Here is a 56,069-nt window from a genome sequence, read left to right as displayed (position 1 = left end):
TCTCGACTTCGCTGTAGGCATTCGAAAGCACCGCGAGCGCGAGACGATCGAGACCGGCCGACGGTTCGATGACGTGCGGCACATAGAAGCCCTTGAAGAGCTTCTGGCACCATTCGTCGACCTGCGCATCGGTCAGGCCGCCCTTTTCCTTGGCGCGGTGCTCGGCCTTCTTGCGTTCGACCAGCGCGGCGCGCTGCTCGTCCGTCCACTTGGCGAAAGCGTTCTTCACTTCCTCGTCGAAAACGTCCATCGGCTTCCTGCTGGCGGTCTGGTGCGCCATAAGATCGAAGTCGCCGCGGGCGGCGAGGCCTTCGAGTTCTTCAGTGCCGAAGGGAAATTTGAATAGGATATCGACGCAGGCGCGAGCGTAGTGCGCCAGCTCTTCCTTGGTCTGCCAGTGGTAATCGAGCACGTCCGCGCCGAGACCGATGCCGGCGTAATAGTCGGTGCGCTCTTTCACCCAGTAGCGATGCCACATCTCCCAGCCCCAGTTGTCCTGCGGCACAGAAAGATCGGCGCCTTCACTCCACGCGGCGACGCTGCCGCAGACGGCCTCGATCGCTTCATCGGGCTTGATGAAAAACTCCAGCTCCATCTGTTCGAACTCGCGCGAGCGGAAGGTGAAATTGCGCGGCGTGACTTCATTGCGGAATGCCTTGCCGATTTGGCAAATGCCGAAGGGCACGCGCTGCCGTGAGGAGTCGACCACGTTCTTGAACTGCGCGAAAATAGCCTGGGCGGTTTCGGGGCGCAGATATGCGATGTCGTTCTCGGTCGCGGTCGGTCCTACGTAGGTTTTCAACATGAGGTTGAACGGCCGCGCCTCACCGAGAGCACCTCCGGTTTCGGGATGAAAGTCCACACTGCCTTCGACAGCATCGATTTTCGACTCGCCATGGAGTTCGATGTTTTCGGCGGTTTGATTGCGCGCTTGAGCAACCAGTTGGCGCACGCGCTTGCGGAAGCTCTCGATGTGTTCGCCGCCCCGCATTAGCACCGTAATGGAGTCGTTATGGCTGGAACCACCTGTGATGCTAAAGCCGCTGAACTGCATCACCACGCCGCTCTGTGGCTCGACGTGGTCCGCGCGTACGCGTTTGTTGGTCACCGAGCACTCGCGCATCAGGTCTGCGAACGTATCCACGTGACCCGAGGCCTTCCAGATGGCCGGGTGCATGATGATCGTGGCGTCGAGGCCCACGACGTCTTCGCGGTCGCGGGTCATGGTGCGCCACCAGGTGTCGCGCAGGTTGCGCTTCAGTTCCGCGCCGAGCGGACCGTAATCCCAGAAACCATTGATCCCGCCGTAGATTTCCGAACTTTGGAAAACAAAACCGCGACGTTTCGCGAGCGAAACGATCTTCTCCATTTGCGGGATTTCTTTGGGCTGGCTCATAAGGGACGGCGAAAGTGCGCGGGCTCCGGGCAACTCTCAAGCCGAAAGTCGGGTGAGGGAACGGTTGGCCGGAGGAGAGGAACCACGGATTTCAGGGATTGCACGGATTTCAGAAGGGACAGCGATGCGCACTCTTCAATCCGTGAAATCTGTGTAATTCGTGGTCAAAAAATCTTTGCGGCTTCGGTGCTGGGCAACAAAAAAGCCGCGCGACGCTGGGCGCCGCGCGGCTTGGAAAAGGGTGGTTAAAGGCGGCTTAGCTCTGGAACTTGATCGGTTCGCCCTTGGCCATGGCGGCATGCTCGGCGTCGGTGCAGGCCGAGTTCAGCGGGACGCTGGTCGTGTTGGCGGTGGAACCGACGAGGTTTTCGCGCAGCATGAACTGCTCGAGTTCTTCGCCGCTGATGTCGGCCAACATCTTGCCGTTCACTTCCACGCAGGGACTGAGCGGCTGCCCGCTCTTCTGCTCCATCTCCCAGCGAAAAGCCGGGTTCTGGATGATGTCTTTTTCAGTGTAGGGGAGATCGTACTTCTTGAGCACGGCGCGGACGCCATTGCTCCAGCCACAGTAGGTTTTCAGATAAGCGGTGATTTCGGGTGCGGGCATAAAGGAGAGCTATGTATATAACGCAGTTTCTGCCATTCGCCAAGGGTGGGTTTGGATAGAGGAAAAACGCCTTCGAGGTTTTATTTTTCGCTAAATGACCTTCACCCCCAATACCTTGGCCGTTGAATGACACGCCCGCCTTCCTCTCCTTCTCCTGCTTGGAGCGTCCTGTTTGCCTTCGCCCTGCTGCTGATCGGCGTTGGCGCTGCGGAGGCCAAACCGCCGTCGATCGTCCTCGTGATGGCCGACGACCTTGGCTATGGCGACTTTGCTTGTCTCGGAAATCCCGTCGCGCAAACGCCGGCCTTCGACCGCTTTTCCAAGGAGAGCGTGCGTTTCACGAATTTCCACGTGAGCCCGACGTCGTCGGCGACGCGGGCGGCGCTCTTCACCGGGCGACACGAGTTTCGCAGCGGGGTGACGGATGTCGGGGGCGAGCGGGAGCGGTTGCAGCGGGATGCGATGACGATTGCCCAGGTGCTGAAGTCCGCGGGCTATGCCACCGGTGTTTTCGGCAAATGGCAGCTCGGTGATGAGCCGCCCTACTGGCCGACGCGGCGTGGTTTCGAGGAGATGTTCATTCACGGTGGCCAGGCGATCGGTCAAGCGGGCGAGGGGAGCAGTGGCGATGTGCCGGGCAATTCGCATTTCGATCCCGTGCTGCTCCACAACGGCGAATTTACGGAGACGCTGGGCTTCTCCACCGACGTCATCTTCCGCCACGCCATCGAGTGGATGGATGACCAGATCGATACCGGGAAACCGTATTTTGCCTGCATCATGCCCAGCGCGGCGCGCCCGCCGGTTTGCCCGCCCGAGTACGAGCGGTTCTATTTGCGGCGGAAGGTGGCGCCCGAACTCGCGCCCTTCTTCGGCATGATCTCCAATCTCGACGAAAATTTCGGTGTGCTTCTCGACAAGCTCCAGGAGTGGGGGAGCGATGAAAATACGGTCGTCATCTTCCTCACCGATCACGGCGGCGCCACCGGAGTGGATGTCTTCAATGCGGGGATGCGTGGAGGCGCTGGGACGCCCTACGAAGGCGGCACGCGGGTGCCCAGCTTTTGGCGCTGGCCCGGTCACTGGACGAAGGGCACGGATATTGCCGCTCTCACCGCGCATCTCGATCTCTTTCCGACGCTCGCTGGTATCGCCGAGACGAAAATCCCGGACACCGCGGCGTCCAAACTCGAGGGCCGCGACCTGCGCGCGCTGCTCGAAGATCCGCAGCACGCCTGGCCGGACCGCCTGCTTTTCACTCACGTCGGCGGGTGGAAAAAAGGCGCGGCGGCTCAATCCGAGCACGCGCAATCCTCGGTGCGTGACAGTCGCTTCAGCCTGGTGAATGACCGGGAGTTCTACGATCTGCAGACCGATCCCGCCCAGACGAAGAACGTGCTGGGCGGACATCCGGAGGAAGCGGCGAAACTCCGCACCGCCTATGACGGATGGTGGAAAAGCATTCAACCCGACCTGGTCAACGAGGATGCTCCGGCGGCCAAACTGAACGCCTTCCCGGAGCTGCTGCGCAAGCAATTGGCCGAGGAAGCGGCGAAAGCGGCTCAGGATCCCAAATAAATTGAAAACCGCGAATGGCCGCGAATGAACACGAATAGGGGAGGACGATGAGGAAGCTTTCCTATTTGCGTCCATTCGGGGTTTTTAGTCCCCAGCCCCTCAACACTTCTTCTCTGCGCCTCTGCGGCCCTCTGCAGTGCTAACCATGAAAATGTCCGCACGACGCGTAGAATTTTTGGCCCGCGAATCACCCGAATAACACGAATGAGGGCAGATCATTCGCGTCATTCGGGTGATTCGCGGGTCACTTTCCCTTCCCTGTCTTTTCGCATGTTCGTGGCTCCCCTTTTGGTGGCGGCTCCGCCGCGCTGTGCCCTCTGCGTTTAAAAGCTCCCTGGTCGCGGCTCTAAAAAATCACGGCATTGCCCAGCGAGCCGGTTTCCAGCATACCTTCCGCCATGCAGCGCTCCCTCCGAAATTCTCTCCGCGTTTTTCTTTCGCTCGTCACCTTCGTCGGCTTCACGGCTTTGCCCGTGCACGCTGTCGAGACCTATACCGAGAATCCCGGCTCGGAAGGCGACGGTGAGTTCACCGTCGGACCCGAATACAGCACGCAAAAAGACCTCACCGACCTCGGCAATCCGAAGGGCAAGGATTTCGTGTTCACGATGAAACTGGCGGACAGCAAAATCTTCCGCGGCGATGACAAAACGCTCACGCCCGACAAGAAACCCGTCCGCACCGAGCGCAAAATTTTCGTCTACATTCCGGCAGCCTACAAGGACGGCGCCGCGGGCGCCGTTTCTCATCATTCACGATGGTCCCGGGCCACTTGCCGCTCGTGCGCAACGCGCTCGATAACCTCACCATTTCTAAGGATGCAAATCGCCGCCTGCCCGCGTTCATCGCCATCGCCGTGGAGAACGGTGGCAACGACGGCAAGAAGAGCGAGCGGGGCCTCGAATACGACACCATGTCCGACCGGTTGGCGCGTTTCATCAACGACGAAGTGCTGCCCGCCGTGCTGGACAACGCGGAGATCAAGGCCGCGTATCCGCATCTCGCTTTCACCAAGAATCCGTGGGGCCACGCGGTCATGGGCTGCAGCTCTGGTGGCGCCGCGGCGCTGAGCATGGGTTGGTTCCGGCCGGATCTCTTCCGTCGCATCGTGGCCTATTCCGGCACCTTCGTCGCGCAGCAGGACGATGACGCGCCCGAGCAGGCGCAAACTCCGCACGGCGCCTGGGACTACCATTCCGAGCTGAAGCTCATTGAGAAGAGCGAGAAGAAGCCGCTGCGCATCTTCACTCACGTGTCGGAAAACGACAATGGGGCTGATAAGCCCGAGAGCTCCTATCACAATTGGGTCATGGCCGGCCGCCGCACTTCCGCCGCGCTCACCGCCAAGGGCTACCATCACCGCTTCGTCTTCAGCAAAGCCACCAAGCATTGCGATGGACGGGTTTTTAACCAGACCCTCGCCGACACGCTGGTATGGCTCTGGCATGGGTATCACGGCGAGTAACGGAGCTTCTTAATCTTAATCGTAATCTTAATCTTAATCTCCTCCAGAACCTCCGGATTAAGATTACGATTACGATTACGATTAAGACTCCAAAGAATCGCGCTTCCCGTGAGCGAAGTGAGCCGCCATCATCGCGGCGATGAAACTTCGCCCCCTTACTCTCTCGCTGATTCTCTCGTTCGCCGCCGTGGTCGCTTGCTCGGCGGAAGAGCCGAAGCTCGAGCCGTTGTTTAACGGCAAGGACCTCACCAATTTCAAGACCGAGCCGTCGAAGGAATTCTGGCGTGTCGAGGATGGCATCCTCATTGGCGAGAACAATGCGGCGAAGAAGGGCGATTACCTTTGGACGGAGAAGAGCTACAAGGATTTCGTCATCGAGTTTGACGTGCGCTGGAAAGGCGCGACCGAACGCGGCGTCGACACCGGCGTCGAGATGCGCAAACCGAGCATCCAGCTTCAGCTTGGCATTTCGGGAAGTTTGAAAGTCGATATGTCCGGCTCGTGGTACACGGGCGGCAAGGAAAAGTATCCGGAGTCCGGCCAGGCGAAGGAAGCGAAGACGCTCATGAAACCCGAGGGCGAGTGGAATCACTTCCGCATCCAGGCCAAGGGCGACACTTTCACTTGCTGGATCAACGGCCAAAAGGCCTCGGAATACACCGACCCGAAATTCTCCGGCGCCGCGCCCATCGGCCTGCAGATTCATCCGGGCGTGGTGATGAAGTGCGAGTATCGCGACATCAAGATCGGTGAGCTGCCGTAGGGGAGTTGAGGGTGGAGAGTTGAGAGTTGAGAGTCTGCCGCGTTGCCTCGATTGGATCGCTCCGCGATGGAGTGGAGCTATCGCGTGACGATAAGCACGATGGCGGAGGTCATCACCGCTGCGCCGGCGAGCCGCCAGCGGAGCACGCTGCCGCCGAGTTGCCCCTCGGTGTTGGCGAACCAATGGCCGATCAACCACACCGCCGCGACGCTCCACACGCCGCGCGCGCTGTAGACCACATTCATGGCCGTGGCGTCGCCGAACATGGCGATGCCCGAGACGAAGGCGAATGATTGCAGGGCCATGAAGAACGTGCCGGCGCCCAGCGGTGCCCACGCGGCGCGTGGCACCGCGTGCCAGGGCTCACGGATGAACGGCACGAAGACCACCGACATCACCGCGGAGAGGGCGAACATGATTGGCAGGAAACGTCCCGTGCCCCAGGCCGGCGACCACTTTTGCACCAGCACATCGAAAAGCGCGTAGGATGCGGCGGCGATCAGGGAGAAAAACAAGGTCTGCCCGAGGCGCCGCCGATGTTCGTGGTGCGCTTGTTCGTCGGCGTCGCCGTTCGCCGCGGCGGTGGGTCGAGGCACACGGTTGAGTAGGATGATCGCGCCAAAGCTCAGTCCGGCTCCACACCAGAGCTGCCACGGCAGATGGATCGCCAGCAGCAGGGTGGTGAACCACGCGACGAAGATCGTCTTCGCACCGAGCACCGGCGCGGCCACCGAGACATCCCCGAGCGACAGCGCGAGCACCGCGAAGACCTGCCCGGCCACGAAGAGCGCCGCGACCAGCGCCGGTTGCCAGAGCAGCGAGGCCGGTTGCCCCTTTCCCCCCATGGGCAGCAGCGCGGTGAAGACGAGCGCGATAGCGACGTTGGCGATAAATGTCGTCCGCAGCACACCGCCTCCGAGTTGTTGCGCGCGCTTCAAGAAGAGCGCCGAGACGATGTAGAGCAGGCTGGCGGTAAATGGGAAAAGGAGATGCCACTTCATCCGGGTGGGGTGGGGCGAGCGGGCACAGCTATTAGCGCATCGTGGTCTTGCCGGAAGAACAAAGTGCTTTCTCGCGGTTGTCGCGCGTCATCGCCTAAGAAACCGTGAAATAAATAAACCGCCCTCCTCGCGGTCATTCTGAGCGGAGTGCCCCGATGGTGAGGTGGTGGGGCACGGAGTCGAGGAACCCGGCCGCTTTACCAGAGACTATCGCTGGTTGTTCCGCCGGGTTTGCCCCGCAGTTCCATAGGCGTCTCGCTACGCTCGGCTTTCGACTGCGTTCCGGTCGTTACACTCCCTCCACTCCGCTCAGAATGACCACGAGGAGGGCGGTTTATTTCACAGGCTCTAAGCCGCGCGTTGCACCCCGGACTTCGGGCCGCAATCGGTCTCGGCCTTGGTCGACGCCGCCGGTGTCACCGTTTTGGTGGACGGAGCCGGGGCGACGGTCCTGGAAGACGGTGCGGGCGACGCTGATCTGGTCGAGGGCGCGGGCGACGCCTGCCGGGTGGCCGCCGAAGGCGCTGCTTTGGCGGGAGCCGCCGGCGGCGTCGCGTTGCTCGCTGGGGCTGGCGGCACTGATTTGCTGGGACCGCCCGCAATCCTGGAATCTCTGGGAGTCAGCGGGATCTCCGGATTCAGCCCCTTCTTCCGAGCTTCACTCGCCACCTTGACGACGAGGCCCCGCAGTCGCTGGATCTCGGCCCAAGCGGCGTCCAATTCCTCGCGCAAAGATTTCTGCGCGAGGCGGTCGGATTGGGCTGGGACGGCAGTGGCTGGTTGTGCGGGCTCTTTCTGCCGCTGCTCCAAATCTTCATTCTGGTCGCGCAACGCCTCATTCTCGGTCTTCAGACTATCGAGCGCCGACCGGAGTCTATCCTGCTCGGCCTGTTGTCCGCGAAATTGCTCTTCCAGAGTCCGGGCGGTCGTCTCCGCCCGCTTTTGCGCGGCCTGCGCTTGGGCAAGGGCCGCCTGATGACCGTCATTTCGGGCCGGGACCATCGTCGCCCCGCTGCGACTCCGCATCTCCGCCAACCGGGCTTCCGCCTGTTGCTGCCCGGCACGAACCCGCGCGATTTCCTCTTCCGCACGCTTCAGGGCCTGCAGCAGACTGTCACGTTCCGCAGATACTTTTTCTAAATTCATGAAGGGAAGTTCAAGGCCACACTCGTAATAATACGCATACCTCGTTTTTCTTGGGCATTTCAAGTAAAACCGTCATTGATCGGCGACATGGCGGGGCGCTGCGACCTTGGCGAAGTCGTTTCCATGCGCCTTTTTAGAGGGGGTTCCAGACTTTGGCGAAACCGAGACCTTCGAAGTCTTTCACGTTCACGGTGGCAAATTCGGTGACGCCTTGCTGGAGCAGAGAGAGGGCGGAACGCCAGTCGTACGCGCGGCGACGGGCGAAGGGATCGTCCCGCAGTCGTGGCCAGAAGGCATCGTGAAAGGCGCGGCTGTCGCTTGGAAAGCCGAGGATCTGCCAGTGTGGGTGTTGGCGGAAAGCTTCGCAAACGGTGGCAGCGGCAGAGGCGGAAAGAGGACGGGCGAGAACGGCGGGGTTCCGCAGCAGGACGTAAAGTTCGAGCAGGATGAACTCGGAAATGACCACATCGTCCCGGCCTTGGAGGGACTGCACGAAAGCGGTGGCGGCTGTGTGATGAGGATTGCTGGATTCGACGGCGGGCAGCAGGATGTTGGTATCGAGTGAGATCATCCCAGGCTGCGGGTTGCTTCGTCCTCGGCGGCAATGCTGCGGAGTTGTTCCAGCGGCACTTTGAGTCCGCCCCCGTCGACACACGGTAATTTCCATTCGCGACCCGACTCTGGCGTCTCGGGATAACGAGAGAGGAAGAGTTCGATGCCGCGCCGGGCTACTTCGGCGAGAGAGAGTTCGCGCTGCTCGGCGAACGCTTTGACCCGCTGATAGAGTTCATCGGGAAGTTGAATCTGGGTGCGGGTCATGATGTAAAAATTACATCACATTGAAGTGGTGTCAATTTGACGGCCACCGATTTGAGCGCGCTGTTCTTTCGCAACGCGGAAGAAAAAACGGGCTCGGATTGTCCGTTCTATTTCCCAGCGGGAACAGCCTTTCCGCCCTCTTCCTGCGGAACGGGGGAGCCCAGCAGGCTATCCAGTCCGCCGCCTTTGCCCATCTGCCCGTTTTGCAACTGGGTGCGCATCATCTGGACCAACGCCTTGATCTGTGCGGCGGGCATCATGGATTTCGTGGTATCCGCGGTGAAGGCGGTGTCCCACACTTGGGTTCCGGGGATGTAATGCAGCTCCTCGGTCAGGCGCTTCGCGATTTCGTCCATGTGCGCGCCGCCATAGAAAACGGCGATGGTCTTGCCGGGGCCGAGCTTCGGCAGGCGCGCCTTGATTTGCCGGATCACATTTTCATTCCGTTCGTTGACCAGCACTTCGAATAAATTCCTCATTTCCGGCGAAGCCGACTTGGCCGCGCTGATGAGATCGCCCGCTTGCCCGAGCGCTTCGATGAACGTGAGCTTGGTGGTCTCGCGCATCTCCGGAGTGCTGCCCATCATGGCGACCATGCCGTTGAGCTTGCCGGCGATAGCCCCTTCGCCATGGAGCGCCTGCATCAGGGTATCGAACGTCGCGTTGTCCACCTTCGCCGGCAGCTTCGAGTCGCTGCCCTTTTCTTTCACCGATGGAGTCGCCGAATTGGCGGTGTTGGAGTTTTCGCGGGCGCTGGATGGGGAGTCCGACGATTTGGCCGCGTGATCGGTGATCGCCTTTTCCATGTCGGCGGTCGTCAGGTCACAACTCACGAAGTTCGGTCGCTGATAGTTGATGCCGTCGAGCTGGAAAACGAGGCCGAGCGCCTTGGCGAGCTGTTCCTGGATTCCGTTTTCGGCGTGCGGTTGGATGCCAACTTTCATCTTCTGCGCGTCCACGCCTTCAAAAAGCACGATGGATTGCGCATCCAGTTTCTTTTGGAGCGCGGCGTAATACTCGGGCGTCCCGATATGCGCCACACCGACGAGCCAGATCGACGGCCCTCGTCCGTCGCCGGGTTTGAATTCCTCGGACAAGGTCTCCATCGACGCGATCTTTTCCTGATCCTGGCAGCGGAGAAAGGCCAGTTGATTGGGGGACTGTGGAGTCTCGGCCAGCAAGGCCGGAGCAAGCACGAGCAGCGGGAGAAGGAAACGGAAGAGACGCGGCATAAGGTGGCAGGAGAGGAATGGAACTCGGGACGGAGTCTAGCATCTAGAATCGGTTATGCACTCTTGTGAAAGCGATAACTCGAGGCCGGCCACGGGCGGGCCGGTTGGCATGAGGCACGAGCGCCTACCCTGGGTTTCGTCGCTGTTCTATAGCTTCAGGTTCCACTCGGGCGGATAATGTACATTCGGAAAGACCTGGCTGGCCTCCCGTAGCATCTCCACCCATTCCGAAGACTCATACCGACACGACACGTGGAATAAAATCAACTCCTCGACCCGAGCCCGCTTCGCGACCGTGGCCGACAGGACCGTCGTCATATGGAAGTGTTTCCGGGCCAGGTCCAGGTCCGAGTGGCGGTACTGCCCTTCGCAGACCATGACCCGGCAACCGCGCAAGGCATCGGTCAAGCGTTCGATCGCCGGTTCATCGAGGACGAAATCAGTGAGATAGGCGATCGAATCGCCGGGCGTTTCGACGAGCAGCTCTTTTCGAAGCTCCTCCTTCGAGCGCGCAACGCCGTCGACAACTACGCTATCGGAGCTGTTGGCAGAGTCCTTTAGTTCCTTCAACCAAGCTCCGGGTCGCAGGCCCAACGAGGCAAGTCGCGAGGTGTCGATGTTCCGCCGCGGCTTCTCGCGGACGACATAGGCGAGCGTCGGCGTCCGATGGTCCATGGTGATGGCTTCCATGGAATAACCGGCGCCTTCCAGAATGATCCGGTCATACGGCTGAGTCCCTCGGTCGTGGGAGATGGCGAAGGCCTCACGCGCTTCGAAGCCGGTGGTCCGGATCTCTCCGGGGTGAATGTCCGAGACGAGCCAGGACGCCGACAGCTCCTCATGCAAGTTCCAGAGGAATCCCTGGAAGCGGTGTTGCAGGATGCGCGCGGTCTCCGGTGGCCCCCAGATGCGGTTTGGCTTCGTCGGCCGGTTGAAGGTGCAGCGGAAGAAGCTGTCGAATCCGCTCACGTGATCCATGTGCAAATGCGAAAAGAAGAGGTGATCGATCGCTTGCACGTCGGCGAAGGGAACGTCGCTGAGACATCCTTCCCCGCAATCGAACAGCAGCCGTTCGATGGTCTGGCCGCTATCGATTTGCACGAGCAGAGCGTTGTCCCCGCCGGCTTTCCCCAAGATACGAAACGAGATGCTCATAGATGATGCGTTGAAGAGCATGCCGCGCACCCTCAAGCTTGGCGAGCACGTGGACGTATGCTGACGGGATGGGGCGAGAAAAGGCGGATGGCTGGCGGGCCCGAGTTGCCAATCAGATGAGTCCGGAACTCGGGACGTCTGGTGATAGACGCGCAATCAGCTGGTGAGAACAAATGCCGAGTCGTCTTCCAAACCTCGGATGAAAGACTCGAAGTTTTCGGCCACGCGCACGATGTGGTAATCCCATTCCTGGTCTACATGGACGATTTGCGGCTCTCCGGCAGGGCCACACGCGCGGTAGTCGAGGCAAACCATGTCGTGCCCGGCCGAGGGACAATCTGCGAAGTAAATTCCAATCGGTGGATAGCCCCATTCTTCAATCCAGAATTGACTCCCAAACTCGCCGAGTAGCGAACACGCCTTTTCACCGCCTACCGAGTAAAGACCAGAGATGGCGATGTGGTCGGCGGCCCAGGTTGTGCGCTCATTTGTCCGATGATTTGTTCGGAAAGGAATGCCCCCATTTTGATATCCCATGAATTCGACGTAGGAAGCGGGTAACTTATAGCCGAGGGCTCGCTCGACGGCGGCTACTGCTTCGTCGGTTATAGGAGCGCCGACATATTCTTTCAAAGCATAGTCTGACGGCTTCCAAAAACCGCTGAAATCGAAATCAGAAAAGATTTTTCCCATATGAACCGACTGTAAAAGACCGCGTTCCGGCGTTGAAGATGAATCCGCCCTTCTTCTCGTTCCCAAACTTTGGGAACGTCGCGACAAGAAAGAGGCCGAGAGGCCTCACCCAGATAGAAAGGAAGTGAAAACCAACACTGAAATTCCATGCCGGAACCCAGCGGGAATCGAGTCCCGTCCGGTAGAGGCTGGCCACCAGCCGGAAGCCACCATTGCGTCGTCGTCAGAGATGGCGGCACGAAGCGTATGGGGCGAGTCCAAAAGCCGTGTGAATGAGTCCCGAAATAAAGATGAACGTTGGAGCCTTCGCGATCGTTCAACCGAGGGCCGCGCCGACACGCCGCGAAAGCCTGGCGTGAAGGTCCGACCGGGATCTGAGAGCAGGGCAAATGGACGCAAGGGTTTCCTGGGAACTTGTGAGATCCGTCTCTCTCCCTCTGAGCAGAGCCAGAAGCAGGGCGACACTGGCCGAACAACGCCCCGGCGCGCGGGAAGAGACCTCGTGTTCCGCGCGAGCGAAAGAGCGAGGCAGAGGAGGGTATTGCCGGGCGAAAGTAATGAGCCTGGCGAGAAGGAGAGCGGAAGTCTTAGCGGCCTCATAGTAGCGCTGGAAAGCAGGCGAACCGACCCGAGGGAGCCTGGGAGTAGCCAAGGAGGCCGCCGGAAGACGGAACCGCCGCTGGGCAACACGCGATGAACACCGAGTCGTCGCCAAGCGTGTCAACTAAACAGCGGCGGATAGCAGAGCTGGCGGAGTATCATGGGGCGGAGGGGTTGCGGACGTTGGGGCACCACCTGGACCTGGAGTGGATGAGAGAAGCCTATGGGCGAGTGCGCAAGGGCAGCGCGCCTGGGGTGGACGGAAAGAGCGTGGCCGACTACGGCCGCGAGCTGGACAAAAACCTGGGCGGATTGATTGACCGGGCCAAGAGCGGAAGCTATCAGGCGCCGCCGGTCAGACGGGTGCACATTCCCAAGGCCAATGGGAAGGAGACGCGGCCCATTGGGATGCCGACGGTGGAGGACAAAATCCTGCAACGGGCGGTGGTGATGTTGCTGGAGCCGATGTACGAGAGGGAGTTTGGTGACTTCTCGTATGGCTTTCGGCCTGGGCGCAGTGCGCATCAGGCATTGAAGGCGATCTGGCAGGGGATCAATCGGACCCAGGCGGGATGGGTGGTGGACGTGGACATCCGAGCGTTCTTTGACACGCTCGACCACGGCGTGCTGATGGGAATACTCCAAAAGCGGGTCAAAGACGGAGTGATCCTGAAACTGGTCGCCAAGTGGCTAAAGGCTGGAGTGATGGAGGCTGGGGCGCTGAGCTACCCGGAAGCGGGCACGCCGCAAGGCGGCGTGATCAGCCCGCTGCTCAGTAACATCTACCTGCATGAGGTGCTCGACGAGTGGTTCGAGGCGGCGGTGATACCGCGGCTGCAAGGCCGCGGGTTCATGGTGCGCTACGCGGATGACTTCGTCATGGGCTTCGAGTGCCGGGAAGATGCCGAGCGGGTGATGAAAGCGTTGCCGGGGCGCTTTGGGCGCTATGGGTTGAAACTCCATGAGGGCAAAACACGACTCGTGCGCTTCGGGAAACCGGAGGACGGGTCGGGAGGCGGCGGCGGCAGTGGAAAACCCGAAACGTTCGACTTCCTTGGCTTCACTCATCATTGGGCGAAGTCGCGAAAGGGGCGCTGGTACATCCAGCGCAAGACGGCGCGCAAGCGCTTGCGTCGAGCGTTGAAAACCATCCACCAGTGGTGCCGGCAAAACCAGCATCGTCCGGTGGAGGAACTGATGCGAGAACTTGGGCGCAAGCTTCACGGCCACTATGCCTATTACGGCATCACGTGTAACTACCGGAGCCTGGCCCAGTTCTACGAAGGAGCAACCCAACGAATGAGGTGGTGGTTAAACCGGCGCAGCCGGCAGCAGGATGGGATGTCGTGGGAGCGCTTCAAGAAACTCATCAGAGAGGTCTATCCGTTGCCCAGACCACGAATCGTTCATTCCGTCTGATGAGCAAAACCGTCCTTCTGAGGAACCGTATGCCTTAATTGGGCTCGTACGGGTCTGTGGGGGAGCCGCCGGGAAACCGGCGGCTCTACCCGGAAGAAGGGGAAAAGGTGATCGATCGCCTGAACGTCGCCGAATGGAACGTCGGTGAGGCATCCGTCCCCACAATCGAACAGCAGCCGTTCGACGATCTGGCCGCTATCGATCTGCACCAGCAGAGCGTTATCTCCGCCGGCTTTCCCCAAGATACGAAACGAGATGCTCATAAGTAATGCCGCCGAGAGGATGCCTGCCCTCTCTGAGCTTGGCGAGTGCGCAACCATTCGCGGCCAGCATCCGTGTCGTCCTTTTCATTCAGCACCGAGCAACTCGACCCGACCGCCGCCGCCGTCCACACGTACCCGCTGGCCGTTCTTCAGGCGCGTGAGCGACCTCCTCACCGACATCACCGCCGGAATTCGCATTTCGCGCGCGGTAACCGCTCCGTGCGAAAGCGGCCCACCGCTTTCTGTTACGACCGCGGCGGCACTGTAGAAGAGTGGCGTCCAAGTCGGGCTCGTCGTGCGCGCGACCAGGACTGCTCCCCGGGGGAATTTCGCGAAATCGTCCGGTGTCACGACGAGGAACACCGGCCCTTCCGCCAGGCCAGGGCTGCCCGGCAATCCGGTTAGCACCTGCTCCGGCTCGTCAGCTACCGTGCTGGTAGCCGATTCGGTTTGGCCGAAAATCCATGCCGGGGTGCGGGTCTTGGCCGCAAGATAGGCGGCCTTTTGCCGACTTATCTCAGCCGAGAATTGCTTTCGTGCGTCCGCGGAATCCGCCGTGAGGACGCGCTCGATTTGCTGCTGGTGGCCGAAAAAAATATCCATCGATTCCATCAGCACGTCCTGTTGCACCAGGCGTTCACCCAAGGCGCGTAGACCACGGCGCAGGACCGGAGTGAGCCGGGTCGTCTGATAATGCTCTAAATCGTCGAGGCTGGTATAGGTGCGTGCCAGTCGCACCAACTCGTGAAAGAAGAAACGCAGATCTGCGGGCACCTTGGCGAACAACGTGACCTCCGCTTGTTGCGCGCGCATTTTCAACTCGCGCTCCTTCTCCCGGGGCGGGCAGTCCATCGCTGTTTGCAGAATGAGGCCGATGTTATCGAGCACAATCCAGGGCGCCTCGTCCCAGGTGGCAGCATAGGCGTCGAAATCTGCTTCGCGATGCCCGTGGTCGCGGAGGAAGCGCTGAAACTGGGCATCGAAGCTGGGGAATGCGGCCAGCGAATTGTTGGTGATCAATTCGCGTGAATCGGAACCGCGAAGCAATTCAGCCAACTCTTCATTTTGCCGCACGAGAATGGCGAGCTCGAATAATTCCTTATTGATCTGTCCTGTCTTGGTCTCGCACCACGCGGTCAGATGATCAAACAGCAAGCCCGCGTCCGGCGAACCGATGACGAGCTCCAGGAGCGCGTGCAAAGTCCGGTAGATCATCCCCTGGGCAATGGAGATGGCGATATTCGGCAGGAAATACTGCGCGCCATGTTCATTCACGGCGAGGACGTGGCGCCAGATTTCCAGGGGCGTCTTGTCTTCCAGCGCTTCGGCTTTAAATCGGCCCAACGTGACGAGATAATGATCAAGGTCGCGCATCCATGCGACCGGCAAGTCCTGCACCCAGCCGAATTGCTGGCGCAATTGCGGGATGGCCGCGCGTAAATCGTCCTGCGAATGGACCGCAAACGGCGCCCGGCGGGCGTAAAGCTCCACACCGTTCTGGTTGCCATAGATATAGTGGTCGAACATCGCAAACCACTTGCCCGTATAAGTCGGAAAGCCGAGCAGGCGAAACGAGTGGTTCAGAGAACGATGAAAGCCGGACTCCACGAAATCCCAGGTGAGTGGGGTAATCACATTCGGAAACCGCTCGGCGGATTCATCACGGGTCCAGCGCGGCGGGATGGTGGTGATAGGGCGCGACTGGAGCAGCCAGAGGTAACCGTCCGCGAAGGCCCATTCGATATCTTGTGGAAAGGCATAACTCGCCTCGACTCGGATGAGTAAGTCGGCCAAGGCCGCCAACTGCCTCTCGTCTAGACTGGGCTTTTCCGCATCCGCGGCGGACCGGTGAACTTCGCGCGTGCCTGATGCGGCGCTGACCACGCAGCGGGACTTGGTTCCGATATTTGCCGAACGCACGGCACGGGTGGATTTCTCGAGGATCCACTGGTCCACCTCGCCCTCGCCGCTGACCACGGATTCTCCCAAGCCAAAGTTGGCGTTGATCACCATCTCGCCGAGTTGGCCGTTGATTGGGTTAATGCTGAAGCCAACGCCGGCGGTCTCGCCCGGGACCATTTGCTGGACGACGACCGCCATCGAAGCCAGCGAGTGGTCGAAACCTTGCTGGCGCCGATACGCAATCGCCCGATCCGCCCAAAGTGACCCATAGCAGCCTCGGATGCTTTGGAGGACGTCCGCAAGCCCCACCACGTTCAAGAAAGTTTCATGCTGGCCGGCGAACGCCGCGCCCGCGAGGTCTTCCATCGTCGAGGAAGACCGAACGGAAAACGCCGTCCCACACGGGAACTCTGCGAGCTGTCTCTCGATCTCCTTCGTCGCCGATAGGGGCAAGGGCCGCCGAAAGATTTCTTCCCGAAGCGCCAGACTCGCCTTTCGAAGCGCGGCGGCATCGTCGCATGGTAATGTCGCGACGCGACGGAGGAATTCGTCCGCGTCCCGGATGAACTCCTCGTAGACGGGGGCGGTCACGATGAAGCCGCGCGGCACAGGAAAACCGCGTTGGGTGAGGACTGAAAGATTGGCGCCTTTGCCGCCGCTCGATTCGAGGCGGACGGCAAGGGGATCATCGAAGCGCAAGGTGTGAGGCATGGTGTGAAGGACGAGGTTGAGTGGTCGCGGATTCCGGCGAAGTTTCCCCGAGAGACTTTTCCCAACGCCTGCTCAGCCACAGCGCGAAGCTGGCCAGGGCGAAGCCTGCTACGATATCCACGAAGTAATGGTAGCGCAGATAGATGGTCGCCAGCCACAGGCCGGCACAGGGTACGGCGTAAAGTCGAAAGCGCCAGGGCGCGTGTCGGCGATCGAAGAAGAGCAGGTAGGATGAGACGGCGCAGTGCAGACTGGGAAAAGCGTCCACGCCATTACTCCCATGAGCGACGATGTAATCGTTGATCCGGGTGAACACCCAACCCGTCAGTGGGACGCTGAATTGATTCGTCATGGCGAGGTGCGGCCCGGCGGCAGGCACCGTGGAGTAGCCGAGAAATCCGACCGCATAGATCGTGAACAAACCGGTGCACAGCCGGCGAAAAGCTGGCAATCCCTTCCACGTGTAAAATACCCAACTGAAGAACAGGTACGGGAAAAACAGGAGGTAGCAGAAGCTGAAAGTCTCGGTGAGCCAGGGAGTGATCAGAGACTCCGCGCGCAAGCTTGGTGTTACTCCGACAAGCATGCCGTCGAGTTGCTGCAAGATGGTGTCTTGCGGATGCGAGACGAGTTTCAGCGCGGTGGAACCCATCGTCATAAAAACCACGTTGATCATCACGGGGTAAGCCCATAAGCGTGCGAACCAACGCGCCTGGGTCTGACGCACTTCGCTCCAGACGATGAGAGCGGCATTGAGCAGCAGTAAGCCAGGATAGAGCAAGGCAGCGGGGTCCAGCGGGCCGACCGCGGCGATCAAGCGCAGTGAGGTTATGAGCAGGAATGCACCGAAGAACCATTCGTGCGGCAGGAGCCGTAGTGTGCGAAGGCGGTTCACGGGTGCGCAAACGTGTGATGGACCGATTTGCGGAACTCATGCACTTGTGGCGCGAGTTCCCAGTGGGTCAATCCGTTCCAGACGGCGACACCGATTCTCGTGGCGCGGGAAAAAGACTTCAGCGCTCCACCAGTAAGAAGGATGTAACCCAGCACGCCCTTCCAGCCGGCAAAGAACGCGAGCAGGACGTTGACGACGCCGAACCAAATCATGAACACCGGCAACCCGATGAGAATTCGCCAGAGCGCAATGACGTTCTGGCCGTCGGCAAACTTGCGTGCCGCGAGCCAGCCGAGAAACAGGGGCGGCGCATTGACCAGCGCGCCTGCCAGGACGATGGAGCCGAGGGCGAGTAACCCGATCAGGTAGAGGGGCCACGGCCCGAGCGGGTACAGCGGGAAAGCCTTGATACAGCAACATCCGCGGCACGGCGAATTGCGGCGCCAATTCCTGCCAATGGGAAAGCACGGACCCCGACGCGCCGGCTTCCAGCGACTTGAGGGCGGAAAAATAATTGCAGGGGGTCCAAAGGGTCGCTACGCAGGCAATGCGCTCGGCGTTTTCCTGCGTCTCGGTCGAGGGAAAATTCGCCCCGACGGATTCCAAAGCGGAGGCGATGCGCCGCTTCATTTCCTTGAGCCGTCCCAGGTTGGAACAGTCGGCCGAAAACCCCGTGGCGATCGGTTCACCAATGACGACCTCGACCTCGCTCCGAAAGGCCCAGGCGCGTTCGTAATGGATCCCGATTGGAATGATGCGGAGCGGGATGCCACGCTCCAGGGCACCCAGTGCCAGGCGCGCTGCGCCGCTTTTGAAAGACAAATGATGCGGGCCCAGCGAACTGGTGCCTTCGGGAAAGACGAATAACTCACCGCCGCCGTTGAGGAGGTGCAGGCATTCGTGCAGGGCCTCGTCATTATGGCTGCGATCCTCGTCATCGCTTTTCCGCGCGATGGCGATGCCGTGAAAGAACAGCCGCGCCAGGAAGCTTCGGCGCAGCTGCGTCGAGATCAAAAAAATCGCGCGCGGTAGGACCTGTTGATAAACGAACCCGTCCACTGCGCCATTGCGGTGCAATCCGACGTAGAGGGTGGGACCGCTTTCTGGCAGATGCTCCGGATGGTGCGCGGTGACTCGATCGAAATAGATTCGCACGCACAGCCAGTGGAGACAGGCATACCAGGATTGCTTGATGCGACCGATGCCGTAGCGAACCGTGTCGAGTGAGGTCGACGACAACCCTGCAAGCGGCGAAAGCTTTTCGGCTGGTGCGGTTCCTGGATCGATCGGCTTCATGTCGCCCAACTATGACGACGAAGGGCGAACGGGCGTTAATCGATAAACTTTACGCGAGTATTGATTCCTTCAATGGCCGCGCCCGATCGATTGGTGGGACCCGATTTTCAGAGCGGCAAACAATGCCTGATTGCCGCTCACGCTAATCTTGAAATCAGGTCCTATTTCGCCTCTGCGATCGGCGCGGGTTGGCCATGCAGCAGCGCCTTCAGCCATTGCTCCCGGCGTGCGGCGAATTCCTGGTGATGCGTCTTGTGATCGGCGAGGGGCATTGGGACGATTTCCTTGGGACCCTGGGCCGAATTGAAGGCCGCGTAGACCGCGCCGGCGGGTGAGGTCGTGTCGATGAGACCGACGCCGACGAGGAGCGCGCATTTCGTCCGCGCGGCGAAATGGCAGGCGTCATAGTAGCGGCTCGTCTCCATCACTTTCGGCGACTTCGTGGCGCCCCAGTACGGCCAGCCAAAGGCCCGCCCGGCGGCATTGGCGCCGGGATCGCAACCCGCCGGCACTTCCACCATCACCGCGCTGACTTTCGGGAAATAGGCGGCGGTGAAGAACGATTGAATGCCGCCCTGGCTGGTTCCGATGACCACCAGTGTCTTGCCATCCCAATCCGGTCGCGAGGCCAGATACTCCGCGGCGCGGTGATCGCCCAATAGCATGTGCAGGAAGTAACTGGTCTCCCGACTTTCGTTGCCGATCATGGTGTAGTTTTTCAGCGGACCGGCGTTCTGCTTTTGGTAAAAATCCGCGGGTTCATCGATCGGCAAATCGTGCGCGAGAATGTTCAGCGCCAGCCAGCCTTTGGCCGCCTTTTCCGTGACCCAGCTTTTTTGCAGCGGATAGACCCCGGCGTATTGCAGTTGCAGGATGGCCGGAAATCTCCCGCCGGCAGTCGGTCGGGCGATCTGCCCCTGCACGTGGGTGCCGTTGATGTTATCGAGGGTGACCTTCTCGTACTGCACGCCTTCCTTGTCACTTGCCGCCGGGGTCAGCGCGGGATTCGCCGGGATCTTGTCCAGCTCCGCCAGCTTGCCATTCCAAAACGCATCGAAGTCATCCGGGCAGGCGACGCCGGCCTTCAGCTTTTCGGGCGCGACCACCGCGCCGGCGAATCCTTTGATCGCGCCGCCTTTGATTTCCACCAGCATGGTGCCAGCTTCGGGCAACGTGGCGGTGAGTGTTCCCATCCCGTGGTCGAGCGGAATAGTCCCTTTCGCAATCGGAGTAAGACCGCCTTTCTTCACGACATAGGAAAGGGGAGCCGCAGCATCCGCACCCGTGCCCGCGGGCGCATTGGTCTTTACCTGCCAGTGGATCGGCTCGCCTTCGCGGTAGACACCGTTGGGATGATCTGGCGTGGCCATGATCGGCGCGTCCGCGGCGATGGAGGAGAGCGTCGTCGCGAGGCTGGCGGAGAGGACGAGGAGGGATTTGAAAAGGCGGTTCATGGGGTGCGAGTCGTGAAGTGTGGAACGCGGCGGCGAGTCTTGTGGAGGTCCGATTTCAACTCACGCAAATTTCATCCTCGTTCCCGAAGTGCTCCGCCAACTTTGGGAATAAGTGCTCGAAGCCTAACTCCAAATCGTCGCCAATGTTTTTACAATTATTAACGTGTCAAAATGGAGCAAATCCGCATTGTTGCGCGATGGATCTGTCCGGCACCTTCTCTCGGCGTGCGAAATTTTCCACGGAAAGCTCTCTTCCCGATGTCCGTTCCGGGTTCTGTCGTTCCCGTTACCCCGGATGCCAAAGCCATTTCCTGGCATGCGCGGCGGCGGCCTTCGTGGCGGTTGTCTGCGGGGCGGGCCCGGCCCGCGCCCAAACGGTCACCGATGCTTACCTCGTGACCACCCAGAGTTATACCACGGAGTCCTTTCAGGGGGGGCAGACGCTCAGCTTCACCCTGCACGCCACCCAGGATGTCACCTTCAATTCTCTGGGGTTTATCGATGCCAACGACGACCCCAACGTCGACTACCATTACTTCACCGCCGGCGACGGTCTCCACGACAGTTACCTGGTTGAGCTCTTGTCCTCCACGCAACAGCTTCTCGCCAGCGCCACCGTCACGCCGTCTTCCCCGCTGGGCCAATTCAGTCCATTCCGTTACGCCCCCATCCCGGCGACGACGATTTCTGCCGGCCAGAACTTCAGCGTCGCGGTGGTGCTTCCCGACACTCTGCTCGACCCGTGGCTGAATGGCGTCACGAACTCCAATCAATTCGGTCTGTCAGGCCCCGTTACCAACGCCTTCGCCAACGCCAGCACCGCAGTCGTCGCTCCCGAGCCTGCCGCCACCGCTTTCCTTTTCCTCGCTCTCGGCGGCCTCGCCATGCGCCGGCGCCGCCGCACCGCGACTGTCTGATAGCAGAGCAGCACTGTTTTTCTGCTCGTTCCAAAACTCGAGCGGAGCGGGAGGTCAGACGCAGTCTGCCCGCAGGGTGGCGACGGCGGTCGCCAACAATTAGCGAACCGCTTTGGGAACGTGCTCCACGCTCCGGAAATTCTGTCTCCCGGTTTAGTATTTCGTTGGAGTGGATGCCTGGCGGGGCTCCGGCAAAATGAACGGCTGCGCGTGTGCGCAGAGCGAAGGGGGGGGAACGGAATTTCAAGTCGGACTCGGTGGTGTGCGGATAGGATGCCGGCAAAACAAAAGCGCTGCCGGTTGCCTGGCAGCGCTTTGTTGATTGGTTGCTTGGAGTGGACGCCTCGACGGAGCGAGGCGGCTACATCGGAAGCGAGACTACTTCTTCTTGGTCGAAGAGTCGCCGGGGCGGTATTCCTCGGCGGCAGCGGCAAAGGCCTGCTCGAGGCCGACCATGTCTTCGCCCGGTTTGAGGGCGTCGAACGCGGCGGCTTCGCGCTTGATGTCTTCTTCGCTGTAGTTCGCGGCCTTCAGGGACAGACCGATGCGGCGCTCGGTCTTGTCGACCTTGATGACGCGCGCTTCGACTTCCTGGCCCACCTTGAGATGGTCCTTGATCTTGTCGACGCGGTCTTCGCTGATCTGCGAGATGTGGATGAGGCCATCGATGTCGCCTTCGAGCGAGATGAACGCGCCGAAGGTGGTGATCTTCGAGACCTTGCCTTTGACGAGGTCGCCGATCTTGTACTTGTTCTCGATTTCCTTCCACGGATCGCCCTCGAGCTGCTTGATGCCGAGGCTGATGCGCTGGTTCTGCTTGTCGATGTCGATGACCACGGCCTCGATCTCGTCGCCCTTCTTGAGGACTTCGGAGGGGTGGTTGACCTTCTTGGTCCAGGACATGTCGGAGACGTGGATCATGCCGTCGATGCCTTCCTCAAGCTCGACGAAAGCGCCGTAAGCGGTGAGGTTGCGGACGGTGCCCTTGACCTGGCGGCCGATCTGGTAGCGGTGTTCGATCTCGTCCCAAGGATTGGGCTCGAGCTGGCGAACGCCGAGGGAGATCTTCTGCTCTTCCTTGTTGACGCCGAGGACGACGGCTTCCACTTCCTGGCCGACGGTAAGGACGTCGGACGGGCGGGTGATGCGCTTGGTCCAGGAGAGTTCGGAGACGTGGATGAGGCCTTCGACGCCTTCCTCGATCTCGACGAACGCGCCGTACGGCACGAGGTTGGTGATCTTGCCCTTGACCTTGGAGCCGACGGGGAAACGGTTTTCCGTTTCTTCCCACGGGTTCTTCTGGGTCTGCTTGAGGCCGAGGGAGACGCGCTCCTTCTCCTTGTTGATGTCGAGGACGATGACGTCGAGCTCCTGGCCGACCTTGACGAGTTCGCTCGGGTGACCGAGGCGGCCCCAGGTCATGTCGGTGATGTGGAGCAGGCCGTCCATGCCGTCGAGGTCGATGAACGCACCGAAGTCGGTGAGGTTCTTGACGACGCCCTTGACGGTGGAGCCGACCTTGATCGTGTCCATGAAGCGCTGGCGCTTCTCGGCACGCTCGGCTTCGATGAGCTCGCGGCGGGAGAGGACGACGTTTTTACGGTCGTCGTTGATCTTGACGATCTTGAAGTCGTAGGTGTTGCCGACGAACTGCTGGAGATCCTTGGGCGGGACGATGTCGATCTGCGAACCGGGGAGGAACGCTTCGACGCCGATGTTGACGGTGAGGCCACCTTTGACGACGGCTTTGACCTTGCCCTTGATGAGCCCGTCGCCTTGGAAGACCTTGACGATCTTTTCCCAGTTCTGACGGTAGGCGGCCTTTTCCTTGGAGAGGATGACCGAGCCTTCTTCGTTTTCGAGGCGGAGGATCAGTACTTCGACTTCGTCGCCGATCTGGATATCATCGGCGTCATCAAATTCACTGAGGGAAACGGCGCCTTCAGATTTGTAGCCGATGTCGACGAGAACTTCGCGGGGGCGCACTTCGATGATGCGGCCTTTGACGATCTGTCCCTCTTTGAACTCGCGAAAACTTTTCGCGATCAGGTCCTTCATTTCTAGCATGGATTTATTCATTTACTTGCCACGGGTTCCGATTTTGGCCTTTTCCATCCGGGCAACGCCAACATAGCGGCACCAAAATTAAGCGGGGGAAAAGGGGCGGGTAAGATAGGACTTGGCCGCCGGAAGGCAAGGGTTTTAGTTGTGATTTTGCCGGGGCGGGAAGGAACACCGCGAGGAGGAGCCGTTGCCCTGGAGTTTTTCGGCGCGGACGAGGGCCTGGCGGACGAGGACGGCGTAGCGCATGGCGTCGCGGCGGGCGGTGCAGCGGAGGACGGCCTCAGTATCGACGAAAACTACGAAATGATACGTAACCTTCTCCACGTGAACACGCTGGGCCGAGGCGGTGTGCGAGGACATAGGAGAATGGTTTGCTTTCCAAAGAGGGCATCGCCTATCGAAGGATGCGCGGATGTGCATAAAAGGAGACATCCAATGGCACGGAATGAAGCGAATATCGGGACGATGGTTACGACAAAAGGCTCCACAGTGCTTCATTCAGTGCTTTACGTGAGCACTGCGCAGGTGCTTTTCACGGCCCCACGGATGGAAGAACTGCTAACGAAGAGTCGGGCGAGCAATGCGCGGCAGCAGATCACGGGACTGCTGCTGTATCGTGATGGAGCGTTCATGCAATTTTTGGAAGGACCGGAAGGGGCGGTGGAGCGGCTGTTCCGGAAGATCAAGGCGGATGAGCGGCATTTCGCGATCGTGACGATTTCCGAAGGGGCCATTCCGCAGCGCCGTTTTCCGGATTCGCCAATGGGTTTTCACAATTTACGGGATCACGCGGTGCGGGCCTTGCCGGGATTCGCGGAATTCGCGGAGACGTCGCTGAGTATGTCGGAGTTTTGCGACGAGCCGGGCCGGGCGATGCAGTTGCTGGGGGTGTTTGAGCGGGGGCGGTGACGCGCAGAGACGCGCTCCATATCGGTTAGCGCTCGAGTTCGGATTCTTAATCTTAATCTTACTCTCTGGCCGGGATTAAGATTACGATTAAGAGAAGAGCACTCGGCAGAGAGCGATCGAGGCGATTACGGCCACGGTATCGGCGGTGAGGCCGGCGAGGACGGCGTGGCGGGTTTTACGGATGGCCACGCTGCCGAAGTAGACGGTGAGGACGTAGAAGGTGGTCTCGGTGCTGCCGAAGATGGTGGCGGCCATTTTCGCGGTGAGGCTGTCCGGGCCGATGCCAGGGCGGTTGATCAATTCGACGAAGACGCCGAGGGTGGCGCTGCCGCTCAAGGGGCGGAGCAGGACCATGGGCAGCAGGTCGGCGGGAAAGTGAAAGTGGGCGAGGAACGGTCCGAGATAACGGGTGAGAGCCTGGATGACGCCGGCATCGCGCAACATGCGGATGGAGACGAGCATGGCCACGAGGAAGGGGATGATGCGCGTGGCGGTGGCGAAGGCTTCCTTCGCGCCGTCGGTGAATTGCTCGTAGACCTTCACGCCGCGCAGGGTGGCGTAGAGCGGCAGGAAGGTGAGCAGCCAGGGCACGGCGATGAGCGAGAAGGTCCGCAGCGCGCGCAGGAAGGGCTTGTGCGCCATCGGCATGTCGGGGAAGAGCTCGGCATAGTGCCACGACGCGTGCAGGAGACGCGGGATGCAGTCCATGTTGCCCGGCGCGTAGATGACGAGGAAGATGAGGGCGAAGACGAGGGCGTGTGCCCAGAGGGCGATTTGCCGGCCGGCGGTGAGGGGCGTGAGCACGGGCTCTTCGAGGGGGGCGCTGGGTTCGGCGATGGCTGTCGCGGTATCCGATGTCGATTCGGGCAGGTCCGGTGCCCCCGGCCGGAAGATCGGCAGGCGCTCGAGGAATTTCGACATGAGGACGCCGCAGATGAGCGCGCAGGTCGTGGCGAGAATGGCCGCGGGAACGAAGCTCGTGGCATCATGTGCGCCGGCGAGGATGAGGTAGCTGATCGCGGTCGTCGGGAGCAACTGGATGGACGCGGTATTGATCGCGAGGAAAGTGACCATCGCATTCGAGGCGGTGTCCTTGCGCGGGTTGAGTTGCTGGAGCAGAAGCATGGCGCGCAAGCCGAGCGGGGTGGCCGCATTGCCGAGACCGAGCATGTTGGCTGCCATGTTCATCACCATGGCTCCCATCGCGGGGTGATCGGCCGGCACCTCGGGGAAGAGCCGCCGCAAGAGCGGGCGCAGGACGCGGGCGATGATCTGCACGAGCCCGCCGCGTTCCGCCAGGCGCATCATGCCGAGCCACACCGCCATGAGACCGGTGAGCGGGAGCGCGATGCCCATGACGGCATCCTTGGCCGTCTCGAATGCGCCCTTGGTCAGCGCATCGAGCTGGCCGGTGAATCCGCCCACCACCACGGCGATGAGGAGAAAGGCGAGCCAGATCCAATTGAGCATGGGCGCGGACTATGCCGCCCGGATGTCCTGCGGTGCAAAAGAAAAGACGGGAAGAATAGGAGAGATGGGATTCCGATCGCTCCCATTCTTCCTCTACTTCCTATTCGGATTCGCCGCGAAAAAACCGCACCGCCGCCGAGCAGACATAGGTGTGCTTCATCATAGGAAATCTCGCGCCGACGGACTGGATGAAGCGATGACAACCAGATCCAAAAAGATACAGCGGAACGATGAAGGCTTTGCCGCGTTCCGGATCGAGATAAGTATCGTGGCACCAGAGCTCGAATGGTGGCACGCCGGCGCCGGGGACTGACTCGTCGGGAATTCCCATAGCGGCGGCCACGGCGCGGATGTCGTCGGGCGTCCACCACACGCGGAGCACGCGCAAACCGAGGGTGGGATATTCGAAAATGACAGTGCCGCGCGAAGCCAGGAGGTGCCGCTCGAACTGGCCACGAAAGAGCATGCGCCCGAGTCGGTGCATGCGATGAACTACTCTGTAGGTGCCCCCGTAATGGAGAACACGTAGACAGATGGCCAACGCCCCGATCAAGCAGCCGCAGAGCACGGCGGTGATCAGCAAAGCGTATCCGAAAACGGCCATTATTTATTCATTTCCGAATCGTCGGGAACCTCCTATGGAGCGCATGCTGCGCCACATTTCACAAAATCCCGGTAGCTGAATTGAAATCTGGTGATAAAAGTTTACAGCCCCACCGCTTTTCTACGGACATGACGAAAGCCACGATAGCCGAAATCCAGCTGCTGCTGGCATGCCAGCCGTTCCAGCCTTTCGTCATCGTCACGCGGAGCGGATTGAAATACCGGGTGGCCAGCCCGGAGCACGCCGGGATCAACCCGCGCGGTTCGCGCCTTCACGTATGGTTCGATGACGACACCGGGGTGACGATTTCCGAGGCGAATATCATGGCCCTCGAGCGGGATGCGCAACCGGCGGCGGCTTGAGTGGGGAAGTGGGCAGTGATCAGTAATCAGTAATCAGCGAATCCGTTGTGCGAGCGATGACGGCAGGCTCCTACTGAATACTGATTACTGACCGCTGATTACTATTCTCCCCACTATGACACGCCGAGGTGCTTGGCAAATCGCCAGGCCGTGGTAGGCTCCGCGTCCCATTTTCTCTTATGGCTATCAGCAGCATCATTGATCCCGAGCGCTCCGAGCGCGTCCAGTTCAGCAACGACGAGATTGCCCGCTACTCGCGGCATCTCATCATGCCCGAGGTGACGCTCGAGGGGCAGAAGCGCCTGAAGAGCGCCAGCATCCTGTGCATTGGCGCCGGCGGCCTTGGTTCGCCCATCGCGCTGTATCTCGGCGCCGCCGGCATCGGCCGCCTGGGGCTCGTCGATGCGGATACCGTCGACTTTTCGAATCTCCAGCGCCAGATCCTGCACGGCACGCGCGATGTCGGTCGCAAGAAGCTGAACAGCGCCCGCGATCGCATCCGCGAGGTGAACCCGAACGTGCAGGTCGATCTTTACGACGACTTCTTCACCGCGGCGAATGCCCGCCAGATCTCCGAGCCGTATGACATCATCATCGATGGCACGGACAATTTCCCCACGCGCTACTGCTCGAACGACGTCGCCGTCTTCCAGAAGAAGCCGAACATCTACGGCTCCATCTTCCGCTTCGATGGCCAGTGCACTGTCTTCGCACCGCACCTCGGCGGACCGTGCTACCGCTGCATGTTTCCCGAACCGCCGCCGCCCGGCATGGTCCCGAGCTGCGCGGAAGGTGGCGTGCTTGGTGTGCTGCCCGGCATCATCGGTGTGATGCAGGCGATCGAAGCCGTGAAGCTCATCATCGGCATCGGCGAGCCGCTCATCGGCCGCATGATCGCTTTCGACGCGCTGAAAATGAAGTTCCGCGAGTTCAAGCTGCGCAGGGATCCGAAGTGCCCGGTGTGCGGCGACAACCCGACGATCAAGGAACTCATCGATTACGATCAGTTTTGCGGCATCCCGCAGGCCAAAGCCGCGGAAGAAGCCGAGGCGCCCGTGCCGACCATCAGCGTGCAGGATCTCAAGGCGAAGCTCGATCGCGGCGACAAGTTCAAGCTCATCGACGTGCGCGAGCCCTTCGAATGGGACATCTGCCGCATCCCCGGTGCGACGCTAATTCCGCTCGGCCAGTTGCCCTCGCGCATGAGCGAGCTCGATAGCGCCGACGAGATCGTCCTCCAGTGCAAGAGTGGCGGCCGTTCCGCGCGCGCCCTCAAGCTTTTGCAGGAAGCCGGCTTCAGCAAGCTGAACAACCTCGAAGGCGGCATCACCGCCTGGGCCGAGCAGATCGACACCAGCGTGCCGAAATACTAATCTTAACCGTGGGGTGAAGGCCTCGCGAAATACCCGAAAAGGCCGGGATAGTTTTAAGTTTTAAGTGTTAAGAAATCCGCTGCCGCACGGCAGCGCGCGAACCCACTTAAACTCAAATCTTAACACTTAAAACTAATTTCGGGACTACTGGAAAACGTCCGTGACGACGTAGTCGTTGGTGATCCCAATCCCGAGCGCGTTGGGTTGTTGATCGCCGCTTTTGCCGAGGCCGTACATGGCTTCGAAAGTGCGCAACAGGTTCACGTGGGTGATCCCTTTGCCCTCCGGATATTCTCCCGCTTTGATGTGTGCGCCGGCGAAGATGGTCGGGATGCGATTTTGCAGTGAATGCCGAAACTCCGCGTCCGGGCCGTCGAGCGAGACGCCCGGGTTCGTCAGCCCCTGGTAGTGCCCGCGGTTGTCGTTTTCGTCGAAAGTGAGGACGAGCAGGCTGTTGTGTTTCCTGGCCCATTGGTAATAGGCGTCGATGTTCTCCTTCAGCCAGGTATCGCCGGCGGGCACGCTGTCCTTGGGAGCTCCGTCGTGCATGTCATTGATCAGGTTGGGGATGACGAAACTGACCGTCGGGAGGTTTCCGAAACCTGCGGCATCTTTTGGAAACTGGGTGAACGGCAGGCTGGTCCCGTTGGACAAATTGGAAAAGCTGACCCATGGGACGTGCTTGCGGGCGTAAAGCGCGCGGTCCGGTTTCGGCGGCCAGACCACGACCGTCGAGTCCACGGCCGGCAAATTTTCCGAGTAACCCATGAACGTGAGTCCATTTTTCAGCAATTGCTCGCCGAGATTCGGAGCCTTGAGCAAGTGCTGCGGCATCTGATCGTAAAAACCGATGCGATGGTTGTTGCCCGAGAACAGCCAAAAATAATTGCCCTCGCTGGAATGCTCTTCGCCGAACATTTGCGTGAATACGGCGCCTTCCTTGCACAACACAGAACTGATGTAAGGCGTCCACGCGTTATTGATGATCTGCTCGTAGTCTTTGTTCTCCTCGAGCACGATGACCACGTGGTCGTAAACCGGCGCGGTCTTTGGCCAATCCAGGGCGGGCGGAGCATCGCCGGCGTGGACAGATGCCGGGAGCGCAACGGTGGCGATAGAGGCGCTGCAGAGCAGAGGAAGAAAACGGCGAAGGGGAAGATGCATGAGGAGGATGATCGTGGAGGGAAATGGGTGCTGAAGTAAGTCTGAAATGGGGAATGTCTTAGAAGCGGTGAGATGAGTGAACCGCGACGGAGGACGTGACCACTAGAGCCCGCAGAGCGCGGTGTAGTTGTCCAGCATTCGTTCCATGGAGAATCGCTCGCGAATGTGAGCGCGACCGGCTGTGGCAAATGCCGCGCGCAGGACCGGATCGTGCGCCAGGGTCACGATGGCTTCGGCGAGCGCGGCGGCGTTTCGGCGCGGGACCAAACGTCCGCATACGCCGTCGAGGATCTGCTCGCCCGCGCCGCCGACATCGGTGGCGACGACCGCTACGCCTGCGGCAAGCGCTTCCAGGGAAGCGTTCGGACACCCGGAAGGTTCGGAGATCATCACGAAAAGATCCAGGCCCGTGAGGAAGTTGCGCGTGTCGGTGAGTTCACCGCACCATTCGATCGGCAATCCACGGGCGGCGCGGCGCAATTCGCGCGCGTGCGCTTCCGCACCGCGCTCGACGCCCCCGGCGATGCGCAGGACGAAGCCGGGCAGGCGCGGGGCGGCGAGTCGCACGGCTTCCAGCAGATCACCGAGGCGCTTGTCGGGCGACAAGCGGGCGGCGGTGCCGAGCACGAGCAAGCCTGGCGTGCGGGATGGGCGGGGCTGGGTTTCGAGCGGGACGCCATTGGAAATCACGTGCACCGGTGTGCCTAGGGTGTGCATGGCTTGTTTCGCCTCGGTTGCGTATTTGACGACGACTCCAGCCAGTCGTGCGCCGTACTCGCGGGGGTGACGACAGGGCAGCGCGGGACGTGGATTGGCGAAGTAGCGCGCGAGAGAGTGAAAATACATTTCACCGGGGCTGACGTCGAAGAGCGGCGCCTCGAGCAACGAATCCGTGATGAGGATCTTGAGGACTGGGATGACATTCCAAAAAAGAATGGCGCGCGGCCGATCCGCGGTAATGGCTTCGAGCAATCGTGCCACGGCGAGGGGGCTGTCGAGCGCCGCAGGTGGTGGCACCGCCGTCACGGGGATGCCGTCGGCGAGTAAAGCCGCGCGGCCCGGCGTGGGTTTTGCGGGATGCTCCTCCATCACCGCTGCGCGCACTTTGATACCGCGGGAGGCCAGTCCCAACAGCAGGCGGCGCGCGCTGGATTGTGCTCCGCCGATCGAGAAATTGTTGGTGATCAGCCACAGCCCATCGCCCGCGGAACGGCGCGGGGTCAGGATTTGCGGGTAAAACCAGAAAGTGCGCGCGGCCATCTGCGGCCGGTGGAAGCTGGCCGGCAAGGGTGGAGGACTCGTGCGTGGAGCGGAGGCGATTTCGGCCAGCGCGGCGGCTACTTCGTCGTCGGTGGCTTCGATGGAGAGCAAGCGCAGCGAAGTAGTCTGTGCCGCGATCTCTCGTGTGCCACCGGCGTCCGTCGCTACGACGGGCAGTCCGGCGGCAAGGGCCTCGAGATGGGCGAGGCTCAAGCCTTCAAACGCGCTGACGGAGGCGAGGACATCGCTTGCGGCCAGCACTTCGCCAATCTCCTGCACCGCGCCGGTGCTGTGGATACTTTCGGGGTGCGGGTAAGTGGCGATCGCGGCATCCAGTTCCGAAGCGGCCTGGCCGGCATCCACGCTGCCGCGGCTGGGGGCTCCGGCGAGGAGAAGCCGGACGGAGCGCGGAGCGAGACGTGGTTGCACGGCGGCGAGAATCGCCGGCAACCGCGCGAGACATTTTTGCCGGCGGGGATTGGCAATGGCGATGATGACGAAGTCACCCTGGCTCCAGCCGAGGCGCGCGCGCCATTTCTGCCGAACGCTTTCCCTCGGTTCCCGCAGGGCGACGGCCGCTGGATCGATCCCATTCCAGACCGTGCGGATGGGAGCGCCGAGATTCGCTTCCTGGGCCTGCTCGGCGACGGCGACGGAGCAGGCGAGAATGAGATCCGCGAGGGGAGGGCCGCCGTCGCCCACTCCGGCTGGCCAACCGGCGGGCATATTATGCAGCGTGAGCACCAACGGCACACCTTGCGCGCGGACGGCGCGCGCCTCCGCGGCGGAAAGCAGATGGCCGTGCACGAGGTCGGCGCCGAATTCGCGGGCCGCAGCGGCGATGGCCCGGGCGCGAGTTTCCGCATCGCGCGGCACGTGGGAGAGGTCGAAGAAATGGGCCGGTTCGGGAAAGGAAGGGCGCGTGGGACGGCCCAAGACGGCAACCGCGACGGCGACGCCGAGACGACTCAGTTCGTGCGCCAGATCGAGCGTGACCCGTTCCGCACCGCCGATCTGGATCGAGGTGACGACCATCAGCACGCGCCAACCGCGCCACCGGCGCACGTCGAGAATGGGCAGATGGACTTTCCGAAATTCACGCATGGCCAGCAGCCGCCGCCACGCGGTCGTCCAATCGTCGCCGGACTCGAGTCGGGCGCCGAGTTGTCCAGCCGCTTCCGGAGCGAGTAGCGCGGAAGCTGGTGTCGGAATGCGCGGCGCCGGCCAGCTTCGGCGATCGAAATCGCCGCCGTGTTTGGTGAGCAGCGTTTGCCAACGCTTTGCCTCGTGCCCGTCGCGTACCGCGCCAAGGGCAATCAAGGGACGTCCCGTGGCGCTGGAGGGGATTGACGGCAGTGCGCCTTCCTGCAACGGCCATGCGCCCGAAGCCATCCAGAGGACCGGCTCCCGCGTGCTGCGTAATCGCTCAATCCACTGCTCGCGCGACGCAATCGCTTCGGATTCGATACCGGCATGGCGCAACGCGCGTCGCGTGCGCTCGATCCACATCGAGTCACCCGCTTCCTGTGAGTGGACCCAGCAGTTGATTGATTCTTTTAGCAGATGACGCGTTGGAGGGCACCGCGCCGTCGGTGCTGGGTTTTGAGATGGCTGCGGAAAAGACGAATCACCTGCTCTGATTCTATCCATCGGAAACCATTCCGTTAGATACGCCGACACCCGGCACCGACGGAGCGGTGCCCTCCATTCTTCTGCGGAAATCTTCTCCGAATGACACCTCAGTACGCCGGCGGGTTACCGTGATAGGGAGGATCATCATCCGCAATGGTCCGTGTTGTTGGTGTGTTCATTCCAGTCGTCATGGGACGAAATGGCGATGCTCCGGAGTTGACCGAGACCGAGACGTTCGCCGGTCGTCCTCCAGTGAAAACAAAATGCCCCTGCGTTCCGCCTTCATAGCGCACATCCGTCTGTTGCGATTGGCCGTCCATCTCATAGCGGCAGGTGATCGGTGTGCCGACGGAGAGGCCATCGCCCACGACCCAGAACCCATCGTCGACCAATCGCACGCGCAACGGTTGACCAGGCATGTAGCGGAAATTCGTGGCCGATCCGCTGCCACCCAGGTTGCCGGAAATTGCCCGAACGATGGCGCGCAGGATGAAGAAAGCGATGCCCAGAAAGGGGACCAGAATCAACCAGGCGAAGCTGAAAGGGGATGAACTCCGATGTGTCGCATAGGTAATGGGATCTGCGTCCGGCGACGTCACAGGCCGTGAGGTGACGAGTGAATCCGCGCGTAAATTCACTGGTGCGGTTCTCGTCGTAGAAACAGGCGCGGCCAGCACGGGGGACACATCGAATGACATGATGCGGAAACCGTTGTCGGCGTTGCGGCTCGCCGCCTCGTTGCGATAGCGCGCGGCGGGCCGGCAGAACTTCGCCTCGCGCATCCATGAACCGCCGCGCAGTACGCGCCGCGGTTTGTCGGAGAGTGTGGAGTCGCGCTGCACAGGATCGGTCGCGTTGTCGTTCGGGTAGGGCCCATACCAGTCCTCGCACCATTCCCAGACATTTCCGAGCATGTCGCCCAGTCCCCAGGCGTTGAGCGGCTTCTGCCCGACGGAATGGGTGCTGTTTGCGGAATTGCCTTTCTGCCACGCGACGTCATTGGCGCTCGGCAATGTTGTCGCCCCGGCTCGCGCGGCAAATTCCCATTGAGCTTCGCTCGGCAGGCCGAAGGTGCGACCGGTCTTGCGCGAGAGCCATTGCAGAAAGGCACCCGCGTCGCGGTAGGTTACGAGGGTCACCGGGTGATCGTCGTTTTGCGAAAAGCCGGGATTGCGCCAGGTGAATTCCTTGCGCTGGGTCAACCGTGAGCCGTCCCAGCCGAACCCGCCCGAGGGCCCGCTTTCCGCTTCCGTGCGATAATGCGTCTCGGCAATGAACCGCGCGAACTGTCCACGCGTGACGGGATATTTGCCGAGCAGAAACGGACGTGTGAGCGTGACGTGACGTGGAGCCTCGTCGGCGCCGCGACCCGCTTCATTTGCCGGGGAGCCTTGTTGAAAACTCCCCGCTTCAATGCGGACCAGCTGTATCTTCTGTCCGTCTCCCAGGTCGAATTGCAGCAGAGCCGGGCTTTGCGCTCGCAATGGCGCGAAGGCACTCAGGGTGGCGAAGGTAAGAACCCAGAACAATCCACGGGTGCGGAGGAACGGAATTGCGCACATGACGGCGCTGGTTCTGCTCTCCTCAAGGAAGCGCGTCAAGTATCACGACGTTTACTGGCGTTCTATTCCTGCCGACGGAGATTTTCGATTGTGGCGAACTACCGAGACTTGGGATGTATCAATCCCGGCGGGCTTGGACGTGCTGATCGAATTGCTCCAAACTAATACCGATGTTGGGATTTGCGTCCAATTCTGCGTTGCGACGCAATGCCTCGGCAATTCCCTCATCCTCATCGTCGAGGACAGGCGGGAGTGACTGAAGTAGATGAGCTGCGAGAATGGTCCGTTGAGAATCCGGCAATTCAAAGGCGAGCTTTTCGACTTCTGTGATACTGGGCATGAGGGAGTGTAGCGAATGGGGGCTGTAGGAGCAAGCCCGCGGGAATATCTCTTAGCTCCACGATTCTACCTTCAATCATCCTTCTTCTCAAAATCCGTTGGATTCACCCACGGAGTCTTCATTTTCTCGCCCTTCATGTAGCGCTCATAGAAGCCGACGTGCGCTGGGTCGGAGTGGGCATAGTGGTCGAAGATGGCGCCGTTGCCGAAGATGCGCGGGTCGCCCTGGGCGCGGAGTTCGGTGACGAGTTGCTCGCGCAGGCTCGATTGCAGGGAGGTGCTTTGCGGCTTGAGGGCAAGGTTGTTGATGCAATCGGGGTCGTGGGCGAGGTCGTAAAATTCCTCGGCGGGACGCGTGCCGAAGCAGCGTGCCCAGAAGATATTCGTGGGATCAAGCCGGTGGGCTTCGAGGATGGTGGTCTTGGTCGGGCTGCCGTCGCAATCGAGGTAGCCTGTCTCGGGATTGCCGGCCGGCCAGCGGGTGGGCTCGAAGTTATCGAGATAGACATACCCGCCCTTGATGATGCCGCGGATGGGATAACCTTCGTCGTTCGGGCGGCCGATGTCATTGCGCTCGCGGCCGATGAGCACATGGTCGCGCGCCGGATTCGTGAGGCCGGATTTCTCCGAGTGGAAAATGTCGGTGAGACTGTGGCCGACGGTCGGTGCCATGCCGGTGGCGGACCAATCGATGCCGGCGACGTCCATGAGCGTGGGGGCGATATCCACGAAGCTCACATAATCATCCACCGTGCGTCCGGGGTGGGGAATGCCCGCCGCCCAGCGGACGGCCATGGGCAGATGATTCGGCATTTCGCCGGCGTTGCCTTTGCTGCGAGGGAAAGGCATGCCGTTATCACTGGTGACGATGACGAGGGTGTTTTCGAGCAGGCCGCGCTTTTCCAATTCGGCGAGCATGCGCCCGAGGTGGCGGTCGAAGTGTTCGACCTCAAAGGCGTAGTCGAGCAGGTCGTTGCGCACGGTCTCATTGTCCGGCCAGCAGGCGGGCACACGATCGATATCGGAGAGTTTCTTGCCGCCCTTGGCGACGCCCGAGCCGTACTCGTAGCCGCGATGGGGCTCCACGCTGCCGTACCAGAAACACCATGGCTTGCCCTTGGGCGCGGCGTCGAGGAAGGATGCGAAATTGGCGGCGTAATCGTTGTTGCTGATGTCCTTGGTGGGTGGCGGCGCCTTGTGCTCGTTGAAGGCGACGCCGGTGAGGAGCCGTGGGAATCCATTGGCATCCTTGGCTACTCCAGGTCCCCAGCCTTTCTGCGTGAAGCCGACGAACCAGCCGTGTTCGGTAAGCGCTTCGCCCCAGCTTTTGAATTCCTGCGGGAAATAGCAGATGTGGTTGGCCGCTTCCTTGAGTTGCCACGGGCTGCGACCGGTAATGATGCAGGCGCGCGACGGTGCGCACTTGGCGCTCGGTGTGTAGGCGTGGGTGAAGAGGATGCCCTCCCGGGCCACCCGGTCGAAGCTCGGTGTCTGGACCCACTTCGTGCCGTAGACGCCCGAGTGATAGCCCCAGTCATCGGCGAGGGCGAAGAGGATGTTCGGCGGGGTGGAGGGGGCGGCGTGGAGGGTGGTGGCGAAGATGAGGCTGAGGAGGAACAGGAGGCATTTCATGGAAGTGGGAGGTGGAACATCCGACGCCCAACATCCAACATCCAACATCCAATCAAAGTCACGCGCGGAGACGCGTGTCGCATGGATCCTATGCCTCCTATTTCCAACGGCTTGTCCATCGACACTGGTCGACAGCGCTCTTATGGGAATGGACATCTTGGGTGGACCTGCCCATTAAGAAGAGATGATCACCGATGAGCTCCTTGCGCTGCTGCGTTGTCCCCAGACGATGCAGTCTTTGTCGCTGGCCTCGGTGGAGCAACTCGCGCAAATCGAAGCCGCGCGTGCGGCTGGCAAGTTGCTGGACCGTTCCGGGAGAACGGTGAAGGAACCGATCCTCGGCGGATTGGTCCGCGAGGATGGGGCGTTGCTTTTCCCCATTCGCGATGGCATTCCGGTGCTGTTGCTCGATGACGCGCTGCCACTTGGCGCAGCGTGAGGTCCGGCCCATATTGATGACATGCAGCAAACGAACGAAGTGAATTGGCAGGCGATCCGCGAGGATTTTCCCATCCTGCGTGAACAGATCCATGGCAAGCCGCTGATTTATTTCGACAGCGCGGCGACTTCACAAAAGCCCTGCGCCGTGCTGGGGGCGTTGCAGCATTACTACGAGCACGACAATGCCAATGTGCACCGTGGGTTGCATGGCTTGAGCACGCGCGCGACGGAGGCCTACGAGGCGGCCCGAGCCAAGGTCGCGAAGTATCTCAACGCGCCGAATGTGGATGAGATCACGTTCACGCGGGGCACCACCGAGAGCATCAATCTCGTGGCCAACACCTGGGGCGTGAAATTTCTCCGCGAGGGTGATGTCATCCTGCTCACGGAGATGGAGCACCACAGCAACCTCGTGCCGTGGCAATTGCTCGCCGAGCGAACGGGCGCGCGGTTGCGCTTCGTGCCGGTGCAGGAGGACGGCACGCTGGCCCTCGGCGCGCTGGATTCGCTGCTCACGCCGGAGGTGAAGCTCTTCGCGTTCACCCACATTTCGAATTCCCTGGGGACGATCAATCCGGTGGCGGACCTGTGCAGCGCGGCACGGGCGGTTGGAGCGGTGAGCCTCGTGGACGCCGCACAGAGTGCGGGGCATCTGCCGGTGGATGTGCAGGCGATGGGTTGCGATTTTCTTGCGCTCTCGGGTCACAAGATGTGCGCGCCGACGGGCATCGGCGCACTCTACGGTCGCGCGGAATTGCTGGAGGCGATGCCGCCGTGGCATGGCGGTGGCGAGATGATCCTAAGCGTGCAATTCGAGCGCAGCACTTTCAAGAAAGCGCCGGGGAAATTCGAGGCCGGCACGCCGAACATCGCGGGCGCGGTCGGGCTGGGCGCGGCGATCGATTATCTGGAGAACATCGGGCGCGCGGCGATTTTCGAGCACGACACGAAGCTGGCCACGTATGCGCACCGGCGGCTGGAGGAATTGCCGGGCGTGCGGGTGCTGGGGCCACAGGAGCGCGGAGGATTGGTGGGCTTCGTGATGGAAGCGGCGCATCCGCACGATCTGACGACTTACGCCGACCAGTACGGGCTCGCGCTGCGCGGTGGACATCACTGCACGCAACCGCTCATGCGCAAACTCGGGCTCCCGGGAACGACGCGCGCGAGCTTTTATTTCTACAACACCATGGAGGAGATCGATCGCATGATGGAGATCCTCGAAAATGCAGTGCGTTTCTTTGCATGAATTCGGAACTCGAAGAGTTGTATCAACAGGTGATTCTCGATCACTCGCGCCGGCCGCGGAATGTGGGCGAGATCGCCGATGGCGCGGTGCACGTGCACGGCGACAACCCGTCGTGCGGCGATGAGATTCATCTGCACGTGAAGTTTGGTGCGGATGGCGGGATCGAAGATTTGAAGTTCACCGGCCAGGGGTGCGCGATCAGCCAGGCCTCGGCGTCGCTCATGACGCTGAAGGTGAAAGGGAAGAGCCGCGCGGACGCGGGAGCGATGCTCAGTGCATTCCATGATCTGGTCACGACCGAGGTCAGCGATCCACCGAAGTCGTTGGGCGACCTGCGGCTGCTGCAAGGCGTGCGGAAATTTCCGCAACGCGTGAAATGCGCGATGCTCGCCTGGCGGGCCTTGGAGCAGGCGATGGAGGCGGGGGATAAGGAAGAACACGTCTCGACGGAGAGCGCCTAAGGGCGCGCGATCGTTGTCGGGGAGGCGGACTTTTCCAACAGGTCGGATGCGGCGCTTTTCAAGTCGCGCCAGCGGGAAAGATCGTAGTCGGGCGCCCAGACGATGTGACGGAGGACGCTGCGCCATTCGATGAGGGCGCGCTCGATGTCGCCCTGGCGCAGGGACTCGGTGAGCAGGCGGGTGCGGGAGGCGCCGCGCTCGACGATGTCGCGGACGACTTCGCTCGCGCCCGCGCCGTAATCGAGGGGTACGCCCATGTCAAGATAGCCGGGCAGGTCGGCGCGTTCGTAGACGCGCTGGCAGAGCCCGCCAAGACGTCCGCCGTAGGGAGAATCGTCGCCGGCGAAGCGCGGCCCGGCGCGGAGATTGGCGAGATCGAAGACGAGTTCCTCGAGGGGATAGCTCTCGTCCTCCAGGGCGGCGGCGACGGCCAACCCTTCGCCGTGATGGAAGAAGCTGAAGAGGATGCCGCGGGGCGTCGGCACGCCGGCAACGTCGATGAGCCCGAGCCGCCGCCAGGCGTAAGCTGGCGATTGGGTGATTTCCACCCGCTCGCAATAGACCTGCAGTTCCGGACAGTTGCGGCACACGGGCGGAAGCTCGCGCCGCTCGGGCGGGGCGAGCAGGAGGCGTCCGTGCCGGTCGCGAAAGGCAGTGGCCGGCGCGCCGGAAAAATCCTGGCGGGCGAGCAGTTGATCGCCGCGGGTGACGAAGCGCAGCGCCATGGCAGGTGGGACCATGCGTTCCTCCGGCGCGGCTTGTTGCATCAGCGAAGGGAGACGCTCGATGACTTCGTGCTGGAGCGCGTCGGGTTCGAGCCGCGCCTTGCGCAGGAGTCGCCGCAGCCAGGGCGCAAGCGCGAGCATGGTATCACCGCGACGGGTGCCGATGATGGCCTCCCGTCCGTAACGTTTGGTTCCCTCGGTCTCCAGCTTGCAGAGATTGCCGAAGCCGAACGGATCGAGGGTCCGGGCGAGAGAGAGCGCGGGGCGCCAGCGTTCGCCTTCCCGCGCCAGGACTTCGCCGAGCGTGGTCGCGGTCGCCTCGGGACGCACCTCCCACTCACCACGCGAGTTGAGCATTTCGGCGACGCCGCGCCGGGCGAAACGGGCGCGTTCCATGTCGACGGATAGACCGCAGGGCATCGGTCCGGTCTGGCGCGAATGCTCGATCCCGAGCGGCACGGCCTGGGCGGTAAAGAGACGCGTGTTCAGGTCGAGCGCGGCGGTGAAAGGATCGGCGCCGGTTTGCACCGCGGCGTGCATCACGGCGAGCAGCGTGGGCCAGTCGACCTGCGCGGGACGCTTGAGCTGACGCGGGCGGCCGTCGTGCAGGCGCGGAGGGCGATCGCTGATGAGCGCGTAGCCCAGTTCATCGAGTCCGCGGCGTCCCGCCCGGCCAAACATCTGCAGCACTTCATCCGGCGCCACCTGGCGCTCGAGATTCCCGGCCATGTAACGGGTATCGGTGATGAGTACTGCCCGCATGGAAAAATTGATGCCCGCGGCGAGACCCATGGTCGCGACGACGGCGCGAAGCTGGCCGGCCTTGGCCAGCGGTTCGACGAGTCCCGCGCGCTGCGCGTAGCTGAGTCCGCTGTGGTGAAAGGCGATGCGCCGCGAGAGCAGCTTCGCGAGTTGAGGGCCGGCGAGTTGCTGCTGTTCGAGGTTGAGATGCAGGGGCGCATCCGCTGGCAGCGCACTGGCGAGATCGCGGGCCAGTTCCTCCGCGGCACGACGGCGCGGCGCGAAGAGCAGAATGGGACCGAGATCGGCGCGCAATGCATTGCCGACCAGCCGCGGCCAGCGGCCGCGGACATTCGCGGGCATCTTGTTCGGTAGATTTTCGAGATCCACTTCCTCGAGCGGCACCGGTCGCTCGGTATGCGAGACGAGCATGGCATCGCGCCCGATGCGCTTCAACCACGTGACGATATCCTGCGGATTTGCCACGCTGCCGCTGAGCAGCAGCAATTGGGTCTCCGGCGGCGCGAGCGCGAGGGCGAGCTCGTAATTCAGGCCGCGCACCGGATCGGCGATCATCTGATATTCATCCACCACCAGTAGGCGCGGCCCGCGCCGCTGGAGAAATTTGCGCTTCTGCGTCTCCAGCGTGGCGACGACGATTTTCGCATCGAGTTGATACGCGAGGTCACCGGTGGAGATACCCACATCCCAGCCGCGCGCCTGCCATTCGGCGAGCTTGTCATTGGCCAGCGCGCGCGTCGGCACGGTGAAAATGGCCTGTCCCTTCAGCGCCGGCAGGAAGAGCTCGAAGACGTAAGTCTTGCCCGCTCCGGTCGGCGCATGTACGACCACATCCCGCCCTTCACGCAGGGCGTGGACGGCTTCCTGCTGCCAGAGATCGGGGATGACGAGATTTTGAAGGAGTGCGTTGATGGTTTGTGGCAGTAAGACTGCGTTCTAACGAAAAGCAGGCATGAGCTTCCCGCATCACAATATTTCGCATCCCGCCAGACGAGCACGTTTCGCATGAGCGAAATTCCCGAGTCCGATCAACCCCTGATCGAAGCGGGACGCTATCGGCGCCTGCAGGCCGCGCGCGAACGCGCCCTGGTGGTCGCGGCGCTGGATCTGCCGTACTGGCTGAAGCGGGAGCGCAACAACGAATGGGTGCTATCGGTCGAGGAACGCTCCATCGAGCAAGTGCGGACCGAATTGGCGGCCTACGAGAACGAGGAGCGCGAGCGTCCGCGGATGACGAGCACGTTGCTTCCCGCCGGCAAAGTCTCCACGGTTTCGCTCTTCATCGCCGGCTGGGTGCTCGGCGGATTTTTTCTCGCCCAGCAAATCGTGGGAGAACGCCTCCTCGAGCGCGGGAGCGCGGAAGGCCATGCGATTCTGCATGGCCAATGGTGGCGGACGGTCACCGCGCTGACCTTGCACGCGGATGGCCCGCACCTCGCGGCGAACCTCGCCACGGGGCTGCTTTTTGCGGCGTTTGTCATTCCTCGCCTGGGCGGCGGGCTCACCTGGCTGGCGATCGTCCTTAGCGGCGCGGTCGGCAATGCGTTGAATTCCTGGGGCTATCGTCACGAGTGGCACGATTCCATCGGCGCTTCGACGGCCTGCTTCGGCGCGCTCGGCATCCTCGTCGGTGCGGAGCTGTTTTCGCGCTGGCGCGAGCCGCACCAGCGGAGCTTGTGGCAATTGATCCTGCCCATCGGCGCCGGCCTTTCGCTCCTCGCGTATCTCGGCGTGGGCGATGAGGCCACGAAGAACATCGACTTCATGGCCCACGGCTGGGGCTTTGCCGTGGGCATTGTCGAGGGCGCGATCGCCGTGGCGGTTCACGCGAAGGAACGTCTTCCCGCATCCGCGCAACGGATCGCCGGCTGGCTTACACTCGCACTGGTTGCCGCCGGCTGGGCGCTTGCACTGCGGGGTTGAGCACGCGCTGCAGGGCATTCCCGAGACCGTGTACCGTGTAGGGCTTGAGCAGCAATTCGCTGAAGCCGAGTTCCGACGCTCGCTTGGTATCGAGCGTGGCGCTGTATCCCGTGGTCAAGATCACACGGGTATCCGGCCGCAGTTCCCAGATGCACCGCGCAAACTCAATGCCACTGAAATGCGGCATGGTGAGGTCGGTAATGACGAGATCGAAATCCTGATCCTTGAACAGCGCCAGCGCGGCGCGCGGATCGGTCTGCGTGACGGGCGAATAGCCAAGACGGGTAAGAAAACGTCCCCCCAGCATGGTCAGCACCGGCTCATCATCGACGAACAGCACACGTTCCCCGTGGCCATGCAGTTCGGGCGGTTCGTCCGGCTTGGCGGTCGTGGCGCCAAACTCCAGCGCCGGGAAATAGAGATTGAGCGTCGTGCCTTCGCCCGCGGCGCTGTAGACGGTGATCGAGCCATCGAAGGATTTCATGAGCCCGTGCACGACCGAAAGGCCAAGGCCGGTTCCTTCGTCCGGGCCTTTCGTGGTGAAGAAGGGCTCGAAAATGCGGCCCAACATTTCCGGAGGAATCCCGCTGCCATTGTCGCTGATGCTGAGGCGCACATAGCGTCCCGGCCGCAGGTCGGGATTGCCGTGGGCGAAATCTTCATCGACGAGGAAATTGCCGAGCTGCACGGTGATGACGCCGGACTTGTTGCCGATGGCGTGCCAGGCGTTGGTGACGAGGTTTGTCACGATCTGGTGCACCTGCGTGCTGTCGGCCAGGACGGTCGGTGTGTTTTCCTCGATCTTCGTAGCGATCTCGATGGAGACCGGGAGGGTCGCGCGCAGCAGCTTGAGCGCTTCCTTCACCGCCTCGCCGAGCTCGATTGGCTTGCGGTCCTGCTCGCGCTGGCGGCTGAACGCGAGAATCTGCCGCACGAGATCCTTCGCCCGGCCGCCGGCCTTGAGAATCTCGCGGAAATGCTGGTCGGAGGAGAGAGGATCGCTGACCTCGGACAGACCCAGTTCGGCGAAGCCGATGATTCCGGCGAGGATGTTATTGAAATCATGGGCGATCCCGCCGGCCAGCGTGCCGATGGCCTCCATCTTCTGCGCCTGGCGCAACTTGTCCTCGAGGCGGATACGCTCGCGGGCGGAGCGCTCACGGTCCTCGATGTCGTCGATCAAGGCCCGGTTGGCCGCCTCGAGATCGAGCATCTTTTTCTCCAGCTTGGCGATGAGCCGGGCGTTGTACTGCTTGAGATAGATCGCCTCATCCTCGGTTGGAGTCGACTCGCTATCACCCGCTACGGCTTGTTTCTTTTGCTCCACGACCTCCTGGACCGCCTTGATGAACGCCTCCGGTTCGAGCGGTTTCACGAGGAAACGATCCGCCCCGAGATTGAGCGCGAAGGCCGCGTCGCGTGGGTCGGTGTAGGTTGCGGTGTAGAAAATGAAGGGGATGTCGCGGCAACGCGCATCTTTTTTCAGCTCGCGACAAAGCTGAAAGCCATCCATCCGCGGCATGAGAATATCGGAGATGATGAGATCGTATTCGCAGAGGCCGGTGAGTTGGAGGGCCTGCTGGCCATCGCTCGCCGAGTGCACCTCGTGCCCGTAGCCGCGTAACAATGCCTCCAGCATGTAGAGGTTTTCGGACTTGTCGTCGACGCTGAGGATTTTCATGAGGAGCCCGCCTTTCCGGTGAGGAACTGGGATATTTCTGCGGCAAAAGTCTGCGGTCGGATGGGCTTCTCGATATAGCCGGCGAAACCGAATTGCAGCGCCTTCTCGCGATCGCGCGTCATGGCGAAACTCGTCACCGCGACGATCGGTGTTTCGGCAAGCCGCGGCTCGGCGTGGATGCGGCGGGCGGATTCGTAACCATCCATCTCCGGCATCTGCAAATCCATGAGCACGAGATCCGGTTGATCGGCGAGCGCCAGCCGCAACGCTTCGGCGCCATTTTGTGCGTGAATCACCGTGTAACCCGCCTTCTCCAAAAGAAACGTCTCAAGGTAACGATTGGCGGCGTTATCCTCGGCGAGAAGAATCTTCGCGCTCATACTTGTGGTTCGCTGGGGGCGTATTCTGCGGCAGAACCAAGGTAAAACGCGAGCCAATTCCGAACTCACTTTCGACGGTGATGTTGCCGCCGAGCATCTTGGCGAGTTGCTTGGATAAATACAAGCCGAGTCCGGTGCCTTCGTAAACCCGCCGGGCGGAGCCGTCGACCTGGCGGAAAGCCTCGAAAAGGTGGGGCAGGCTCTCGGGTTTGATCCCGATGCCGGTATCGGCGACCTCGAATTGCACCTGGTCCGCATCGGACGTGACCTTCAAAGTTACCCGACCGACAGCGGTGAACTTCACGGCATTATTGGTCAGGTTGAGGAGGATCTGGAAGCTCTTGTTGCGATCCGTGCGAATCCGCAGGGTCGGTTGGTCGAGCGAAGTCTCCAGGCGCAGCTTCTTTTGCTGGACCTGCGGGGCGAGGCACTGGTCGATTTCTTTCACCAGATCGGCCACGACGAAGTCTTCCAAAAACAGCTCCATCTTGCCGGATTCGACGCGGGAAAGATCCAGGAGATCGTTGATGAGATTGAGCAAATGGCGCGCGGAAGAGTGGACCATGCCGAGCTGCTTTTTCTGCTCGTCGTTCATCGGGCCGGCCAGTTCCTGGCGCAGGATACCGGTGAAGCCGATGACCGAGTTCAGCGGGGTACGCAACTCGTGGCTCATGGTGGCGAGGAATTCGGACTTGAGGCGGTCGAGCTCCTGCAGGCGTTCGTTGGCCGCCTCCAGGTCGCGAGTGCGTTCGGTGACTTTGTGTTCGAGATTATCGAGTGTTTCGCGCAGGGCAGTCTCGGCCTGCCGTCGCTGTTCGACCTCCAGGCTCAACGCCACGAGGTCGGCCATGGAGCCGGCGAAGCTTTCTTCATCGGGCTGCCACTCGCGCGGTTCGCCGGTGTGCTCGTGGCAAATGACGCCGACCATTTTGCCGCTGCCGCGAATGGGCGCATCGAGCATTGAGTGGATGCCGAGGGGGTGGAGATACGTCGCGTCGAATTCGCCGGTTCGCGGATCCGTCGGGGCGTGGCCGGCGGCGATGACGCGCTCCTCGGCGAGCGCCTTGAAATAGATCGGGAAATCCGCGGCGGTGAGCTCGATCCCGCTGGAGTGCTGGCCTTTGTCTTTCTCGAAAAGGTCGGCGCAGCAGATCTTCGTCTGCGCTTCGTTGTAGAACCAAATGCTGGCGCGCGAGACGTCGAGTGTTTCCGCGGCCAGCTCGGTGATGATGCGCAGGGATGCGGACAATTCCGCGCCGAGCGAACGGGCGTTGCGCGCCTTTTCGCCGAGCACGGCATTTTGGCGGGTGAGCCGAAACATCGTGGCCCGCAGCGCACCCTCCGCGGCGAGACGGGCGGTGATGTCGATGCCGATGCCCAGCATACAGGGGCGGCCATCGATATCGATGCGAAAGCCGGTGACATAGAAGGGCGTGCGCCGGCCGTTTTTGGCCAGCAGGTTCACCTCGATGTCCGCCGAGCCCTCGGCGAAACACTTGAGCATGCGCTCGTGTACGAAGGGTTTTTCCTCCTCGGGAAAATAGGAGAGGGCGTCCAGGGTTTCGATCTCCGCGGCGCGGTAGCCGGTGACGGTCTCGAGGTTCTTGTTCCAGCGCAGGATTTTCCGATCCGCTCCCCGGTAAAGATAAAAGATGCCCGGCATGGAGTTGATGAGCGTGTCACTGAACTGCATCTCGCTGTGCACCCGGGCCTCGGCGCGCTGCCGTTCGCTCATGTCGCGCGAGACCATGAGCACCTTTTCCGCCTGGCCTTCGGCACTACGAATGAGGGTGAGGACTGATTCCATACAGAACACCTGACCGTTGCGTCCGATGAGCCGGAACTCCGCGCGCTGGCTGCCGCCGGTGCTGGCGATTTCCGCGAAGAGGCGGCGCAGGCGCTCGCGATCGTCGGGATGGATTTCCTCGAAGGCCGGGGTGAGATACAGCTCCCGGGCTGGAGCGATGAACTGGCTGTGGGATTCGCTCGCGTAGAGTCGGCGGCCATGGAGATCGAGCACCGCGACGAGATCGGAGATGTGATCGGTGATGAGCCGGAACATTTCCTGGCTGGCGCGCAGGGCGGATTCGGCCAGCTCACGCTGTGTCACGTCGTGAAAGACGAAGACCACGCCGGTGACCGCGCCATCGGCGTCGCGAATGGGTGTGGCCTTGCTCACCACGATGTGCTCCGCGCCATCCCGGGCGATGAGCAGCACGGGCTCGATGGAGGTGATGGCGCGGCCTTCGCGGACGACGAGGTCGATCGGGTTGTCGGTGGGCTGCCGGGCTTTGCGATCGAGGGTCTGGAAGACTTTCACCAGCGGCTTTTGTTCGGCCTCGCCTTCCTTCCAGCCGGTGAGCTCCTGCGCGATGTTGTTCATGAAGGTGACGCGCCCCGCGGCGTCGGTGGCGACGACGCCATCGCCGATGCTGCGCAACATGGTCGCGAGCCATTGCTCACGAATGTGGGTGCGTGCCCAATCGCGCCGCCGGCGCAAGGTGCTCAAGATAATGACGACCGCGGTGGTGATCGTCATGATGGCCAGCAGGACGAGCATCTGGCTCGAGGTCCGATCTTCCGCTTTCTCCAAGGGATAGACCGTCAGCAGCGTGCCGAAATCCACGAGGGGAAGGTGCACTCCGAGGCCAGTCATAAGAATAGGTTGCACGCTCCGGTGAACGGCAACAAGCCTGCAGGATGGCACTTGTCTGTGGCGCTGGGTATGGCAAAAGCGCGCGGTGCTCGCCTACTATTTTCATAACCTCAGCCCGTACATCGTCCGCCTGCCGAATGGCGCGGGGTTGCACTGGTATGGGCTCGCTTACGTGCTGTCGTTCCTTCTCGGCGGCTGGCTTTATCGCTGGCTGGCCGAGCACAAATACACCGATCTGCCGGCGGCCCAAGTGTCGGACTTCATCTGCTGGGCGGCGGTTTTTGGGGTGATGATCGGCGGCCGTCTCGGGTGGATTCTCTTTTACGGACTCTGGCAGCCGCATGGAGGAGACCCGTGGTATTGGCCGATTGAGGTTTGGAAAGGGGGCATGGCCAGTCACGGCGGAATCATCGGCTTGGTGCTCTTCACGCTGTATTGGTCGAAAAAGCATCACGTCTCGTGGACGGGCATCGGTGATTCGTTGGTGGTCGTTGCCCCGGTGGGCTTGTGCCTCGTGCGGATGGCGAATTTCATCAACGGTGAGTTGATCGGCAAACCGGCCCAGGTCCCGTGGGCGGTGCAGTTTCCCAAGGAACTGATCGAATACGGGTCACCTGAGCTTTGGCAGCGCGCGCAGCAGGCCCTGGGCATGACCGACGTGCCGCCGGACGCGAACTTCGGCAGCTATATCGCGGATGCGATCCCCGATCATCCGGAATGGATCGATCCGCTGCGCCAGGTACTCACTCCGCGACATCCGTCGCAGATTTACGAGGCGCTACTGGAGGGCGTGGTGCTCTTCACGATCCTGTGGCTTTTGCGCACCCGCTGCCGTGTGCCAAGGGGTGTCATTACCGGCGCCTTTTTCATTTGCTATGCGGTGCTGCGCATCATCGGGGAAATGTTCCGGGAGCCGGATCCGGCGTGGCAGGTGAAGGGGATTTCCGCAGGCCAGTTTCTGTCGATCTTCCTGGTGTTCATTGGCGCGGCGTTCATTGCCTGGGGCTGCCGGACGAAGGAATACGAACGCGCGCTGCAAGCGGAGTAAACGCAGAATCCGCTTCCCAAGCCGCCGACCTGCATTAGGTATGTGCGCATGAAACTTGGCTTTATCGGATCAGGAAAAATGGCGACCGCGCTCGTGCAGGGGGCGGTGAGTTCGCGCGCCTTTGCGCGAGAGGACATCCTGGTTTGCGATGCCATCCCGGATGTTGCGGCGAAACTGGCCGGCGCGGCACAGGTCAAGGCCGTGGCGAAGAATGAGGAGCTCGCGGCGAAGGCCGATGCGCTGGTGTTGTGCGTGAAGCCGGCGGATGCGCTGGAGGCGCTGCGTGCGTTGCGCGATGGGACGAAGGGCAAGCTGGTCATTTCGATCGTGGCCGGGTTGCCGCTGGCCGCGCTGCAAGAGGCGGCGGGTTCCAAGGTGCGCATCATCCGCGTGATGCCGAATACGCCCGCGCTCATCCATCGCGGCGCGGCGGCCTACGCGCTGGGCAAGACGGCGACGGCGGCAGACGGTGCGCTGACGGAGAGTCTTTTCGGAGCGGTCGGGCAGATCGTGAAGGTGAAGGAGGAGCTGCTCGACGTAGTCACCGGCCTCAGCGGCAGCGGCCCCGCTTATGTTTACCTCGTCGTCGAGGCGCTCTCGGACGCCGGGGTGCTGATGGGATTGCCGCGTGATCTTTCCTTGAAACTCGCTGCCCAGACTGTGGCGGGTGCCGCTGAAATGGTGATCGAAACCGGACGGCATCCGGCGGCCTTGCGCGATGAAGTGACCAGCCCCGGCGGGACGACGATCGCGGGGCTCGAAGCTCTCGAAGCCGGCGCGGTGCGCTCGGCTTTTCTCAGTGCGGTCCGCGCGGCTACCGAGCGGGCGCGCGAACTCGGCGCCAGCAAATAAACATGCGACGCCTCGCCCTATTCCTGTGTGGTCTGGGGATGGCTGCCGGCCTGGCCGCCCAACCGCCAAAGGCTCAACCGGTGGAAACCCGCGGCCACGCCCGCACCGGCTGACCCGAAACTCCGTCTCGCCCCGTCCACGGACCTGAACGAGCCGGGTAAGAACAAGGTTTCCGAGGAGGCGCAGAAGCTGGCCAAACGGGCGATCGTGGCCATGGCCAAGGGCGACCTGAAGACGGCGCGGCAGGACTTTCTGAAGGTGCTCCAGGCGGTGCCGGACAATGTCCCGAACGATGATCAACCTGGGCCTGGTGGAGTATCGTTCGAAGAACCTCGAAAGCGGCGGAAGAGCGGTTGCATACGGCGGTGCGCCTGGCGCCGGAGGCGAGCCTCGGCTGGCTGATCCTGGGCATCGTGCAATACGATCGCACCCGCTATGACAATGCCCTGGCTTCGCTGGCCCAGGCCGCGGTGCTCGATCCCAGGAATGCGATGGTCCACCAGTATCTCGGCGTGACGATTGGGCAAAAGGGCTGGTACTCCGGGGCGGAGGATGAGATGCGAAAGGCGATCGAGCTCGACCCCAGTTACGCGCAAGCGCACTTCAATCTCGCGGTTTTCTATCTCCAGCGAAACCCGCCGGCGGTGGAACTGGCCCGGCGGCACTATGAGCGCGCGCTCGAACTCGGCGCCGCGCCGGATCCGGATGTGGAGAAGAGTCTCACGCCGCCGAAGCAGTAAGAGGCTTCGCTAAACGAAAGCGACGGTGATACGCCGTAGGGAGTGGCAGCACCCTGCCGCTGGTCCACTGAGGCAAAGCGGTAGGATGTTGCTTCCACACTATTCCTCCCATGAGTGCTGGCGGAAAATCGCGTATCGCGACTTGCGGAAATCGCCGGGATTCTTTTAGTAGCGCACGCTATGAAGCGCTTTGCCTCGCTATTTGTTCTCACCCTCATGCTTTTCGCCCTTGTCCCGGCAGCCCCGGCGGCGACGAAAAAGAAAAAATCCACGTCCGATGATTCGTCTTCGTCGACGACCTCGACCAAGGATGTGCCCGAGGCGTTTCCCGTGGCGGACGGCGTTCCGAAGATCACCGCCGGTTCGGCGATCCTGCTCGACGCCAAGACGGGGAAGATCATTTTCGAAATGAATGCCGACCAGCGCCGGCCCGTGGCCAGCACCCAGAAGCTGCTGACTTCGCTGATCGTCGCGGAAACCGGTGACCTTGATCACAAGGTGCATGTGGAGGCCAGCGATACCTGGGCCGAGCCGACGATGCTCTATATCAAGCCGGGCAACGTCTACTCACGCTACGATTTCCTGAACGTCCTCCTCGTGCACAGCATGAATGACGTGGCCCGGGCGCTGGCGCGGGACAATGCCGGCAGCCTGGAGAATTTCGCGGCGCGGATGAACGCCAAGGCTTCGGAACTCGGCATGCGCAATTCGAATTTCGTGAACCCGAATGGCCTGCCGATTCCCGGCCAGTATTCCACCGCGCGCGACATGGCGCAGGTCGCGCTCGCGGCTTACAGGAACCCGATCATCCGCGGCATCGTCTGCCAGAAGTCGGTGACGTGGCACTACAACGATGGCCGCGTGCGCGTGTTTGAAACGACCAACCAGGTGCTGAAGCGTTATCCCCTCTGCAACGGGATGAAGACCGGCTACACCGAAGCCGCTGGGCATTGCCTGATTTCCAGTGCCTCGCACAACGGCCGCGATGTCATCGCCGTGGTGCTGGGGGACAATAAGAACATTTGGAACGACTCCTACAAGCTGCTGGCGTTCGGGCTTTCCTCGTAGCGGAAGAGAAGTGCTTAGTGCTTAGATTTCGCCTGCGAGCGGGTCTTTACTAAGAACTAAGCACTAGGAACTAAGCACTTCTTCCCCAATGGCCCAAAGCATCGATTCCGAACTCGCCGAGCTGCGGGCCAACGCGTTGCTGCGGCAATTGCGCGAAGTGGATTCGCCGCAGCAACCTACGCTGGAACTTGCCGGAAGGAAGCTGCTCAATTTTTCCTCGAACGATTACCTCGGGCTGGCGACGGAGCCGGTGCTGCGCAATGCGGCGAAGCAGGCGATCGATGAATACGGTGTGGGAGCCGGTGCGTCGCGATTGATTTGCGGGACGCTTTCCCCGCATATGCGGTTGGAGGAGCGGTTGGCGGATTTCAAACGCACCGAGGCGGCGCTGGTCTTTTCGAGCGGATATGCGACCGCCGTGGGGACGATCGGAGCGCTGATGCACAAGGATGACGTCGTCATTCTCGACAAGCTTTGCCACGCCAGCCTCATCGATGGGGCGCGGATGAGTGGGGCGCATGTCCGGGTGTATCCGCACAATCATTTGGGCAAGCTGGAGAGTCATCTGCAATGGGCGCACGAGAATTATCCCGAGGCGCGCGTGCTGGTGGTGACGGAATCCGTCTTCAGCATGGATGGCGACTGGGCGGTGCTGCCGGAGATCGTGGATATCAAACGCCGCTACGGGGCGATGCTCATGTTGGACGAGGCCCACGCGGTGGGCGTGATCGGTCTCAATGGCCGCGGGCTGGCGGATCAACTCGGCGTGGCTGGCGAAGTGGAAATCCAGATGGGCACCTTGAGCAAAGCGCTCGGGGTGAGCGGGGGATATGTGTGCGGTTCGCGGCGTCTGATCGATCTGCTGATCAATCGCGCGCGCAGCTTTATCTTTTCAACCGCTCCGCCGCCGGCGATGGCGGCGGCCGCGCTCGCCGCGGTGGAGTTCATGCTGACGCCCGCGGGGGAAAATCGGCGACAGGTCCTGCGGCGCAATCTGGCGCATTTTGCCTCGGAAATGCCGATGCTTTTCACGGGGGACAAGAAGCTTCAAAGCGCGATCATTCCCATCATCCTCGGCAGTTCCGAAAAGGCCATCGAGAGCTCGCAGATGTTGGCCGAAAAGGGCTTTTTCGTCCCGGCGATTCGCTATCCCACGGTGGCTCGCGATGCCGCGCGGTTGCGGGTGACCATTTCCGCGAAACACACGCCGAAACAGATCAGCGCGCTGTGTGAGCAATTGCGGGGTTTGCTGAAGTAAGCCCTCCGTTACAGTTTCTCCCGCGCGTTGCCGCCGAATTGGAAGCCGCTGAGCGCGGTGTTGGTTACGCCTTTGGCGAGGCAGATGGCGTGGAAACTCTGCCCCATGAGCGTGGGGTGCATGAGGGTCCTGAAGGCGCGTAGCTCCTGTTGGCCGGCGGTGGTCATCGCGTAGTCATCGGAGAAATGCAGGCGGCTCAGGCCGACCATGAAATGGTGTTGGTCGGTGAATCCGGCGAGTTGTAGGCCGAGTAGCGGAGCGGTTTCGGCCAGGATTGTGAAATCGACGTGCGCTGTGAGGTCGATCTCGCCCGGACGTTGCAGTGGGTCAGGTTCACGCCGATGCGCGGCGTAGGCGGAGAGCGTCCCGCTGCTTCGCTCAGGACGGTAGTAGTCGCCGCGCGGGTAACCGTAGTCGATCGCCAGGACGAAGCCGGCGCTGAGTTTGGAGGCGACTTCCGCCAGCCAGGGCGCGATGGCGAGGTTCACCTCTGTTTCGTAGCCTTCCGGGACAGGCGGCAGATGCCCGAGGTGGGCGTTCAATTCCGGTGAGGCGATCTCCGCATCGACGAAGACAAACCGCCCTTCCTGGAAATCGACAGAGCGTTCCATCCAACGATCACCGCGTCGGCAAACCCGATGCACGGGAAAAGCATCGAGCAATTCGTTCGAGAAATGCACCCCTTGGAAAGAGGGCAGGGCAGTGGGCGAGTCGACCCAGCGGATCTTGGACGATCCGAAATCGCGCAGGCGCTCCGTTTGCGCCAATCGCAATTTGGCCAGCGGTTCGACCAGCCAAAGCGACGTCGCTGCATAACAGGCTGCATCAAATTCACGCAGCGCACTGAGCACGTCGCCCGCGAAATCGCCGCTATTCGCGCCCTGCTCGACGATCGCAAAATCCGCCGGTTCGCCCAGTCGCCGCCACATTTCCGCGAATTGCCGGGCTAGCAAGCGCCCGAAGAGCGGCCCGACGCTCACATTCGTGAAGAAATCTCCGGCGCGCCCGACCTGCGCTTTGCTCGCACCATAATAACCATAATCCGGATCATAAAGTACGCGCGCCATGTAGTCCCGAAAGGGGATCGGTCCGCGCTGCTGGATTTCCGCACGCAGGGCGTTTTTGGCAGTATTTTCTTTATCAGGCATGTGTTAGCGAATTACCCGACGCACTCTGAAAGGACGGGGCGGCCGCGGAAAGTAATTTGCGCATTGCGCGCACCTTGGTTTCGTGTGACTTAGTGCGCCGCCTTCGGCGCCGCCCGTCAGCCCATGTGGGATTTGCCCCGTTATAAACCTCCATTTTATCGCCGCACCTGGTTCCTCTCGGTGTTTACTCTTCTCGCCGCGCTCATCGTGGTGGGGGGGATCTTTGTAGCGATCGAACGGGACCAGTGGCAGAAGCGCGCGGCGGCGTTTGATTACAAGAAGCTCGAGGACATGGAGTCCGCGAGCATCATCTTCGACCGCAATGGTCAGGTGCTCGGCCGCATCTTTATCCAGAATCGCGACCAAGTGGCCGCGGATCAATTGTCACCGTGGTTGTACAAGTCGGTGGTCGCGGCGGAAGACATCCGATATTATCAGCACAATGGTGTCGACTATTACGGCATTGTGCGCGCGGCGGTGCGTAACTATCAGGCCGGTCGCACCCGCCAGGGCGCCAGCACGCTTACCCAACAACTCGCGCGCAATTCCTTCCCCATCGAACTGCCGAGCGAAGATCGCAGCTACAAGCGCAAGCTGCTGGAAATTTTCGTCGCGCAGGAAATCGAGCGGCGTTTCTCGAAGCCGAAAATTCTCGAGCTCTACCTGAACCGCGTCTTTTTCGGCGATGGCTTCTACGGTGCGGAATCGGCGGCGCGCGGTTATTTTGGCAAGCACGCCAAGGACGTGAATCTCTCCGAAGCGGCGATGCTCGCGGGTCTCCTCAAGAGCCCGAATCGCCTCTCGCCGTGGCGCAACCACAAGGCGTGCATGGAACAGCGCAATTTCGTGCTGGGGCGCATGCTGGAGTTGCAGCAGATCAGTCGCGAGGAATACGACGCGACGATCTCCCAGGATTTGGTGGTGAAAAATCGCCGGTCGATCCACCAGGAGTCCTACCCCATGGACCTCGTTGCGCAGCAGGTCATCGGGCAATTCGGACGCGATGCCGCGATCAGCGACGGCTATCGCATTTACACCACGATCGATGGTGACTTGCAGCGCAAAGCGGAGAAGGCGCTGAAGGAACAACTCGATGTGGTCGAGCGCCACGAGGGCTACGATCATCAGCGCTTTGGCAAATACGACATCGACTTCCGCGCCCACCAGCGGATGGCGAGTAACGAAGTGGAAGGCAACACCCTGCCTCCGCCCGCGTATTTGCAGGGCTCCATCGTCGTCCTCGATAACGCCACCGGCGGCATCCTCACTTTGGTCGGCGGACGCGATTTCGGCCACAGCTCCTACAACCGCGCCCTCGCGGCGCGCCGCCCTGCGGGCACGGCCTTCAAGCCGTTCGTCTATGCGGCGGCTTTCGAGCGCGGCTTCGGGCCGGGAACGATCGTGCAGGATACGGTGATCGATAATCGCCAGGTGATGATCGGCGGCGTGACCGGCATTCTCGGTGAATGGGGGCCGGAGCGCGTGGACAACAAATACGAAGGCTCCATTTCCGCGCGCGAAGCACTGGTAAAATCCAAGAACGCGGCCACCGTGCGCCTCGGCATGATGACCGGACTCGATCACGTCATCCCATTGGCCAAGGCTGCGGGCATCGAAAGTCCATTGCGACCTTTCCCGGCGACGTTCCTCGGCAGCAGCGAAGTCACGCTCATGGAGATGACGCTGGCCAATACCGCCTTCCCCGATGGCGGCACGCGCCCGGACAAGGCCTTCATCATCCAGAAGATCGAAGACCAGGCCGGCAATGTGGTCTTCGAGGCGAAGCCCAGCAAAGTCCGCGTGATGAAAGACACGACGGCGTATGAGATTCACACCTGCCTCTCGGACGTGCTCGAGCGCGGCACGGCGGACAAGGCGTACACCGAGCTTGGCTTGAAAAAATTCCCGCTCGGGGGCAAGACCGGGACGGCTTACAATTTCACCGATGCCTGGTTCCTCGGCTACTCCAGTGCGGTGACCTGTGGCGTGTGGGCAGGCTTCGACAAGCCGTCGACGATTTATCGCGGAGCGTTCAGCAACGAGATCGCGCTACCGATTTGGGCCGAGGTGATGAAATCGACCTTCGCGAACTATCGTCCGAAGGAGATCCCGCAGCCGAAGGGGATCATCAAAGTGGAGCTCTGCTCGGTGTCTGGTCAGCTGGCGACGGACAAATGCTTTGAAACGGTGGAGAACAAGGAGACCGGGGAAAAGGTGCAGAAGCGCACAACGTTCTTTGAGATCTCGACCGAAGACCAGGCGCCGAAGGTCGGCTGCGAGGTGCACAACGGCGGTGCGAACCGGAGTTTTGTCAAAGTCATCCCCGGCGAAGAATGGCCGCGCGCCGCGCTGGCCGTCGACGTATCCGCGGTACCGATCGTGGCGATGAAGCAGCCGACGGTGATCGGCGTCGACCCGTACAATTCCATACAGTCGGTGAACAACGCGAAGGCGATGAGCAGCCTGGAAGGCCAGACCGCGCCGGTGAACAGCAGCGCCATCGTCACGCCCGCACCGGACAACGGAACCGGTCCGGAACAAATGGAAGTGCGCCGCGCCGAGCCTGTGCAACCGATGCGCGAGCAAACGGTGCTGGATACGACGATCAAGCCCCCGCCGCTGCCGCCGCTGGATTTTTAGAGTGCCAGGAGCCAGGTAAAGGAAGCGTCTTCTTCTCGATGTCATTCTGAGCGGAGCGCTCGTGGGCCAGTGGGGGGAGCGCGCAGTCGAAGAACCCCGTCGAACAACCAGCGAGACGCCTATGGGACTGCGGGTAAACGCAACCAAATAACCAGCAAGTATCGCTGGTAAAGCGGCGGGGCTCTTCGACTGCGTTCCAGTCGTTACACTCCTTCCACTCCGCTCAGAATGACACCGGGGAGGGAGCCGCGCTTGGATGAAGATGTGGGTAATGCCTACCCTTCGATCGTATTGATTTCGACGGGCTCGACTTTCACGCCTTCTTTCTCCAGCCAGGCGATTGCTTTTTTGATGTCTTCGCGTTCGCCGTCGAGCGAGAGCGAGACGATACCGATTTCCTCGGTCACACTGGCCTGGCGAATGTTCGTGACGACGTTAAAATCTTTGCCCAGCTCCCAAATAATGGGGCGGGTGACCAGCTTGGTCGGAAACATGAGCCAGAGGCGTTGGGTCTCTTTCATAAAGGAAAGTTGAGAGTTTTTAGTTGAGAGTTGAGAGCCGTCGCTGGTTGTGTCGGACGCCAGCGCGCAAGGGAGCGCGGCTCTCAACTCTCAACCCTCAACTCTCAACTTGGTCGTGCGGCGGAAGCGACTAGCCCCCGGCAATCGCCGGGACAATGCTGATCTCGTCGGCTTCTTTCACCGGCGTGGCTTTTTCCTCGAGGAAGCGGATGTCCTCGTCGTTAACGAAGATGTTCACGAAACGGCGGACGTTGCCGGCGTCGTCGACGATGCGCTCTTTTAAGCCCGGGAAGGCCTGGTCGAGGCTGTTGATGACTTCGCCGATGTTGGCACCGGCGGCCTGGACGACCTCAAGCTCGTTGGTGAGCTTGCGGAGTGGGGTGGGGATGCGGACGGATGGCATGTTTAGAGTGCTTGGTGCTTGGTGCTCAGTGATTAGTAATCAGTAATCAGTAATCAGTAATCAGTAATCAGTGATTCGGAGGACAGTTTCTGACTGATTACTGTCCACTGATTACTGATCACTTCTTCGGTCGGCATTACGCCGCGGCAGTATCCTTCGCGTAGATCTGCTCTTCAAATTCGCGGAGGCTCGGCTTGATGAGGCGCGGTTCGCCGCACTTGCCGACGACGGCTTCCTGGGTCTTGAGACCGTGGCCGGTGATGCAGAGCACCACTTCCTCGTCGTGCGGGATCTTGCCGCTTTCGATGAGTTTTTTCGCACTGGCGACGGTCACGCCGCCGGCGGTTTCGGCAAAGATGCCGGCATACTCGGCGAGCCACTGGATGCCCTCGACGACTTCCGCATCCGAGGCATCTTCGCAGGAGCCGCC

49 protein-coding genes and 1 pseudogene (2 of these 50 cut by a window edge) are annotated in these 56,069 nt (G+C 61.4%); 20 read left to right on the top strand and 30 right to left on the bottom strand.

Features of this window, described 5'->3' with window-relative positions; translation table 11 throughout:
- Nucleotides 1-1,396, bottom strand: partial view of a glycine--tRNA ligase gene (locus CFE428DRAFT_RS16340; protein WP_006980705.1) — the 5' portion only. It extends 371 nt beyond the left edge of the window; 1,396 of the gene's 1,767 nt are visible here — the first part of the coding sequence; its start codon is at nucleotides 1,394-1,396; its stop codon lies off the left edge, out of view.
- A 256-nt stretch (nucleotides 1,397-1,652) separates the two neighbouring features.
- Nucleotides 1,653-2,003, bottom strand: a complete 351-nt coding sequence (locus CFE428DRAFT_RS16335) for a glutaredoxin family protein (RefSeq protein ID WP_006980704.1) — start codon at nucleotides 2,001-2,003, stop codon at nucleotides 1,653-1,655.
- A 126-nt stretch (nucleotides 2,004-2,129) separates the two neighbouring features.
- Here CFE428DRAFT_RS16335 and CFE428DRAFT_RS16330 point away from each other — a divergent pair, with 126 nt between their 5' ends.
- The 3 genes and pseudogenes from CFE428DRAFT_RS16330 to CFE428DRAFT_RS16320 all read left to right on the top strand — a co-directional run bounded on the left by CFE428DRAFT_RS16330 (nucleotide 2,130) and on the right by CFE428DRAFT_RS16320 (nucleotide 5,809).
- Nucleotides 2,130-3,581: an arylsulfatase gene (locus tag CFE428DRAFT_RS16330; RefSeq protein WP_006980703.1), complete on the top strand. Its 1,452-nt coding sequence runs from the start codon at nucleotides 2,130-2,132 to the stop codon at nucleotides 3,579-3,581.
- Nucleotides 3,582-3,979: 398 nt separating this feature from the next.
- A pseudogene (locus tag CFE428DRAFT_RS16325) lies at nucleotides 3,980-5,046 on the top strand (alpha/beta hydrolase).
- Between the two features lie 139 nt (nucleotides 5,047-5,185).
- Entirely contained in the window at nucleotides 5,186-5,809 is a 624-nt protein-coding gene (locus CFE428DRAFT_RS16320; protein WP_006980701.1) for a 3-keto-disaccharide hydrolase, read from the top strand.
- 77 nt (nucleotides 5,810-5,886) lie between these two features.
- Here the strand turns inward: CFE428DRAFT_RS16320 and CFE428DRAFT_RS16315 are convergent, their stop codons facing one another.
- From CFE428DRAFT_RS16315 to CFE428DRAFT_RS16285, 7 genes are all read right to left on the bottom strand, one after another.
- Entirely contained in the window at nucleotides 5,887-6,810 is a 924-nt protein-coding gene (locus CFE428DRAFT_RS16315; protein ID WP_006980700.1) for an EamA family transporter, read from the bottom strand.
- Between the two features lie 348 nt (nucleotides 6,811-7,158).
- The gene (locus CFE428DRAFT_RS37430; RefSeq protein ID WP_131989834.1) at nucleotides 7,159-7,956 is read right to left on the bottom strand and encodes a hypothetical protein; all 798 of its coding nucleotides are present in this window, start codon (nucleotides 7,954-7,956) and stop codon (nucleotides 7,159-7,161) included.
- Nucleotides 7,957-8,089: 133 nt separating this feature from the next.
- Nucleotides 8,090-8,527 carry a PIN domain-containing protein gene (locus CFE428DRAFT_RS16305; RefSeq protein ID WP_006980697.1) on the bottom strand — a complete coding sequence of 146 codons (438 nt, stop codon included), beginning with the start codon at nucleotides 8,525-8,527 and terminating at the stop codon, nucleotides 8,090-8,092.
- Entirely contained in the window at nucleotides 8,524-8,775 is a 252-nt protein-coding gene (locus CFE428DRAFT_RS33840) for a ribbon-helix-helix domain-containing protein (RefSeq protein ID WP_006980696.1), read from the bottom strand. Before CFE428DRAFT_RS33840 ends, CFE428DRAFT_RS16305 begins: the two co-directional genes overlap by 4 nt.
- Before the next feature lie 107 nt (nucleotides 8,776-8,882).
- Nucleotides 8,883-10,007 carry a hypothetical protein gene (locus CFE428DRAFT_RS16295; protein ID WP_006980695.1) on the bottom strand — a complete coding sequence of 375 codons (1,125 nt, stop codon included), beginning with the start codon at nucleotides 10,005-10,007 and terminating at the stop codon, nucleotides 8,883-8,885.
- A 147-nt stretch (nucleotides 10,008-10,154) separates the two neighbouring features.
- Nucleotides 10,155-11,162, bottom strand: coding sequence for an MBL fold metallo-hydrolase (locus CFE428DRAFT_RS16290; protein ID WP_006980694.1), 1,008 nt, complete (start codon nucleotides 11,160-11,162; stop codon nucleotides 10,155-10,157).
- Between the two features lie 156 nt (nucleotides 11,163-11,318).
- Complete coding sequence (locus tag CFE428DRAFT_RS16285; RefSeq protein ID WP_237705508.1) at nucleotides 11,319-11,942, bottom strand: SMI1/KNR4 family protein; 624 nt, start codon at nucleotides 11,940-11,942, stop codon at nucleotides 11,319-11,321.
- A gap of 606 nt (nucleotides 11,943-12,548) precedes the next feature.
- Between CFE428DRAFT_RS16285 and ltrA the strand changes: the two genes are divergently transcribed.
- Both ltrA and CFE428DRAFT_RS38260 read left to right on the top strand, forming a co-directional pair.
- Nucleotides 12,549-13,874, top strand: a complete 1,326-nt coding sequence (ltrA, locus tag CFE428DRAFT_RS16280; RefSeq protein ID WP_006980692.1) for a group II intron reverse transcriptase/maturase — start codon at nucleotides 12,549-12,551, stop codon at nucleotides 13,872-13,874.
- A 107-nt stretch (nucleotides 13,875-13,981) separates the two neighbouring features.
- Nucleotides 13,982-14,143: a hypothetical protein gene (locus CFE428DRAFT_RS38260; RefSeq protein ID WP_237705507.1), complete on the top strand. Its 162-nt coding sequence runs from the start codon at nucleotides 13,982-13,984 to the stop codon at nucleotides 14,141-14,143.
- 78 nt (nucleotides 14,144-14,221) lie between these two features.
- Here the strand turns inward: CFE428DRAFT_RS38260 and CFE428DRAFT_RS16270 are convergent, their stop codons facing one another.
- The 4 genes from CFE428DRAFT_RS16270 to CFE428DRAFT_RS33835 form a co-directional block, all read right to left on the bottom strand.
- Nucleotides 14,222-16,750, bottom strand: coding sequence for a PEP/pyruvate-binding domain-containing protein (locus tag CFE428DRAFT_RS16270; RefSeq protein WP_006980689.1), 2,529 nt, complete (start codon nucleotides 16,748-16,750; stop codon nucleotides 14,222-14,224).
- Nucleotides 16,725-17,645 carry a phosphatase PAP2 family protein gene (locus CFE428DRAFT_RS16265; protein ID WP_006980688.1) on the bottom strand — a complete coding sequence of 307 codons (921 nt, stop codon included), beginning with the start codon at nucleotides 17,643-17,645 and terminating at the stop codon, nucleotides 16,725-16,727. The genes CFE428DRAFT_RS16270 and CFE428DRAFT_RS16265 overlap by 26 nt, the downstream gene beginning before the upstream one ends.
- 36 nt (nucleotides 17,646-17,681) lie before the next feature.
- Nucleotides 17,682-18,941: a 1-acyl-sn-glycerol-3-phosphate acyltransferase gene (locus CFE428DRAFT_RS35775; protein WP_006980687.1), complete on the bottom strand. Its 1,260-nt coding sequence runs from the start codon at nucleotides 18,939-18,941 to the stop codon at nucleotides 17,682-17,684.
- A 161-nt stretch (nucleotides 18,942-19,102) separates the two neighbouring features.
- The gene (locus tag CFE428DRAFT_RS33835) at nucleotides 19,103-20,395 is read right to left on the bottom strand and encodes an acetylxylan esterase (protein WP_006980686.1); all 1,293 of its coding nucleotides are present in this window, start codon (nucleotides 20,393-20,395) and stop codon (nucleotides 19,103-19,105) included.
- A gap of 335 nt (nucleotides 20,396-20,730) precedes the next feature.
- Between CFE428DRAFT_RS33835 and CFE428DRAFT_RS16245 the strand changes: the two genes are divergently transcribed.
- The gene (locus CFE428DRAFT_RS16245; RefSeq protein ID WP_157447544.1) at nucleotides 20,731-21,312 is read left to right on the top strand and encodes a PEP-CTERM sorting domain-containing protein; all 582 of its coding nucleotides are present in this window, start codon (nucleotides 20,731-20,733) and stop codon (nucleotides 21,310-21,312) included.
- 378 nt (nucleotides 21,313-21,690) lie between these two features.
- On the opposite strand, the gene rpsA is transcribed toward CFE428DRAFT_RS16245, so the two are convergent.
- Together rpsA and CFE428DRAFT_RS37420 are read right to left on the bottom strand one after the other, a co-directional pair.
- On the bottom strand, nucleotides 21,691-23,391 hold the full coding sequence (gene rpsA, locus CFE428DRAFT_RS16240; protein WP_006980684.1) for a 30S ribosomal protein S1: 1,701 nt from the start codon (nucleotides 23,389-23,391) through the stop codon (nucleotides 21,691-21,693).
- Between the two features lie 123 nt (nucleotides 23,392-23,514).
- A complete protein-coding gene (locus CFE428DRAFT_RS37420; RefSeq protein ID WP_006980683.1) occupies nucleotides 23,515-23,736 on the bottom strand; it encodes a hypothetical protein in 222 nt (73 codons plus the stop codon).
- Here CFE428DRAFT_RS37420 and CFE428DRAFT_RS37415 point away from each other — a divergent pair.
- Complete coding sequence (locus tag CFE428DRAFT_RS37415) at nucleotides 23,680-24,285, top strand: BLUF domain-containing protein (RefSeq protein ID WP_337442721.1); 606 nt, start codon at nucleotides 23,680-23,682, stop codon at nucleotides 24,283-24,285. The two genes, CFE428DRAFT_RS37420 and CFE428DRAFT_RS37415, sit on opposite strands and share 57 nt — an antisense overlap.
- 87 nt (nucleotides 24,286-24,372) lie before the next feature.
- Here the strand turns inward: CFE428DRAFT_RS37415 and CFE428DRAFT_RS16225 are convergent, their stop codons facing one another.
- Together CFE428DRAFT_RS16225 and CFE428DRAFT_RS16220 are read right to left on the bottom strand one after the other, a co-directional pair.
- The gene (locus CFE428DRAFT_RS16225) at nucleotides 24,373-25,755 is read right to left on the bottom strand and encodes a nucleoside recognition domain-containing protein (protein WP_006980681.1); all 1,383 of its coding nucleotides are present in this window, start codon (nucleotides 25,753-25,755) and stop codon (nucleotides 24,373-24,375) included.
- 100 nt (nucleotides 25,756-25,855) lie between these two features.
- On the bottom strand, nucleotides 25,856-26,239 hold the full coding sequence (locus CFE428DRAFT_RS16220; RefSeq protein ID WP_042725125.1) for a hypothetical protein: 384 nt from the start codon (nucleotides 26,237-26,239) through the stop codon (nucleotides 25,856-25,858).
- Between the two features lie 248 nt (nucleotides 26,240-26,487).
- Here CFE428DRAFT_RS16220 and CFE428DRAFT_RS16215 point away from each other — a divergent pair, with 248 nt between their 5' ends.
- Together CFE428DRAFT_RS16215 and moeB are read left to right on the top strand one after the other, a co-directional pair.
- Entirely contained in the window at nucleotides 26,488-26,721 is a 234-nt protein-coding gene (locus CFE428DRAFT_RS16215) for a hypothetical protein (protein ID WP_006980679.1), read from the top strand.
- A 179-nt stretch (nucleotides 26,722-26,900) separates the two neighbouring features.
- Complete coding sequence (moeB, locus tag CFE428DRAFT_RS16210) at nucleotides 26,901-28,094, top strand: molybdopterin-synthase adenylyltransferase MoeB (protein WP_006980678.1); 1,194 nt, start codon at nucleotides 26,901-26,903, stop codon at nucleotides 28,092-28,094.
- 144 nt (nucleotides 28,095-28,238) lie between these two features.
- On the opposite strand, the gene CFE428DRAFT_RS16205 is transcribed toward moeB, so the two are convergent.
- From CFE428DRAFT_RS16205 to CFE428DRAFT_RS16185, 5 genes are all read right to left on the bottom strand, one after another.
- Nucleotides 28,239-29,258: an alkaline phosphatase family protein gene (locus CFE428DRAFT_RS16205; protein ID WP_006980677.1), complete on the bottom strand. Its 1,020-nt coding sequence runs from the start codon at nucleotides 29,256-29,258 to the stop codon at nucleotides 28,239-28,241.
- A gap of 102 nt (nucleotides 29,259-29,360) precedes the next feature.
- Nucleotides 29,361-32,027 carry a glycosyltransferase gene (locus tag CFE428DRAFT_RS16200; protein WP_006980676.1) on the bottom strand — a complete coding sequence of 889 codons (2,667 nt, stop codon included), beginning with the start codon at nucleotides 32,025-32,027 and terminating at the stop codon, nucleotides 29,361-29,363.
- Between the two features lie 230 nt (nucleotides 32,028-32,257).
- A complete protein-coding gene (locus tag CFE428DRAFT_RS16195; RefSeq protein WP_049975662.1) occupies nucleotides 32,258-33,679 on the bottom strand; it encodes a formylglycine-generating enzyme family protein in 1,422 nt (473 codons plus the stop codon).
- Nucleotides 33,680-33,830: 151 nt separating this feature from the next.
- A complete protein-coding gene (locus tag CFE428DRAFT_RS35765) occupies nucleotides 33,831-34,052 on the bottom strand; it encodes an addiction module protein (protein WP_006980674.1) in 222 nt (73 codons plus the stop codon).
- A 71-nt stretch (nucleotides 34,053-34,123) separates the two neighbouring features.
- Complete coding sequence (locus CFE428DRAFT_RS16185; protein WP_006980673.1) at nucleotides 34,124-35,683, bottom strand: sulfatase family protein; 1,560 nt, start codon at nucleotides 35,681-35,683, stop codon at nucleotides 34,124-34,126.
- Nucleotides 35,684-35,867: 184 nt separating this feature from the next.
- Between CFE428DRAFT_RS16185 and CFE428DRAFT_RS16180 the strand changes: the two genes are divergently transcribed.
- Genes CFE428DRAFT_RS16180 through sufU form a run of 3 tightly spaced genes read left to right on the top strand, consistent with a single transcriptional unit; the run spans nucleotide 35,868 to nucleotide 37,834 of the window.
- Nucleotides 35,868-36,122 (top strand): Trm112 family protein, encoded by a 255-nt coding sequence (locus CFE428DRAFT_RS16180; RefSeq protein WP_006980672.1) that lies wholly within the window; start codon nucleotides 35,868-35,870, stop codon nucleotides 36,120-36,122.
- Nucleotides 36,123-36,143: 21 nt separating this feature from the next.
- Nucleotides 36,144-37,373 (top strand): cysteine desulfurase, encoded by a 1,230-nt coding sequence (locus CFE428DRAFT_RS16175; protein ID WP_006980671.1) that lies wholly within the window; start codon nucleotides 36,144-36,146, stop codon nucleotides 37,371-37,373.
- Entirely contained in the window at nucleotides 37,370-37,834 is a 465-nt protein-coding gene (gene sufU, locus CFE428DRAFT_RS16170; protein WP_006980670.1) for a Fe-S cluster assembly sulfur transfer protein SufU, read from the top strand. Before CFE428DRAFT_RS16175 ends, sufU begins: the two co-directional genes overlap by 4 nt.
- Here sufU and CFE428DRAFT_RS16165 read toward each other — a convergent pair.
- Nucleotides 37,831-40,206: a DEAD/DEAH box helicase gene (locus tag CFE428DRAFT_RS16165; RefSeq protein WP_272941122.1), complete on the bottom strand. Its 2,376-nt coding sequence runs from the start codon at nucleotides 40,204-40,206 to the stop codon at nucleotides 37,831-37,833. The two genes, sufU and CFE428DRAFT_RS16165, sit on opposite strands and share 4 nt — an antisense overlap.
- 120 nt (nucleotides 40,207-40,326) lie before the next feature.
- Here CFE428DRAFT_RS16165 and CFE428DRAFT_RS33830 point away from each other — a divergent pair, with 120 nt between their 5' ends.
- Nucleotides 40,327-41,244 (top strand): rhomboid family intramembrane serine protease, encoded by a 918-nt coding sequence (locus tag CFE428DRAFT_RS33830; RefSeq protein WP_006980668.1) that lies wholly within the window; start codon nucleotides 40,327-40,329, stop codon nucleotides 41,242-41,244.
- On the opposite strand, the gene CFE428DRAFT_RS16155 is transcribed toward CFE428DRAFT_RS33830, so the two are convergent.
- Genes CFE428DRAFT_RS16155 through CFE428DRAFT_RS33825 form a run of 3 tightly spaced genes read right to left on the bottom strand, consistent with a single transcriptional unit; the run spans nucleotide 41,195 to nucleotide 45,961 of the window.
- The gene (locus CFE428DRAFT_RS16155) at nucleotides 41,195-42,925 is read right to left on the bottom strand and encodes a response regulator (RefSeq protein ID WP_006980667.1); all 1,731 of its coding nucleotides are present in this window, start codon (nucleotides 42,923-42,925) and stop codon (nucleotides 41,195-41,197) included. The genes CFE428DRAFT_RS33830 and CFE428DRAFT_RS16155 overlap by 50 nt on opposite strands.
- Nucleotides 42,922-43,305 carry a response regulator gene (locus CFE428DRAFT_RS16150; RefSeq protein ID WP_006980666.1) on the bottom strand — a complete coding sequence of 128 codons (384 nt, stop codon included), beginning with the start codon at nucleotides 43,303-43,305 and terminating at the stop codon, nucleotides 42,922-42,924. Before CFE428DRAFT_RS16150 ends, CFE428DRAFT_RS16155 begins: the two co-directional genes overlap by 4 nt.
- Nucleotides 43,274-45,961: a PAS domain S-box protein gene (locus tag CFE428DRAFT_RS33825; RefSeq protein WP_006980665.1), complete on the bottom strand. Its 2,688-nt coding sequence runs from the start codon at nucleotides 45,959-45,961 to the stop codon at nucleotides 43,274-43,276. The genes CFE428DRAFT_RS16150 and CFE428DRAFT_RS33825 overlap by 32 nt, the downstream gene beginning before the upstream one ends.
- A gap of 85 nt (nucleotides 45,962-46,046) precedes the next feature.
- On the opposite strand from CFE428DRAFT_RS33825, the gene lgt reads away from it, so the two are divergent.
- The 6 genes from lgt to bioF all read left to right on the top strand — a co-directional run bounded on the left by lgt (nucleotide 46,047) and on the right by bioF (nucleotide 50,927).
- A complete protein-coding gene (gene lgt / locus CFE428DRAFT_RS16140) occupies nucleotides 46,047-47,009 on the top strand; it encodes a prolipoprotein diacylglyceryl transferase (RefSeq protein ID WP_006980664.1) in 963 nt (320 codons plus the stop codon).
- Nucleotides 47,010-47,057: 48 nt separating this feature from the next.
- Nucleotides 47,058-47,861 (top strand): pyrroline-5-carboxylate reductase, encoded by an 804-nt coding sequence (gene proC, locus CFE428DRAFT_RS16135; RefSeq protein ID WP_042725122.1) that lies wholly within the window; start codon nucleotides 47,058-47,060, stop codon nucleotides 47,859-47,861.
- Between the two features lie 27 nt (nucleotides 47,862-47,888).
- Complete coding sequence (locus CFE428DRAFT_RS16130) at nucleotides 47,889-48,263, top strand: hypothetical protein (RefSeq protein ID WP_006980662.1); 375 nt, start codon at nucleotides 47,889-47,891, stop codon at nucleotides 48,261-48,263.
- Nucleotides 48,215-48,601 (top strand): tetratricopeptide repeat protein, encoded by a 387-nt coding sequence (locus tag CFE428DRAFT_RS16125; RefSeq protein ID WP_083805191.1) that lies wholly within the window; start codon nucleotides 48,215-48,217, stop codon nucleotides 48,599-48,601. The genes CFE428DRAFT_RS16130 and CFE428DRAFT_RS16125 overlap by 49 nt, the downstream gene beginning before the upstream one ends.
- Nucleotides 48,602-48,817: 216 nt before the next feature.
- A complete protein-coding gene (locus tag CFE428DRAFT_RS16120; protein WP_157447541.1) occupies nucleotides 48,818-49,669 on the top strand; it encodes a D-alanyl-D-alanine carboxypeptidase family protein in 852 nt (283 codons plus the stop codon).
- An 88-nt stretch (nucleotides 49,670-49,757) separates the two neighbouring features.
- Nucleotides 49,758-50,927, top strand: a complete 1,170-nt coding sequence (gene bioF / locus CFE428DRAFT_RS16115; RefSeq protein ID WP_006980659.1) for an 8-amino-7-oxononanoate synthase — start codon at nucleotides 49,758-49,760, stop codon at nucleotides 50,925-50,927.
- Between the two features lie 8 nt (nucleotides 50,928-50,935).
- Here bioF and CFE428DRAFT_RS16110 read toward each other — a convergent pair whose 3' ends face one another.
- Complete coding sequence (locus CFE428DRAFT_RS16110; RefSeq protein WP_006980658.1) at nucleotides 50,936-52,075, bottom strand: class I SAM-dependent methyltransferase; 1,140 nt, start codon at nucleotides 52,073-52,075, stop codon at nucleotides 50,936-50,938.
- A gap of 180 nt (nucleotides 52,076-52,255) precedes the next feature.
- Between CFE428DRAFT_RS16110 and CFE428DRAFT_RS16105 the strand changes: the two genes are divergently transcribed.
- Entirely contained in the window at nucleotides 52,256-54,715 is a 2,460-nt protein-coding gene (locus CFE428DRAFT_RS16105; RefSeq protein WP_162145275.1) for a transglycosylase domain-containing protein, read from the top strand.
- A 275-nt stretch (nucleotides 54,716-54,990) separates the two neighbouring features.
- Here the strand turns inward: CFE428DRAFT_RS16105 and CFE428DRAFT_RS16100 are convergent, their stop codons facing one another.
- The 3 genes from CFE428DRAFT_RS16100 to thrC form a co-directional block, all read right to left on the bottom strand.
- A complete protein-coding gene (locus tag CFE428DRAFT_RS16100) occupies nucleotides 54,991-55,236 on the bottom strand; it encodes an NIL domain-containing protein (RefSeq protein ID WP_006980656.1) in 246 nt (81 codons plus the stop codon).
- Nucleotides 55,237-55,366: 130 nt separating this feature from the next.
- Nucleotides 55,367-55,639: a ubiquitin-like small modifier protein 1 gene (locus CFE428DRAFT_RS16095; RefSeq protein WP_006980655.1), complete on the bottom strand. Its 273-nt coding sequence runs from the start codon at nucleotides 55,637-55,639 to the stop codon at nucleotides 55,367-55,369.
- Between the two features lie 136 nt (nucleotides 55,640-55,775).
- Nucleotides 55,776-56,069 carry the 3' end of a threonine synthase gene (thrC, locus tag CFE428DRAFT_RS16090; protein WP_006980654.1) on the bottom strand. Its footprint extends 888 nt past the window's final position, so only the last 294 of its 1,182 coding nucleotides appear in the window; its start codon lies off the right edge, out of view; the stop codon is at nucleotides 55,776-55,778.

The sequence above is a fragment of the Chthoniobacter flavus Ellin428 genome (assembly GCF_000173075.1).
Classification (GTDB): domain Bacteria; phylum Verrucomicrobiota; class Verrucomicrobiia; order Chthoniobacterales; family Chthoniobacteraceae; genus Chthoniobacter; species Chthoniobacter flavus.
Note: the sequence above shows the minus strand (reverse complement) of the source record. Positions and strands in the feature narration are given on the sequence as shown.

What these genes read in the sequence shown, in the direction of transcription:
- CFE428DRAFT_RS16335 (WP_006980704.1), bottom strand. Translation starts at nt 2,003, where the DNA reads ATGCCCGCACCCGAAATCACCGCTTATCTGAAAACCTACTGTGGCTGG.
- CFE428DRAFT_RS16330 (WP_006980703.1), top strand. Translation starts at nt 2,130, where the DNA reads ATGACACGCCCGCCTTCCTCTCCTTCTCCTGCTTGGAGCGTCCTGTTT.
- CFE428DRAFT_RS16320 (WP_006980701.1), top strand. Translation starts at nt 5,186, where the DNA reads ATGAAACTTCGCCCCCTTACTCTCTCGCTGATTCTCTCGTTCGCCGCC.
- CFE428DRAFT_RS16315 (WP_006980700.1), bottom strand. Translation starts at nt 6,810, where the DNA reads ATGAAGTGGCATCTCCTTTTCCCATTTACCGCCAGCCTGCTCTACATC.
- CFE428DRAFT_RS37430 (WP_131989834.1), bottom strand. Translation starts at nt 7,956, where the DNA reads ATGAATTTAGAAAAAGTATCTGCGGAACGTGACAGTCTGCTGCAGGCC.
- CFE428DRAFT_RS16305 (WP_006980697.1), bottom strand. Translation starts at nt 8,527, where the DNA reads ATGATCTCACTCGATACCAACATCCTGCTGCCCGCCGTCGAATCCAGC.
- CFE428DRAFT_RS33840 (WP_006980696.1), bottom strand. Translation starts at nt 8,775, where the DNA reads ATGACCCGCACCCAGATTCAACTTCCCGATGAACTCTATCAGCGGGTC.
- CFE428DRAFT_RS16295 (WP_006980695.1), bottom strand. Translation starts at nt 10,007, where the DNA reads ATGCCGCGTCTCTTCCGTTTCCTTCTCCCGCTGCTCGTGCTTGCTCCG.
- CFE428DRAFT_RS16290 (WP_006980694.1), bottom strand. Translation starts at nt 11,162, where the DNA reads ATGAGCATCTCGTTTCGTATCTTGGGGAAAGCCGGCGGGGACAACGCT.
- ltrA (WP_006980692.1), top strand. Translation starts at nt 12,549, where the DNA reads ATGAACACCGAGTCGTCGCCAAGCGTGTCAACTAAACAGCGGCGGATA.
- CFE428DRAFT_RS16270 (WP_006980689.1), bottom strand. Translation starts at nt 16,750, where the DNA reads ATGCCTCACACCTTGCGCTTCGATGATCCCCTTGCCGTCCGCCTCGAA.
- CFE428DRAFT_RS35775 (WP_006980687.1), bottom strand. Translation starts at nt 18,941, where the DNA reads ATGAAGCCGATCGATCCAGGAACCGCACCAGCCGAAAAGCTTTCGCCG.
- CFE428DRAFT_RS33835 (WP_006980686.1), bottom strand. Translation starts at nt 20,395, where the DNA reads ATGAACCGCCTTTTCAAATCCCTCCTCGTCCTCTCCGCCAGCCTCGCG.
- rpsA (WP_006980684.1), bottom strand. Translation starts at nt 23,391, where the DNA reads ATGAATAAATCCATGCTAGAAATGAAGGACCTGATCGCGAAAAGTTTT.
- CFE428DRAFT_RS37415 (WP_337442721.1), top strand. Translation starts at nt 23,680, where the DNA reads ATGATACGTAACCTTCTCCACGTGAACACGCTGGGCCGAGGCGGTGTG.
- CFE428DRAFT_RS37420 (WP_006980683.1), bottom strand. Translation starts at nt 23,736, where the DNA reads ATGTCCTCGCACACCGCCTCGGCCCAGCGTGTTCACGTGGAGAAGGTT.
- CFE428DRAFT_RS16225 (WP_006980681.1), bottom strand. Translation starts at nt 25,755, where the DNA reads ATGCTCAATTGGATCTGGCTCGCCTTTCTCCTCATCGCCGTGGTGGTG.
- CFE428DRAFT_RS16220 (WP_042725125.1), bottom strand. Translation starts at nt 26,239, where the DNA reads ATGCACCGACTCGGGCGCATGCTCTTTCGTGGCCAGTTCGAGCGGCAC.
- CFE428DRAFT_RS16215 (WP_006980679.1), top strand. Translation starts at nt 26,488, where the DNA reads ATGACGAAAGCCACGATAGCCGAAATCCAGCTGCTGCTGGCATGCCAG.
- moeB (WP_006980678.1), top strand. Translation starts at nt 26,901, where the DNA reads ATGGCTATCAGCAGCATCATTGATCCCGAGCGCTCCGAGCGCGTCCAG.
- CFE428DRAFT_RS16205 (WP_006980677.1), bottom strand. Translation starts at nt 29,258, where the DNA reads ATGCATCTTCCCCTTCGCCGTTTTCTTCCTCTGCTCTGCAGCGCCTCT.
- CFE428DRAFT_RS16200 (WP_006980676.1), bottom strand. Translation starts at nt 32,027, where the DNA reads ATGTGGATCGAGCGCACGCGACGCGCGTTGCGCCATGCCGGTATCGAA.
- CFE428DRAFT_RS35765 (WP_006980674.1), bottom strand. Translation starts at nt 34,052, where the DNA reads ATGCCCAGTATCACAGAAGTCGAAAAGCTCGCCTTTGAATTGCCGGAT.
- CFE428DRAFT_RS16185 (WP_006980673.1), bottom strand. Translation starts at nt 35,683, where the DNA reads ATGAAATGCCTCCTGTTCCTCCTCAGCCTCATCTTCGCCACCACCCTC.
- CFE428DRAFT_RS16180 (WP_006980672.1), top strand. Translation starts at nt 35,868, where the DNA reads ATGATCACCGATGAGCTCCTTGCGCTGCTGCGTTGTCCCCAGACGATG.
- CFE428DRAFT_RS16175 (WP_006980671.1), top strand. Translation starts at nt 36,144, where the DNA reads ATGCAGCAAACGAACGAAGTGAATTGGCAGGCGATCCGCGAGGATTTT.
- sufU (WP_006980670.1), top strand. Translation starts at nt 37,370, where the DNA reads ATGAATTCGGAACTCGAAGAGTTGTATCAACAGGTGATTCTCGATCAC.
- CFE428DRAFT_RS33830 (WP_006980668.1), top strand. Translation starts at nt 40,327, where the DNA reads ATGAGCGAAATTCCCGAGTCCGATCAACCCCTGATCGAAGCGGGACGC.
- CFE428DRAFT_RS16155 (WP_006980667.1), bottom strand. Translation starts at nt 42,925, where the DNA reads ATGAAAATCCTCAGCGTCGACGACAAGTCCGAAAACCTCTACATGCTG.
- CFE428DRAFT_RS16150 (WP_006980666.1), bottom strand. Translation starts at nt 43,305, where the DNA reads ATGAGCGCGAAGATTCTTCTCGCCGAGGATAACGCCGCCAATCGTTAC.
- CFE428DRAFT_RS33825 (WP_006980665.1), bottom strand. Translation starts at nt 45,961, where the DNA reads ATGACTGGCCTCGGAGTGCACCTTCCCCTCGTGGATTTCGGCACGCTG.
- proC (WP_042725122.1), top strand. Translation starts at nt 47,058, where the DNA reads ATGAAACTTGGCTTTATCGGATCAGGAAAAATGGCGACCGCGCTCGTG.
- CFE428DRAFT_RS16120 (WP_157447541.1), top strand. Translation starts at nt 48,818, where the DNA reads ATGCTTTTCGCCCTTGTCCCGGCAGCCCCGGCGGCGACGAAAAAGAAA.
- bioF (WP_006980659.1), top strand. Translation starts at nt 49,758, where the DNA reads ATGGCCCAAAGCATCGATTCCGAACTCGCCGAGCTGCGGGCCAACGCG.
- CFE428DRAFT_RS16110 (WP_006980658.1), bottom strand. Translation starts at nt 52,075, where the DNA reads ATGCCTGATAAAGAAAATACTGCCAAAAACGCCCTGCGTGCGGAAATC.
- CFE428DRAFT_RS16100 (WP_006980656.1), bottom strand. Translation starts at nt 55,236, where the DNA reads ATGAAAGAGACCCAACGCCTCTGGCTCATGTTTCCGACCAAGCTGGTC.
- CFE428DRAFT_RS16095 (WP_006980655.1), bottom strand. Translation starts at nt 55,639, where the DNA reads ATGCCATCCGTCCGCATCCCCACCCCACTCCGCAAGCTCACCAACGAG.